General features: G+C 52.1%; 51 protein-coding genes (1 of these 51 running past the window's edge). 9 read left to right on the top strand and 42 right to left on the bottom strand.

Translation table 11 applies throughout. The annotated features are described in order from the left end of the window. Together DQG23_RS13780 and DQG23_RS13775 are read left to right on the top strand one after the other, a co-directional pair. Window positions 1-1619 carry the 3' portion of an ABC transporter ATP-binding protein gene (locus tag DQG23_RS13780; protein WP_113031439.1) on the top strand. The gene continues 169 nt to the left of window position 1, outside the view, so 1619 of the gene's 1788 nt are visible here — the last part of the coding sequence; its start codon lies beyond the left edge, outside the window; its stop codon occupies window positions 1617-1619. Window positions 1620-1623: 4 nt separating this feature from the next. Continuing rightward, window positions 1624-3435 (top strand): ABC transporter ATP-binding protein, encoded by a 1812-nt coding sequence (locus DQG23_RS13775; RefSeq protein WP_113031438.1) that lies wholly within the window; start codon window positions 1624-1626, stop codon window positions 3433-3435. Between the two features lie 134 nt (window positions 3436-3569). Here the strand turns inward: DQG23_RS13775 and DQG23_RS13770 are convergent, their stop codons facing one another. Next, window positions 3570-3785 (bottom strand): hypothetical protein, encoded by a 216-nt coding sequence (locus DQG23_RS13770; RefSeq protein ID WP_113031437.1) that lies wholly within the window; start codon window positions 3783-3785, stop codon window positions 3570-3572. 163 nt (window positions 3786-3948) lie between these two features. Between DQG23_RS13770 and DQG23_RS13765 the strand changes: the two genes are divergently transcribed. Beyond that, a complete protein-coding gene (locus tag DQG23_RS13765) occupies window positions 3949-4557 on the top strand; it encodes a nitroreductase family protein (RefSeq protein WP_113031436.1) in 609 nt (202 codons plus the stop codon). Window positions 4558-4687: 130 nt separating this feature from the next. Further along, a complete protein-coding gene (locus DQG23_RS13760) occupies window positions 4688-4891 on the top strand; it encodes a hypothetical protein (protein WP_113031435.1) in 204 nt (67 codons plus the stop codon). Between the two features lie 37 nt (window positions 4892-4928). On the opposite strand, the gene DQG23_RS13755 is transcribed toward DQG23_RS13760, so the two are convergent. Both DQG23_RS13755 and DQG23_RS13750 read right to left on the bottom strand, forming a co-directional pair. Further along, window positions 4929-5426, bottom strand: coding sequence for a PilW family protein (locus DQG23_RS13755; RefSeq protein ID WP_113031434.1), 498 nt, complete (start codon window positions 5424-5426; stop codon window positions 4929-4931). Window position 5427: 1 nt separating this feature from the next. Next, the gene (locus DQG23_RS13750; RefSeq protein ID WP_158560477.1) at window positions 5428-5934 is read right to left on the bottom strand and encodes a type IV pilus modification PilV family protein; all 507 of its coding nucleotides are present in this window, start codon (window positions 5932-5934) and stop codon (window positions 5428-5430) included. Window positions 5935-5995: 61 nt separating this feature from the next. On the opposite strand from DQG23_RS13750, the gene DQG23_RS13745 reads away from it, so the two are divergent. After that, entirely contained in the window at window positions 5996-7786 is a 1791-nt protein-coding gene (locus DQG23_RS13745; protein ID WP_158560475.1) for a hypothetical protein, read from the top strand. Between the two features lie 207 nt (window positions 7787-7993). Here the strand turns inward: DQG23_RS13745 and DQG23_RS13740 are convergent, their stop codons facing one another. From DQG23_RS13740 to murA, 9 genes are all read right to left on the bottom strand, one after another. After that, window positions 7994-8749 carry a hypothetical protein gene (locus tag DQG23_RS13740; RefSeq protein WP_146762303.1) on the bottom strand — a complete coding sequence of 252 codons (756 nt, stop codon included), beginning with the start codon at window positions 8747-8749 and terminating at the stop codon, window positions 7994-7996. Window positions 8750-8753: 4 nt separating this feature from the next. Continuing rightward, window positions 8754-9344 (bottom strand): PilN domain-containing protein, encoded by a 591-nt coding sequence (locus DQG23_RS13735; protein ID WP_113031430.1) that lies wholly within the window; start codon window positions 9342-9344, stop codon window positions 8754-8756. Continuing rightward, window positions 9341-10552, bottom strand: a complete 1212-nt coding sequence (gene pilM, locus DQG23_RS13730; protein ID WP_113031429.1) for a type IV pilus biogenesis protein PilM — start codon at window positions 10550-10552, stop codon at window positions 9341-9343. The genes DQG23_RS13735 and pilM overlap by 4 nt, the downstream gene beginning before the upstream one ends. A 39-nt stretch (window positions 10553-10591) precedes the next feature. Beyond that, window positions 10592-11410, bottom strand: coding sequence for a prepilin peptidase (locus DQG23_RS13725; protein ID WP_113031428.1), 819 nt, complete (start codon window positions 11408-11410; stop codon window positions 10592-10594). Window positions 11411-11476: 66 nt separating this feature from the next. Continuing rightward, window positions 11477-11863 (bottom strand): competence type IV pilus major pilin ComGC, encoded by a 387-nt coding sequence (locus DQG23_RS13720; protein WP_113031427.1) that lies wholly within the window; start codon window positions 11861-11863, stop codon window positions 11477-11479. 56 nt (window positions 11864-11919) lie between these two features. Continuing rightward, the gene (locus DQG23_RS13715) at window positions 11920-13131 is read right to left on the bottom strand and encodes a type II secretion system F family protein (protein ID WP_113031426.1); all 1212 of its coding nucleotides are present in this window, start codon (window positions 13129-13131) and stop codon (window positions 11920-11922) included. Window positions 13132-13208: 77 nt separating this feature from the next. Further along, window positions 13209-14267 (bottom strand): type IV pilus twitching motility protein PilT, encoded by a 1059-nt coding sequence (locus DQG23_RS13710; RefSeq protein ID WP_113031425.1) that lies wholly within the window; start codon window positions 14265-14267, stop codon window positions 13209-13211. A 30-nt stretch (window positions 14268-14297) separates the two neighbouring features. Continuing rightward, on the bottom strand, window positions 14298-15956 hold the full coding sequence (locus DQG23_RS13705) for a GspE/PulE family protein (RefSeq protein WP_113031424.1): 1659 nt from the start codon (window positions 15954-15956) through the stop codon (window positions 14298-14300). Between the two features lie 418 nt (window positions 15957-16374). Then, window positions 16375-17679, bottom strand: coding sequence for a UDP-N-acetylglucosamine 1-carboxyvinyltransferase (murA, locus tag DQG23_RS13700; protein WP_113031423.1), 1305 nt, complete (start codon window positions 17677-17679; stop codon window positions 16375-16377). A 719-nt stretch (window positions 17680-18398) separates the two neighbouring features. Between murA and tlp the strand changes: the two genes are divergently transcribed. Next, the gene (gene tlp, locus DQG23_RS13695) at window positions 18399-18623 is read left to right on the top strand and encodes a small acid-soluble spore protein Tlp (RefSeq protein WP_113031422.1); all 225 of its coding nucleotides are present in this window, start codon (window positions 18399-18401) and stop codon (window positions 18621-18623) included. 282 nt (window positions 18624-18905) lie between these two features. Here the strand turns inward: tlp and metH are convergent, their stop codons facing one another. After that, window positions 18906-22349, bottom strand: coding sequence for a methionine synthase (metH, locus tag DQG23_RS13690; RefSeq protein ID WP_113031663.1), 3444 nt, complete (start codon window positions 22347-22349; stop codon window positions 18906-18908). A 444-nt stretch (window positions 22350-22793) separates the two neighbouring features. Here metH and DQG23_RS13685 point away from each other — a divergent pair, with 444 nt between their 5' ends. After that, window positions 22794-23333 (top strand): acireductone dioxygenase, encoded by a 540-nt coding sequence (locus DQG23_RS13685; RefSeq protein ID WP_113031421.1) that lies wholly within the window; start codon window positions 22794-22796, stop codon window positions 23331-23333. A 64-nt stretch (window positions 23334-23397) separates the two neighbouring features. Here DQG23_RS13685 and DQG23_RS13680 read toward each other — a convergent pair whose 3' ends face one another. From DQG23_RS13680 to DQG23_RS13665, 4 genes are all read right to left on the bottom strand, one after another. Continuing rightward, the gene (locus tag DQG23_RS13680) at window positions 23398-24201 is read right to left on the bottom strand and encodes an HAD-IA family hydrolase (RefSeq protein ID WP_113031420.1); all 804 of its coding nucleotides are present in this window, start codon (window positions 24199-24201) and stop codon (window positions 23398-23400) included. Window positions 24202-24219: 18 nt separating this feature from the next. Next, window positions 24220-24735 carry a hypothetical protein gene (locus DQG23_RS13675; RefSeq protein WP_113031419.1) on the bottom strand — a complete coding sequence of 172 codons (516 nt, stop codon included), beginning with the start codon at window positions 24733-24735 and terminating at the stop codon, window positions 24220-24222. Between the two features lie 63 nt (window positions 24736-24798). Next, window positions 24799-24987 (bottom strand): DUF896 domain-containing protein, encoded by a 189-nt coding sequence (locus tag DQG23_RS13670; RefSeq protein WP_113031418.1) that lies wholly within the window; start codon window positions 24985-24987, stop codon window positions 24799-24801. A 305-nt stretch (window positions 24988-25292) separates the two neighbouring features. Beyond that, complete coding sequence (locus DQG23_RS13665) at window positions 25293-25658, bottom strand: LysM peptidoglycan-binding domain-containing protein (RefSeq protein ID WP_113031417.1); 366 nt, start codon at window positions 25656-25658, stop codon at window positions 25293-25295. A 279-nt stretch (window positions 25659-25937) separates the two neighbouring features. On the opposite strand from DQG23_RS13665, the gene lexA reads away from it, so the two are divergent. Continuing rightward, the gene (gene lexA, locus DQG23_RS13660) at window positions 25938-26561 is read left to right on the top strand and encodes a transcriptional repressor LexA (protein ID WP_113031416.1); all 624 of its coding nucleotides are present in this window, start codon (window positions 25938-25940) and stop codon (window positions 26559-26561) included. A gap of 582 nt (window positions 26562-27143) precedes the next feature. Here lexA and glnA read toward each other — a convergent pair. From glnA to DQG23_RS13635, 5 genes are all read right to left on the bottom strand, one after another. Then, a complete protein-coding gene (glnA, locus tag DQG23_RS13655) occupies window positions 27144-28475 on the bottom strand; it encodes a type I glutamate--ammonia ligase (RefSeq protein ID WP_113031415.1) in 1332 nt (443 codons plus the stop codon). Between the two features lie 107 nt (window positions 28476-28582). Then, window positions 28583-28996, bottom strand: a complete 414-nt coding sequence (locus DQG23_RS13650; protein ID WP_113031414.1) for a MerR family transcriptional regulator — start codon at window positions 28994-28996, stop codon at window positions 28583-28585. Window positions 28997-29075: 79 nt separating this feature from the next. Continuing rightward, complete coding sequence (locus tag DQG23_RS13645; RefSeq protein ID WP_113031413.1) at window positions 29076-30335, bottom strand: methionine gamma-lyase family protein; 1260 nt, start codon at window positions 30333-30335, stop codon at window positions 29076-29078. Window positions 30336-30521: 186 nt separating this feature from the next. Next, window positions 30522-31871, bottom strand: a complete 1350-nt coding sequence (hflX, locus tag DQG23_RS13640; protein ID WP_113031412.1) for a GTPase HflX — start codon at window positions 31869-31871, stop codon at window positions 30522-30524. A gap of 45 nt (window positions 31872-31916) precedes the next feature. Then, window positions 31917-32888 carry an AAA family ATPase gene (locus tag DQG23_RS13635; RefSeq protein WP_113031411.1) on the bottom strand — a complete coding sequence of 324 codons (972 nt, stop codon included), beginning with the start codon at window positions 32886-32888 and terminating at the stop codon, window positions 31917-31919. Between the two features lie 297 nt (window positions 32889-33185). Here DQG23_RS13635 and DQG23_RS13630 point away from each other — a divergent pair, with 297 nt between their 5' ends. Next, entirely contained in the window at window positions 33186-33953 is a 768-nt protein-coding gene (locus DQG23_RS13630) for a GNAT family N-acetyltransferase (RefSeq protein WP_113031410.1), read from the top strand. Here DQG23_RS13630 and DQG23_RS13625 read toward each other — a convergent pair. The 20 genes from DQG23_RS13625 to DQG23_RS13535 all read right to left on the bottom strand — a co-directional run. After that, a complete protein-coding gene (locus tag DQG23_RS13625; protein ID WP_113031409.1) occupies window positions 33950-34570 on the bottom strand; it encodes a YdcF family protein in 621 nt (206 codons plus the stop codon). The two genes, DQG23_RS13630 and DQG23_RS13625, sit on opposite strands and share 4 nt — an antisense overlap. Before the next feature lie 118 nt (window positions 34571-34688). After that, window positions 34689-35219 (bottom strand): ribonuclease FAU-1 family protein, encoded by a 531-nt coding sequence (locus DQG23_RS13620; protein ID WP_113031662.1) that lies wholly within the window; start codon window positions 35217-35219, stop codon window positions 34689-34691. Window positions 35220-35320: 101 nt separating this feature from the next. Next, complete coding sequence (locus DQG23_RS13615) at window positions 35321-36217, bottom strand: apurinic/apyrimidinic endonuclease family protein (protein ID WP_113031408.1); 897 nt, start codon at window positions 36215-36217, stop codon at window positions 35321-35323. A gap of 18 nt (window positions 36218-36235) precedes the next feature. Next, complete coding sequence (locus tag DQG23_RS13610; RefSeq protein WP_113031407.1) at window positions 36236-37618, bottom strand: MFS transporter; 1383 nt, start codon at window positions 37616-37618, stop codon at window positions 36236-36238. Between the two features lie 275 nt (window positions 37619-37893). Then, a complete protein-coding gene (locus DQG23_RS13605) occupies window positions 37894-38757 on the bottom strand; it encodes an alpha/beta hydrolase (protein ID WP_158560473.1) in 864 nt (287 codons plus the stop codon). 105 nt (window positions 38758-38862) lie between these two features. Beyond that, a complete protein-coding gene (locus DQG23_RS13600) occupies window positions 38863-39894 on the bottom strand; it encodes an ABC transporter substrate-binding protein (protein ID WP_113031406.1) in 1032 nt (343 codons plus the stop codon). A gap of 94 nt (window positions 39895-39988) precedes the next feature. After that, window positions 39989-41599, bottom strand: a complete 1611-nt coding sequence (locus tag DQG23_RS13595) for an AraC family transcriptional regulator (protein ID WP_238177886.1) — start codon at window positions 41597-41599, stop codon at window positions 39989-39991. Between the two features lie 296 nt (window positions 41600-41895). Further along, window positions 41896-42609 carry a peptidylprolyl isomerase gene (locus tag DQG23_RS13590; protein WP_113031405.1) on the bottom strand — a complete coding sequence of 238 codons (714 nt, stop codon included), beginning with the start codon at window positions 42607-42609 and terminating at the stop codon, window positions 41896-41898. Window positions 42610-42690: 81 nt separating this feature from the next. Then, window positions 42691-43584 carry an ABC transporter ATP-binding protein gene (locus DQG23_RS13585; protein WP_113031404.1) on the bottom strand — a complete coding sequence of 298 codons (894 nt, stop codon included), beginning with the start codon at window positions 43582-43584 and terminating at the stop codon, window positions 42691-42693. 3 nt (window positions 43585-43587) lie between these two features. Beyond that, the gene (locus DQG23_RS13580; protein WP_113031403.1) at window positions 43588-46470 is read right to left on the bottom strand and encodes an ABC transporter permease; all 2883 of its coding nucleotides are present in this window, start codon (window positions 46468-46470) and stop codon (window positions 43588-43590) included. A 45-nt stretch (window positions 46471-46515) separates the two neighbouring features. Further along, complete coding sequence (locus DQG23_RS13575) at window positions 46516-47541, bottom strand: efflux RND transporter periplasmic adaptor subunit (RefSeq protein WP_158560471.1); 1026 nt, start codon at window positions 47539-47541, stop codon at window positions 46516-46518. Continuing rightward, window positions 47525-48232 (bottom strand): ABC transporter ATP-binding protein, encoded by a 708-nt coding sequence (locus DQG23_RS13570; RefSeq protein WP_420330232.1) that lies wholly within the window; start codon window positions 48230-48232, stop codon window positions 47525-47527. Before DQG23_RS13570 ends, DQG23_RS13575 begins: the two co-directional genes overlap by 17 nt. A gap of 120 nt (window positions 48233-48352) precedes the next feature. Next, window positions 48353-49909, bottom strand: coding sequence for a response regulator (locus DQG23_RS13565; protein WP_113031400.1), 1557 nt, complete (start codon window positions 49907-49909; stop codon window positions 48353-48355). A gap of 3 nt (window positions 49910-49912) precedes the next feature. Then, entirely contained in the window at window positions 49913-51652 is a 1740-nt protein-coding gene (locus DQG23_RS13560; RefSeq protein WP_158560469.1) for a sensor histidine kinase, read from the bottom strand. 259 nt (window positions 51653-51911) lie between these two features. After that, complete coding sequence (locus DQG23_RS13555) at window positions 51912-54413, bottom strand: transglycosylase domain-containing protein (protein ID WP_113031398.1); 2502 nt, start codon at window positions 54411-54413, stop codon at window positions 51912-51914. Window positions 54414-54614: 201 nt separating this feature from the next. After that, the gene (gene hfq, locus DQG23_RS13550) at window positions 54615-54854 is read right to left on the bottom strand and encodes an RNA chaperone Hfq (RefSeq protein ID WP_113031397.1); all 240 of its coding nucleotides are present in this window, start codon (window positions 54852-54854) and stop codon (window positions 54615-54617) included. Beyond that, window positions 54838-55029 carry a hypothetical protein gene (locus DQG23_RS41805; RefSeq protein ID WP_146762302.1) on the bottom strand — a complete coding sequence of 64 codons (192 nt, stop codon included), beginning with the start codon at window positions 55027-55029 and terminating at the stop codon, window positions 54838-54840. The genes hfq and DQG23_RS41805 overlap by 17 nt, the downstream gene beginning before the upstream one ends. Window positions 55030-55144: 115 nt before the next feature. Continuing rightward, entirely contained in the window at window positions 55145-56125 is a 981-nt protein-coding gene (gene miaA, locus DQG23_RS13545; protein ID WP_113031396.1) for a tRNA (adenosine(37)-N6)-dimethylallyltransferase MiaA, read from the bottom strand. Continuing rightward, window positions 56122-56898, bottom strand: a complete 777-nt coding sequence (locus tag DQG23_RS13540) for a class I SAM-dependent methyltransferase (protein WP_113031395.1) — start codon at window positions 56896-56898, stop codon at window positions 56122-56124. The genes miaA and DQG23_RS13540 overlap by 4 nt, the downstream gene beginning before the upstream one ends. Window positions 56899-56940: 42 nt before the next feature. Beyond that, window positions 56941-57671, bottom strand: a 731-nt coding sequence (locus DQG23_RS13535; protein WP_475110763.1) for a DNA mismatch repair MutL family protein, incomplete at its 5' end; no start/stop codon positions are given.

Below are 57671 nucleotides of genomic sequence, written 5' to 3'. Positions count from 1 at the left end.
TTTTCGCCGCCCTGCTGGGTATCGGACAAATCCTCAAAAGCGCGATCATGTATTTTCAAAACTATTCCCAAGAAAGGCTGGGCCAGGACGTTATCTTCGATTTGCGGCAAGCGCTGTATTCGCATTTGCAGCGGCTTTCCTTCGGTTATTACGACAAAGCGCAAACCGGACAAATCATGTCCCGGATGACAGGGGATATCGATGCGGTTAAAAACTTCATCGGCTTCGGCGCGATGCTGATGGCAACCGGCGCCGTATCCTTCGTCGGAACCGTCATCGTCATGCTGAACATACACGTCAAAACGACGCTGATCAGCATGGTCACCGTTCCTTTTCTTCTGTTCGCGATACGGAAATTCAACCGCAGTATCGGTCCAGCTTGGGGAGCGATCCGCGAGCAGATGGGGAAGCTGACTACGACGCTGCAAGAAAACATTTCGGGCATACGCGTCGTCAAAGCGTTCTCGCAGGAAAAGCTGGAACGTCATAAATTCAACGAGCGCAACGAAACGAACTTCGACTCCAATATGTCGCGAGCGAAAATCGAAGCCCATTCCTTCCCGCTTCTCGGGTTTTACGGGGGCATTATATTTCTTCTTATGCTGTGGGTCGGCGGCTATCACGTGGCGAAGGGAGAAATGACCGTCGGGGATTTCATGGCATTCCAATGGTATATTTGGGGGATCGTATGGCCGCTCAACATGCTGGGCTGGCTCGTCAACATTATGCAGCAAGCGTTCAAAGCGGCTCCGCGCGTCTTCGAAATTCTCGATACGAAGATCGACATCGACACGCGCCCGGAAGGCTCCGTCAGCGCTAATTCCATACGGGGCTTCGTCAGCTTCAAGCATGTATCGTTCCGCTTCCCTAGCGGCGCAGTGGATACGCCGATGGTGCTGAGTGATATCAGCTTCGATGTATCTCCCGGCGAAGCCGTCGCCATTCTCGGCGCAACCGGCTCAGGCAAGAGCAGCATCACCCAGCTGTTGTCCCGCTTTTATGACGTTTCAGAAGGAGCAGTGCTGCTTGACGGACGCGATGTCAAAGACTACGACTTGATCGAGCTGAGACGCAAAATCGGCATCGTCCCCCAGGAAACGTTCCTGTTCTCGGCCACGATACGCGACAATATCGCTTACGGGCGGCCGGAAGCGTCGCAGGAGCAAATCGAGTGGGCTTCGCGCAAAGCGCAAATCCACGACTTCATTAGCAGCCTCCCGAACGGCTACGATACGCTTATCGGCGAACGCGGCGTCGGCTTGTCGGGCGGCCAAAGGCAGCGCGTTGCGCTGGCCCGCGCCATCTTACTCGACCCGCCGATTCTTGTGCTGGATGAAGCGACGGCAAGCGTAGACACCGCTACGGAGTCCGCCATTCATGAAGCGCTCCATGAGGTGATGCACGGGCGTACGACGTTCATTATTGCGCAGCGGCTATCGTCGATACAGCGCGCAGATAGAATTCTCGTCCTTGAGGAAGGCCGGATCGCAGAGCAGGGCACGCACCAGGAGCTGTATGAACGCGAAGGCTTTTTCAGGAGACTGTTCAACCTGCAGGAAAATACGGACGGCGTAAATAAACGCAAGGACGAAGCTCTTCTGCAGACGGAAGGAAGGTGAGTACATGAGCCAAGTAGAGTGGGATTCGGAGGAAGGCAAAGAAAACCGTTCCTTCAACAAAGCCTATATGATAAGAATGCTGGCTTACTTAAAGCCGCACAAGAAACGGATGGGCTTCATCGCCGTTATCGTGATGCTCAATATGCTGCTGAGCCTGGCGGAGCCGGTGCTGATCCGTTATGCGATCGACGAAGGCATGGTCAACAAAAATTTGACGCTGCTCAATATCATCGGTTTCTCATTGCTAGGCATCCGGTTGGTAAGCTGGTTGTTCGGCTATATTCAAATCCGCTATATTAACGAAACCGGACAGCGCATTTTGTTCGAGCTTCGCCGCCAGCTTTTCGATCATCTGCAGTCGCTCTCCTTCCGTTTCTTTGACGGACGGCCGGCAGGCAAAATCATGTCGCGGATCACCAACGACACGAATGCGATCGGGGAGTTAATCAACGGCGGTTTGATCACGCTTTTGATGGAGCTGACGCACTTGGTCGGTATCGTCGTCATTTTGCTGTACTGGGACTGGAAGCTCGCGCTCGTCGCGTTTACCGTCCTCCCCTTTTTATTCCTGATGGTATCCCGGTTCAGACCGAAAATCGAATCCGCATGGACCCGCTCCCGCCAATCGATGTCGGCCATCAACGGCAACGTGAACGAAACGATCCAAGGCATCCGCGTCATCCAAGCGTTCTCCCGTCAAAAAACGAACGACGAGAAATTTAAAGAAATCAATCAAAAGAACCGGAAAGCGTTCTTGAAGGCCGTTTCGCTCGAATCGACGGTATGGCCGCTTGTCGAGTTGATCGGCACATTGGGCACATGCCTCGTCATGTGGTACGGTTCGATCCGAGTCATGAACGGCGATCTGTCGATCGGTCTCGTCAGCGCATTTATTTTGTTCTTATTCCGCTTCTGGGGACCGTTAAGCTCGCTTTCGAAAGTATACAGCCAGCTTTTATCCGCAATGGTTTCGGCCGAACGGATTTTCGAAATACTCGATACCGAGCCTGAAGTAAAGGACCGGGCGGGTGCTAAGCCGCTGCCGCAAATTGCCGGAAAAGTAACTTTCACGAACGCAAGCTTTCGATATGGACCCGATTCGCCGGATGTGCTCCACGGCATCGACTTCACCGTCAAGCCGGGTCAGCGGATAGCGCTTGTAGGTCCTACCGGAGCGGGGAAAAGCACGATCGTCAACCTGCTGATGCGCTTCTACGATCCGACAGGCGGCCAAATCGAAATTGACGGCCACGATTTGAAGCATGTTACGCTCTCTTCCCTGCGCAGCCAGATGGGCATCGTTCTTCAGGATTCGTTCATTTTCTCCGGAACGATTGAGGAAAATTTACTTTACGGAAATAAGCACGCGACCAAGGAACAAGTAATGGATGTCATCCGCAGCGTCCGGATCGACCGTTTCCTCGATAAAATGCCCGACGGTCTGGATACGCAAGTGGAAGAACGCGGCTCCAAGCTGTCTGTCGGACAACGGCAGCTGCTCGCCTTCGGACGCGTTCTTCTGGCCGATCCGCGCATATTGATTTTGGACGAAGCGACCTCCAGCGTCGATACGGAGACGGAACAGCATATCCAGGAGGCGCTTCAGCATTTGCTTAAAGGCCGGACCGCCTTCATTATCGCGCATCGGCTTTCCACCATCCGGGATGCCGACGTCATTATGGTCATACAAAACGGACGCATATCCGAAAGCGGATCGCACGAGGAATTGCTTCAAACAGGCGGTCTCTACGCCAACTTGTACTACAATCAATACGCCATGCAGCAAAGCATCGAAAAACGCGCTACCGGAGCATAATCATTCGAATTTCGACAGGTTGCGGAACGTCATTCGAAAAGCCTCGACAAGGTCGAGGCTTTTGTGTGTCCGGACGACAGAAAACAAGCAAAGCTTGTCATTTCCTGCGCTTTCCCGGGAAAACATTATGGATTTCACTTCAAATCGGAGGAGTCGTCGTAATCGTACCGGAAGCCGTCGTCAAACATGGTACCAGGTTCCATCATACCGCTCACCGCTTGCAGCGAGCTCAAGTGCAGCTTCTGAAGAACTTCTCGGTACAAGCGCGCCTGACGCTCGTCCGTCTCCAACTCGATCGCATGGTTAAGCGCTTGCTCGACTACCGTAATATCTTGACTGTTCAGGCTCATCCCCTACACCTCGCAGCTTCATTTTCGTTCCACTCGTTATTTTGCCCATTTTACAGAGCATCCATTCGCCTCCTGGCGATTTCAAAAATGTTGGTAATGACCGCCGCTTCGGATACAATAGGAATATCCAGCCAAATTCCCGAACCGAGAGGAGCCCTCAATAATGTCATCCGAAACACAAGTTTCGCCCGAATCCGCTGCCGTTAGAAAACCCGAGCACGAAGTCATGCCGGTCCTGCTTAATCGATGGTCGCCTCGCGCTTTCGCCGAAAAAGAGGTTCCCGAGCATGTGCTGCTAAGCCTTTTCGAAGCCGCGCGCTGGGCCCCTTCAGGCAGCAACGAGCAGCCATGGCGCTACGTTTTTGCCAGAACCGCCGAAGACCGCGACCGGTTTCTTTCGTTCATCAACCCGTTTAATACGGAGTGGTGCGCAAAAGCGCCTGTCCTCGTCCTCGCATTGTCCAAAACGACTACTTCCAAAGGAAGCGCAAGTCCGTCTCACGCCTTCGATGCCGGAGCCGCTTGGGGTTATCTGGCATTACAAAGCGTCGCGCTCGGACTGGTCACGCACGCCATGGGCGGCTTCGACCGCGACCTGGCCAAGCAAACGTTGGCCATCCCTTCGGAGTACGAGCCGCAAGCGGTCATTGCTGTCGGCTATCGCGGCGATGCGTCCTCGCTCTCGGAGCGCAACAGGGAGCGTGAAGTGCCGAGCATCCGGCGCCCCCTTTCAGAGATCATTATGGAGGGCGTTTTTTCGAGTAACGAGTAGCAAAGGGATCATAGCGTTTTACAATTCGTAATCTTAAAAGAAAGGGGATTCCGTCCGCAAAGACGAAATCCCCTCTTCTTTTTGATTATGGTACAATAGAACTACTAAATCGCCTGGAGGAGAATCGTCGGTGTCGTTCCTGCTGCTTGCCGCTATGCTGCTGTTCGGAGGTTCTCTCCTGCTTACCGCCCTTTCGCAAACCGCATGGGGACAAGCCCGCCTGCGTTGGCCGGCCGCCTCGTCATCTCATTTATTAATCGGTTTACTGCTTGGAGGCAGTCTCGTCTATTTATGCTTGGAGCTCGGTATGTTGCTGCAAAAATACTTGCTCTGACGAACGATGTCGAAAGCATGGTATAATCGCAGGAGTTTTATTTCCATGATGGAATATAAACGGTCGTCTTATACTCCTGCATTTTCGTATTCGATAGCCGAAATTTAAGGTGTACGTCTATTTTGGCGCCCGACACCGTCACAATCTTCTCGTTGGCGGCATTCGCTATTTGATCGGTCAGCCTGAACACAGACGTGTTCGCACCCTTCCGTTTCTCTACGGAAATGGTACGCGCCGCGGCATCATACAAGTAACGAATATGCTCGTCGGCAGCTTGATCGTCCAAAGCGAGCAAAACCGGCTCATTTTCCGATGAGGCAGGCTGACTTATAACATACGGCTTGGAGCGGATTTCATTTACGAGATGCTCGGTAAACATACGAGAGCGTTCCTGTACGAACTCCCGCGACGTTATCGTTTTGTAACCGAGATTGCTCTGATATATAAGCGTTGTAATAAGGCCGATGACGAACGCCATAATTGTAATTGCAGCCAGAAGTTCAATTAATGTGACGCCTTTTTGCGACTTGATCATCTTAATCACCTTTGATCTCGATGTAGCTTTGTACTTTATAGCTCGTATTCATCGAAAGCTGCTTGACTTCCACCTGTATGAGCGAGAAAAATTCGCCGAGCTTGAACGTATAGCTTTTATTTTTCGCGTCCGTTATGGGATACGTCTGTTCGTCGAAAGGCATGGCGCTTATGGCGATCTCGTACTGCTTGTCCGAAGCGGAAGGGTAAGCGATCACGGGCGGCGACGGGAGAGCGGCCGTTCCCGGTGCCGGGTTCGTCCTCAAGCTCGCAATCGATACTTGCTGGCCATATACGACAATACTACCTTCTGTCGTTCGGAGCTTCTGCTTCAGTTCCTCCATGATGGTTCTCGCAATATTGACCGATACGTCCTTCTTCTCTTCCCGATAAGAATTCTCGTATAATTTCGTAAACAAATACGAAACGGACAAGACGATCATGGCGACGAGCACGATGGATACGAGCAGTTCGATCAGCGTGACGCCTTTCTCCGACTTTACTTTCAAAACGATCACATCCTTACATAGAAACTTTAGCTGATTACCATAACGGAAGGAAGGCTGCCAGTTGAAACGCCATCTTAACGAACGCGGCTCCTCCCTGCTGCTTGCGCTCTTTCTTGTCTTTCTCGTTTCGATCTTATCCGTATCGCTGTTGACCGTCGCCATGCAAGGCCATGCCAACTCCATCAAAGGAGAAAACATCGAGGCAGCCAATTACGCGGCCGAATCGGGTGCGGCGATCACCATGAGGGCGCTGAAGGAATCCGTCGTAAAGCAAAAGCTGAGCCTGGAGCAAACGCAAATTGACGCTTTCATCGCCGATTTCAATACGAAACCGTTGACGCTCGATCACAAGCCGCGCTTGACCTTCGGCGCAGTTCCCGGGGAGAGTTATGCTTATACACTCACATCGACACGCAGTGTCGGAGCCGACAAGCTTGCGAAGGAAAAGGCCGTCACCCTGCGCTTTAAGCTAGTGCCCGGAACGAACAACGCAGCGGGTGCCATTTTCGGCAAAGATATCGTAGCAAGCGACGATCCGCCCACGCACGGGAGCAATGACGTCTTTCTTACGGAAGACGGTTCGAAGCCTCAAGTCGACAAAAGCCTGGCCTTTAACGAATACAAAGCACTGTTCCTTGACTATTATGAAAGCAAAATGGCGACTCGCCCGCTTCCCTTGACTCCGCTGCAGCCGCAAAGCGTTCCGCTCGGCAATTATCAGTTAGCGGCCGGCAATTATACGATTAACGCAACGCCACATGCTTCAGCCCTCTATTCAGGCAAAATTTCAAGCGGCTTGAATCGCTTGGTCGTTAATGGCGATATCGTCGCCGGGGATGATTTTACATTCGGCGGAAACGAGTTGGAGATTAACGGAAACCTCATAGTCGGCGGCAGCATCACTTTCAACAGCTACCTCAATAAATTGAAGGTGACCGGAAATATGATCGCCGGCAAAACGATCAGCTTCAACAGCTCAAGCGTTGTTGAGATCGGAGGCTCGATCAGCAGCCAAGACGCCATTTCTTTCAACGGAATCAACGACAGCGACAAAGGATTGACCGTCGGAAAGTCGATCATTGCCGAGAAAGGGATATCGTTCAGCAACCTGAATAAGCTAACCGTCGCCGATACGATCAGCAGCCAAAAAAATATAACCGTTTCCGGATCGCTCGGTGAAGGCTCTATCGGGAAGTCGATCGTCGCCGGCGGCGACATCTCTTTTGCGAATATATCGAAGCTCCGAGTAGGCAGCAGCTTAAGCGCCAACGGGTCCATCGGTATTAGCGGCAACATTGCCGAGATGGATTTGCCGAACGGTTCGATTATCGGAGGAAGCAATATTTCTTTTGCTACGATCAGCCGTATGAACGTGGCCGGAAGCATAAGCGGCGCGCAAAATGTTCAATTCGGCGATAACATTACCGACGCCGCTGTAGGGGGTTCGATTTTCGCCCCGGGTACGCTCGGCTTTTATGGGATAAATAAGCTAAGTGTAGGCGATTCCTTGCTGGCCGGCAGCAAGAACGGCAGCACCGGCTTCGATTTTCGCGGCAAGCAAGTCAGCAGTCTTTACGTCGGCGGCACGATTCTGTCAACGAACAAAATCGATTTCCCGCCGATGAACAAACTGAACGTCGGGAGCTTCGTCGGCTCGATCGACAAAATTACATGGGGCAACCTGGATAACGGCTACGGGACGGCTCATGTCGGCGGTATCACAACAGGCAAGCAAATCCATTTGACCTCAAGCTGGAAGCCGCAAGGCGGCGTCATCATCAAATACGCCCCGCCTGACGGCAGCGGCGGCGGCGAGCCTACGATCGATTTCAACGGCTGGTCCTCAAAATAACCTATTCAAGTAAGGGTACAGGCCTACAGTCAACCTGGGTATCGGCATTTCTCTTCAGCTTACAAAAACTCCCCGCGACCGACTTCCATGAAGCGTTCGTACGGGGATTTTTTTGTATGACCTCAGTCCGCATCGCGCACGCCTTCCGGCGCGCGGTGCTCGGTCACACGTCGGCGGTCAAACCTCGTGCGGCCTAGATCGAGCCCTTTACGGCTGTCCGGCTGCCGGCGGCAACATCCATTGCTCCGTTAACTTTGAGTAATAAATAACAAGTTTGATGGACATCGAAACCGTTTGAGCTACACCTATATTCTCTTGCATTTGACCGGATAATTCCAAGGCGGATGAGACCGCGCCTCCTTGCAAACGCCACTCGCGCACAGTAACGATTCGATCTATCAGCCGCAGCCGGTCCAGAAAATCGATCGCCTGTCCGTATGTTCCCTCTACGCTCAGCGACACCGCTTCCTCTTGTATTTGGCTTGCCGATTTATCCCCCGCAGCTCCGCCATTGCCGGCGGTTTGCTGGGTGGCGGGAGTTGGCGAAGGCTGGATGCCGGTTTGCCCTTTCGAAGCTGCCGAATCCGGACCGATTACGGACTGCCCTTCTCCGCCGGCAAAGGATACAGTCGTCAACGCAACGCCTGTCGCCTGCTCCAATTCCTTGAGCTGCAGCAGGAAACCCGCCGAATCCGAATGAGATGGAACTTGTGCATACAGCTTTTGATAATCGTCCCGGGTTGTTTGATCGGGAAGCGGACGTTTCAGCCAGTCTTGAGCCAGCTTTCGCTTTTGTTCCGCTTCCATCCGGAGCGTTTCCTTCGCATTCCAATCCGGCACCGCAACTAAGAAGAAAAGCAGCATATTGACCGTAAAGCCGATTATCGCTATCCACGCTATAATAGACGCGGGTTTACGGAGCTTCGCAATCGCTTCTTTCCGAAAGCTTTGTCGTTCCATCATTCACCTACTTACTAATCTTTGCCGGTTTCAATGTAATATCCAAAGAAAGCAGCGCTATTCCGGCAGATTGAACGGATGTTGCCGACGCGGAGTCGGCCGAAGGAGTCGATGGTGCGAGCGGCGCCAAGACGTTTTCCGCCGTTTTGATCGACACGGATTCAAAGAAGTTTCGTTTCTGCAAGGCAAGCACATATGCGGCAGCCGGCTTCATGTCGGCAAATTCCAGCTTTACGGTGAGCTTATCCTCCTTGACCGCCAAATCCGTCAATCGCGAGGAGGCCGGCATCGGGAAAGTCAGTTGCTCCGCAACCTCCCGCCAATCGCGCCTTTCTTCTGCAAGCTTCCGCGATTCCTCCGTCAGCATTTTAAAGGTTTGCGTAGCGGCATCGGGCTGACGCTCCGCAGCCAGGCGGACAATTTGCTTATCCAACTCGGCAATCTCCCGCTTCTGGTCTTCGATTTCCGCTTGAATCACATAATGATAATAAGCGATCGCCGTACCCGCCAAGCCGAATAAAACGATCGATCCCGCCACCAGCGGAACGAACAGCTTTTGAGCGAGCGGAATTCGCGGCAAAAGGTTGATCGATCTCAAGTTCCACCCCTCCTAAGCGCCAAACCCAGCGGTACGGCACAGCGCAGCAATGGCTCCTGAAGCTGCGGGTGAGCGAGGCGTAACGAGCTCGGTACGATCGGGGTAACCTTCTGCGAGAAACGTTCGGCCAGCAGAACGCATATTGTTTCGAGGCCCTCTACATCGCCCGATACGAATAACGAGCCGAATTCCTGCGTACGGTTATTCAATGTGTACCGGTAAAAATTCATCAACCGTTCAAGCTCATGTACGAGTTCTTCGGCTACTGACCCGATATCGTCAACCGCAGGCCGATAATCGAATTCGGCAAACCGCTCAACGGAGCGCCCGGCTTGAACCGATGGATGAGGCTCCCGCCCGGAGGCAAAAGATACGGGGACGCTGCGCGTTATTTTCAGCTGTCCCTCGTGAAAAATGCTAATATCCGAAGCCGTTTCGTTAATATCAAGGATAAGCAGCGTTTGCGTTCGTGAAGCCGAATCTTCGCGTTCTATCAAGCGGAAAAGCGACAGCGCCTTGAACTCCATGGTAATCGGCTTTAAACCGGCCGCTTCGACAGCTCCCCGATAATCGTCAATCAGTTCTTTGGAAGCTGCAACAAGCATGACGTCGCATTGCGGAAATCGGCTTTCTTCTTCTAGAGTCGCCCCTTGCTCGAAATCTTCGAATAAAGCGGAAGAGCCCTGCTTCGTATAACGGTTGTTTCCATTCTCCGACGCAGCCGCAGCTTCATTTACCGACTGCTGATTGCCGTTTATTTTCGGCAGTACCGCTTTGGTTCCTTTGAAGCCCTTCTCATTCGTTCCGTTTAGCTTCATGAAGTCATAATACGGGTTTTCAAAAGGCAAGTGGAGATTATGCTTTACATCAAAATCGATGACCTTCGCCAACTCCTTTTGAGGCAGATCCGGCATTTGCAAAAAACGAACCATCAGCATTTGGCTCGGAGCGATCAGATGAACCCGCTTCGTCTTGATTGCCGCATGTCGAAGTAACGTTTGAAGCGCCTCGATGACGGCAGTCGGCTTCATTATTCTCCCCTCTTCGACGACACCCGCCGGCAGCCGCTCGATTGCCGCTGCACGGACAACCGGCCGTTCGCTTCCAGGTTCGGTCAGTTCAACGATTTTCACGGACGTATCCGTTATTTCCAAACCCAAGGAGCTGCGTCCCGGCAATACTTTGCTGAACATATCGGATAGTGACATCGCCGCAGTCTCCTTTGCGCGTTTTTTCTTTTGAAAACGTCAGCTGGTTATCAGCGAGAAATACAAGTTTATCCAGCGCTCGCCCCATAAAAAAACGAGTATCCCCGCCGCTCCGATGAACGGACCGAACGGGATATACGCATCACGCTTCATTTTTCCGGTCGCGATAAGTGCGATGCCAATGATCGAACCCAGCAGGCTGGATACAAAGATGGTAAGCAGTGTCAGCTTGATGCCGAGCATAATACCGATAAAAGCGAACAGCTTCAAATCGCCGCCGCCTAACGCCTCTTTTCGCATCAAGGCCGAAGCGAGCATTGCGAGCGCGAACAAGATCGCCCCGCCGAGAAAGCTGGCAAGCGCATAATTCCAAAGCGGCAAAGGATGATGCCACAAGCGCAGCAAACCGCCGGTCACAATGCCGAAAAGCACGAGCTTGTCCGGAATGAGCCGATAAAACAGATCGCTCATTGAGGCGGTCATAAGCACGGCTGCCATCAGCAGCCCGATGACAAGATCTGCCAAAAATCCGGTTTGCCAGGCGATAACCGCGAACAGAACAGCGGTCACCGCCTCGCCTACCGCGTAATAAGGCGAAATTTTTCGGCCGCAATAACGGCATTTGCCGCGAAGAAGGATATAACTGAGAACGGGTACAAGATCGATAACGCTTAACCGGTGATTGCAGCTAGCGCAATGCGACGGCGGATATACGATCGAGCGTTTGACAGGCAGCCTTATCGCCGCCACATTGAGAAAGCTGCCGACAAGCAAACCGAGAACTGCAGCCAATGCGGCCAACAGCCACCGGTGCCCGGCAAACAGTTCTGCATAAAACGAAATAATCTCACTAAGCACGCTCGCGGCAGCTCCTTTCCTGCGGAGTAAGAAAGGTAACTCGGCGGAGTTACCTTTGAGAGTCTATCAGTTTCCGGTGGCATCGGTAACTACTGCAAAGGTGTAGTTCCCGCCGCTTTTTGTAACGGTTAATTTAAAGGCCGGTTTCGCGCTATCTTCTTTAGCCTCTGGTTTCGATGGCAAGTATCCCGCAGAAACCAAACTAGTGACAGTAATAGAACTCAAAGCACTGTCATTGGGATTTGTTTCCATTACATATCTTTGCGCAGCATCTGTAATAACTTTAATGCTCGTCGCGTCAGCATTCTTTTTAGCGTTATCGAAGCTTTTTACGATTACTGTTCCGGCTATCGCCGCCAAAATCCCCAATATAACGACGACGGCCAGCAGCTCAATCAGCGTCATCCCTTTCTGATTTTTGAACAGCTTCAGCTTGGTGCTCATGATTGCCATGAAAATCTCTCCTCGCAAAATAAATTATGTATGTTTTAACGACGTTAAAACCAAAATCAGTGCAGGTTTTCCATCAGCCTAAATGACGGCAGCATGACGGCCAACACGATCGTACCGACAATAACGGCCAAGATAACGATCATGATCGGCTCCAGCATCGCCTTCAGGCGATCGGCCATCGCATCGACGTCCGCTTCGTAAAAGTCCGCGACCTTCTCAAGCATCGTGTCGAGCGCCCCCGTCTGTTCGCCGACGGCAAGCATTTGCACGACCATCGGCGGAAACAGCCACGAACCCCGAAGCGGCTCCGTGATCGAGGCCCCGCCCCGAACGCCTTCCCGCGATTCGCGGATCAGCTTGGCCATCACTTCATTCCCGACGACCGTCGAGACGATCGACATCATCTGCATCATGGGAATCGCCGCCGAAAACAGCGAGCTGAACGTTCGGCTGAACCGTGAGAGCGCCTGCTTTTGCCACAGCACGCCAAAAACGGGCAGCTTCAGCTTTATGTAGTCGATCCGGTATTTCCCCTGTCCGGTCCTTGCGATAAGCTTGTACGCAATCGGCGGAACGAACAGCCCGGCCAACACGAGAAACCAATAACCTTTCATCCACTCGCTTACCGCTATGATGATACGTGTTGGCAATGGAAGCTCCAAGCCCATCGAAGCGAAATTAGCGACCAGCTTCGGCACGACGAAGGTCATTAAAATGATGACCACAATAACGGTCACAACCCCCATAATTGCCGGGTATACCATTGCAGACTTGACTTTTTGCCGTGTGTAATACTCCTTCTCATAAAACACAGCCAGCCTGTTCAACATTTCGTCCAGGTTTCCGCTTGCCTCGCCGGCGTGAATCATGTTAACGAAAATCGAGGAAAATACCGTCGGATATTCCGCTGCCGCAACCGAAAACATCATGCCGCGCTGCATCTCGTCCGAAATTTCTAGCAATATTTTTTTGAACGCTTTGCTGCCGGTCTGCTGCCCGAGCACACGAACGGCCTCGGCGAGATTGACGCCCGCTTTGTACAATGTAGCCAGCTGACGACAAAAGATTGTAAAATCTTCATTTTTGACCTTCGGACCGCCGAAACGGATTTCTCTGTGCAGCAAGCTTGTTCCTTGATCGTAAAGCTCGGTTAGCCAAAGCCCTCTTCGTTTAATCTCGTCCGATGCCGCTTGAAACGATTGGGCTTCGAGTTGACCTTTATATGCCCGGCCTTTCTCGTCAACTGCGCGATACCGGAACTTGGGCATGTCCGTAACCTCGCTTCCTGTTGGTTTACGACTACTGTCCATTAGCAGCCTTGCATAAAAACCCGCATAAGGACTTATTAAAGCTCGCTAAACCCGAACATGGCCTCCCTTGCGGATTCTACGCTGATCTTTCGCTGCTGGAGCAGCTCGCGCAGCGCATTGTCCATTGTCTGCATGCCTTGTGCTTTGCCCGTTTGCATGGCGGAGCGAATTTGATGCACCTTCTCGGAACGGATAAGATTGGCGACAGCCGGCGTATTTACAAGCACCTCGATCGCCGCCACCCGGCCTCCGCCGTCCGCTCTCGGCAGCAGCCGCTGCGCCATAACGCCAAGAAGCACGGATGACAACTGCACGCGGATTTGCTGCTGCGACTCCGGCGGAAATACGTCAATGATTCGGTCGATCGTTTGCGGGGCGTCCGCCGTATGTAAGGTTCCGAAAACGAGATGCCCGGTTTCCGCCGCCGTAATGGCCGTGCCAATCGTCTCCAAATCGCGCATTTCGCCAACCAGAATGACATCGGGATCCTGACGCAGCGCGGCTCTTAATCCGCTTGCGAACGATCTCGTATCGGCGCCGATTTCGCGTTGATTCACGATGCATGACTTATGGGGATGAACGAACTCGATCGGATCCTCCAAGGTGATAATATGATCGCTGCGCTTTCGATTGATATAGTCGAGCATAGCCGCCAGCGTCGACGATTTCCCGCTGCCGGTCGGCCCGGTAACGAGGAACAGGCCCTGCGGCTTTTGGGCGATATCTTCCGCGATGGCCGGCAGCCCTAGCGACTCCATATCCGGAATGCGGTTCGGTATCAACCGGATCGTCATGCCTACGCTGCCTTTTTGACGATAAACGTTCACGCGGAACCGGCATAACTCGGGAATGCCGTATGAAAAATCCAAATCCCCGCTCTCCGCGAAGACTTTCTTCCGCTCGGCCGACATAAGCTCATCCGCGAGATCCAAAGTTTTCTGCGCCGTAAGCGGCTGATCGTCCACCGGGCGAAGCTTGCCGTCAATCCGAAGCATGACCGGCGAATTGACGGTAATATGTATGTCCGAAGCCCGTTTTTGATAAGCAAGCCTCATCAGATCGTCGATCGCCACGATATGACACCCTTTCTGCATTCTGTATCCACTGATGCTGAATAACGAACGTCAACTGGTTACGCGGTATATTTCCGAAAGAGTCGTTAACCCGGCTATCGCTTTGGCAATGCCGTCCTGTTTCATTTCGGAAAGTCCAACCGTTCTGGCATAAGAAGCGTACTCCGCGTCTGCGCTTCGTTTCAGAATCATCCCCCTAAGGGTATCGTCCACCTGAAGCACCTCATGAATGGCAAGTCTGCCTTTGTACCCGCTGCGTCCGCATTCGCCGCATCCGCTCCCTTTATACAAAACGTCCGCATGAAATCCACTAACAGCAAGCAATTCATTTTCCTCGTTTGAAGGCATGTATGCAGCTGAGCAATGGGGACATATTCGTCTAACCAACCTTTGTGCGACGACGCAATTAAGCGAAGACGCCACGAGAAAAGGCTCAACTCCCATATCGACCAAACGCGTAATCGAATTGACGGCACTGTTGCTGTGCAAAGTGCTGAGTACAAGATGACCCGTCATAGCGGAGCGTACGGCAATTTCCGCCGTTTCGACGTCCCGTATTTCACCAACCATGACAATGTTCGGATCTTGACGCAAAATAGCGCGCAAGCCTCTGGCAAACGTTAAGCCGGTAACCGGATTTACTTGCACCTGATTAATGTTTTGGAGTTGGTATTCAACAGGGTCTTCCACGGTGATGATATTGACGTCGTCGTTATTGAGGCGGGATATTGCGGAGTATAACGTTGTCGTTTTACCGCTGCCGGTCGGTCCGGTTATAAAAACAATGCCATGCGCTCTGCCGATCCCTTTCAAAAACAGCTGCAAATTCCGCTCGGACATGCCGAGCTTCTCGATTTCCGTGAGCGTATTGCCCAGATCGAGAATCCGCATCACGATTTTTTCGCCGTGAACCGTCGGAAGCGTTGAAATCCGGATATCGACCTTGCGAAACTCGATGTCCATCTCTACGCGTCCGTCCTGCGGCAGACGCCTTTCGGCCACGTTCAGATTGGCCATGATTTTGACTCTCGCTACGATGACGCTTTGCATATGGGGCGGCAGCGAGCGCTCCGTACGCATCATGCCGTCGACCCGGTAACGGATCCGAATGCCGTCCTCCTGCGGATCGATATGGATGTCGCTTGCGCCCAACTGGACGGCTTGAATGATGATTTGATTGACGGTCCTGACGACCGGCGATTCATCCTCGGTCTGCTGCGGCTTCCGTTCCTCGGGCTCCCGAAGCTGCAGATTGCTCATGATCTGATCAACCGACTCCTGCAGCCCGTAATAGCGCTGGATTGCACGCGAGAGTTCATCCTTCGAAGCTATCGTCGGTTCGATTCGGTAGCCTGTCGTCATGCGAAGCTCATCGATCGCATAATAATCGAGCGGATCGGCCATCGCGACCACCAGCTTGTTGCCCTCCGTACGAATCGGCAGAACTTGATGCTGCTCCGCTAATCGCTGCGGCATGATATTGATCACTTTCATATCGATTTTCTGACGGTAAAGCTGTATGTGAGGAATGCCGAGCTGAAGCTCAAGCACTTCGATAAGCTGCTGCTCGGTTATGTAATGTCGCGTAATCAGCACGTCGCCGAGGCGCATATTGAGTTCTTTCTGCTCCCGCAGCGCTTGCTGCAGCTGTTCCGCCGAGATGAGTCCCGCTTCGACGAGCAAATCGCCGATTCTTTTGCGCGGCGCCATGGGATCCCCCTCTTTCCAACAAGGATAAACGCCTCCGGCGTATTTTGACGCTGGCGTCTACTGGGAAGTCGAACAATATACGGAGTATGATTCGTTCCGATAACAAGAATAACACGCCATATTTCGACAAAATATTCCAATATTATTTTTCCAAATAGTTCTATGGCACTATTTTCAAATCTATCATACTCATTATGGAACGGCTCTGTCAAATGGAAAATCTATGCTGTAATATTATTAATTCGTAAACGCGAATAAAAGATAAAACGTTTGATCCCGTTCACTACATTCACAAGAACATAGGTATATAGTCTCACTTTTGAGCCTATTTATAAATAAAGGAACGCAAAAAAGCCGCATCGTCTTCAACAGACCATGCGGCTTCTTATCGTAGTAAAGCACTTTATCTTTTCTAGACTTACCTAAGCATCGATCTTTGCTGGTCGGCGGAAACTTGACCGTATTCGCCCTCGTGCAGCGTCAAATCAGCACCTAAGCTCCGGAATTGACCGATTACATCCTCATACCCGCGTTCGATATGGTCGACTCCGGTAATAATCGTCGTCCCTTCCGCAATGAGTGAAGCGATCAGCAAACATGTACCGGCTCTTACGTCAGATACGTGAACGAACGCACCCTTAAGCGGCATTCCGCCTTGAATAAAAGCGCTGCCGCGCCGGACTTGAATTTCCGCGCCCATTCTGCGCAGCTGAGGCACATGATTGAACCGGTTCGGATAAACTTTATCCGTTACGATACTGCGTCCTGGCGCTCTCAGCAGCAACGCCGTAATCGGCTGCTGCAAATCCGTTGCGAATACCGGATACATTCCTGTACGGACGCGTGTAGCACGAAGCGGCACGTCGCCGTATGCCGTCAAGCTTTGATCCTTCTGTTCGATGCATAGCCCGATCTCGCGAAGCTTCGTTAAGCATGAACCGAGATGCTCGGGGATGACGTCATCCACCGTTACGACGCCTTTTGTCGCACCTGCCGCCATCAGAAACGCGCCGGCGATCAACCGATCCGGAATAACGCTATATTCGCAGCCCCCAAGCTGTTTCACGCCTTGAATGCGAACGGTATCGGTACCCGCTCCGCTGATTTTGGCGCCCATCAGATTCAAAAGATTCGCCGTATCGACGACCTCCGGATCGACTGCCGCCTGCCGAAGCTCCGTCCTGCCTTCCGCCAGCACAGCGGCCAGCATCGCATTGATCGTCGCGCCGGAAGTGATCGTATCAAAATGAACCGTACACCCTTTCAGCCCGCTTTGCGCCTCGACGTCATAGCGGTCTTCATGAAACGTTATCGTCGCTCCCATCGCCTTCAGCACTTTAATATGCTGGTCGATCGGCCGCGAAACGAAATCGTCTCCACCCGGATAACCGATTGTGACTTTGCCGAACTTGGCAAGCAGCGCGCCGACAAAATAGTAGGAAGCGCGATACTTGGACGTTTTGGCTGTATCAAGCTGAGCATGACAAATTTGCCGCGGATCGATAATGATATCCCCGGAAGGCTCTCTTACCATTTGAACGCCGATCTCGTTCACAATATCGGCAATTACGCGAAAATCAAGAATATTCGGAATCCCTTTAAGCATAACCGGCTCATCGGCCAGACAAGCCGCTGCCAGCAGCGCAAGAGAACTATTTTTGGAACCCGGAATTTTAACCGTACCCTGCAGCGGGCCGGATGGATTCGCTTCGATCCATTTCATCAAGTTATACCTACTCCCACTTGTTTGTCAGCTTCCCCATTACTTCCTTACTGGAACTTACCCCATACCCCAGAGATCCTAACCGTAACAGATCTATATACATTCAAGTTTTCCCAAAAATAACAAGTCACATAACAGGAGCGTAAATTAAGCGTCACGCAAGTGAACGAACGTCAGATCCATCACGATATTTTTCCGCCAATCAAGGTCAATCGCGCCAAACAATTCAGCGGCTGCAGGAACTATGGATTTCCTACCCGTGTCAATCGTTGGCTGAGCAAAATAACCGCAACGTACGTTCCATTAACGCCGCCGCTCGCCTGACGAAGGTACACCGCTGCTTGGCGTGTCGTTATGTATAACAAGCTTGGCAATCCGCTTCATCCGCCCGAAATTTGATGTTCACACTCGTTAACGTTCGTATCAAAAGCTTAGGTTCCCAAACGGCTGTCAGGCAGTGTCGCGGTCTAACAAATTATGTTTCCAATAAATCTAAAGCATAGCTTAACACAATTGCCAGCAAGATGAAATAGGACGTAATGCCAATATATACGCAGAAAAGTGAACATTTTTGTTCCAACTGGTTTGATAGCGTTTGCATCGGCTTTCATTCATTTTCATTGACGTTATTCCTTGCGAACATGCATAGAAACACCGGAACAGAGGAAAGTTAGAAATTGGGCCGGGTCCCATAAACGATCAAATTGAGGAGTGGAAAAATGGCAAAGCCGGATAATCGTTCGGACAATGTGGAGAAACTGCAAGAAAACGTACAAAATACGATCGAAAACTTTCGCGAGACGCAGGAATACCTGGATGAGCATGCTGACGAAATAAGCGGCGAAGAAATGGAGCAGCTTCAGGAAAAAAACGCTCGCCGTGAAGAAAGCATCGCCTCCTTCCGCGAGGAAATAAAAGATGAGGCCGCTGCGCAGAACGACTAAGCGTTCGCTGCCGTTTGACGGCTTTTTATTCGCTTCGCACACGGATAAACGGCTTCGCCGTCTTAAACGCTAGTGAAGAAATCGACTTCGTAAGCATACGCTTAAGGACAGACGCGTTTACGGATGAAAGCTCAGGTTAGTTAATGCGCAGCATACAAATTCTGGCTGACATTTCGAAAAACCGTCCGGCATTGCCGGACGGTTTATTGCGTTGCTTGTACATATACGGTTCTTCTGATCAAACCTTACAGCTTGCCTGGTAACCGCGATTCCTTACATTCGCTACACTTTCTCGACGTTGAAATAACGCGCTTCCGGATGGGCAAAGACCAATGCGGATACCGAAGCCTCCGGCTCCATCATGCTTCCTTCGGTAAGCTCGATGCCGATATCCTCGGGGTTCATCAGCGCAAACAGCTGCTGCTGATCGTCCAAATTCGGACATGCGGGATATCCGAACGAGAAGCGTTGTCCGGTGTACTTCGCTCCGAAACGCTCCTGCATCGACATTTGCGGCGAATCCGGAATCCCCCAAATATCCCGCATCATATGGTGAACGCGCTCCGCGAACGCTTCGGCCATCTCAAGCGCCGTCGACTGCAAGGCGTGAGATTTCAAATAATCGCCTTTTTCCCGCCATTCGCGCGCAAGCTCGGTAATCCCGTGGCCTGCGGTTACGACGAGGAAGCCGACATAATCCATCTCGCCACTCTCGACAGTCTTCAAATAGTCCGCTAAGCACAGATACGGCTCCGTTTGCTGACGTGGGAAGGAGAAGGTTTGCAGCACCTTGCCCGGTTCGTTCGGATCGTAAACTAGCACGTCGTCCCCTTGCGATTGCGCCGGGAAGAAACGATACATGCCATGTGCCCGTATAATACCTTTTTGCTGGGCTTCAAGCAGAATCGAATCGACTACTTCTTTAAGCTGCGTAGCCTTCTCATCCTTATCGGCGATCAGCTTCTCGACTTTGCCTTTCAAGCCCAGATGATGGCCGAGCAGCATCTGCATGTTGATATACGGCATAATATGGCTGATCGGATAGTCCCGCATCACATGCCGTTCGAGATCGTTAGGCACTTGAACGGGAACGGTGCGATCGACGGCCGACGTTTTAACCCGGGTCAACACCGGCATCGGCTGAGAAAGCTTGCCGGATTCCTTCACGTCGGATTCCATGCTTTCGCGCAATTCTTGTATCATCCGCTGTTTCTCGGCAGGATCGCTCAGCTTATTGGCGATATCGAGGCCGTCCATCGCATCCTTCGCATACAGAACAAGCCCTTCGTATTCCGGCGCAATACGCGTTTTCGTAAACTTCCGGGTCAAAGCGGCGCCTCCGACCAGTATCGGCACGTCGATCCCCGCCGCTTTCAAGTCTTGCGCCGTAACGACCATTTGCTGAGCCGATTTCACGAGCAAGCCCGACAAACCGATCGCATCCGGCTTTTCCCTTCTATAGGCCTCAATCAACTGCTCCGGCGGCACTTTAATGCCAAGATTGACAATCTGATAGCCGTTGTTCGACAAAATGATTTCAACAAGGTTTTTGCCGATATCGTGCACATCGCCTTTAACGGTCGCCAGAATGATTTTTCCTTTGACGGCGGACTCGTTCTTTTCCATAAAGGGCTCGAGGTAAGCGACGGACGCCTTCATGACCTCTGCGCTTTGCAGCACTTCCGCAACGATCAGCTCGTTGTTGTTGAACAGGCGGCCGACTTCCTCCATCCCTTTCATTAACGGCCCGTTGATGATTTCAAGCGGCGAATATTTGTTCATCGCTACCTGAAGATCCGGGATAAGCCCTTCCTTTGTTCCTTCTACGACGTACGAGCCAAGCCGCTCCTCGAGCGTAAGATTCGAAATTTTCTCTTTTTTGTCCACTTTCTTCTCGCGGAAGAAGGCGACAAATTCGGCTAGCGTCTCGTCGTTCGTATTGTAAATAAGCTTCTCGGCAAGCTCTCTCTCCGTATCGGGAATGGAAGCATAACGTTCCAGCTTTTCGGTGTTCACGATAGCATAGTCAAGACCCGCCTTCGTGCAGTGGTACAAATAAACCGAGTTGAGCACTTCTCGGCCTGCATCCGGCAAACCGAATGAAATGTTGCTTAAGCCTAGAATCGTTTTGCACGCCGGATATTTTTCCTTGATCATGCGTATACCTTCGATCGTCTCTACGGCGGAACCGATATATTGCGGATCGCCGGAACCGATCGGGAACATATTCGGGTCGAAAATAATATCATGCGGCTTCATGCCGTATTTATTCGTCAGCAAGTCGTACGCGCGGTCGGCGACTTCCATTTTGGCTTGACGGGATACGGCTTGGCCACGCTCATCGATCAGAATCATAACGACAGCCGCCCCGTAACGATGCAAGAGCGGAACGATGCCTGCAAACTTCGTCTCCCCGTCTTCGAGGTTGATCGAATTGACGATCGCTTTCCCTTGCGAATACTTCAACCCGAGCTCGATAATATGATCGTACGTGGAGTCGATCATCAGCGGCACTTTGACCTTCTTAACCACATGCTGCAAAAAGTTTTCCATCGCAAAGGCTTCGTCGATGTCGGTGTCCTGCAGGTTGATGTCGATTACATGTGCGCCGTTTTTCACTTGTCCGCGGGCGATTTCGGAGCCCTCTTCAAACTTCTCCTCTTTAATCAGTCGTTTGAATTTACGCGAACCGGCGATATTCGTACGTTCGCCGACCATGATCGGCCGATTTTCATCTTCAATATAAACCGTCTCGATACCGGATACCGCAGGCGCGTGTTTACCGGATTGCGGCCGCGGCGCGTATTCCTTCAACGTATCCGACATTGCGCGAATATGGGCCGGGGTCGTTCCGCAGCAGCCGCCGGCGATATTCAGCCAGCCCTGCTCCGCGAAGCCTGCCATCTTCTTGGCAAGTGATTCCGGCGATTCGTGATATTGTCCGTTCTCGTCAGGCAAGCCTGCGTTCGGGTAACAGCTGACGGCAGTTCCCGCAATTTCGGAAAGCGTACGGATATGATCCCGCATGAACTCCGGTCCTGTCGCACAGTTCAAGCCGATCGAGATCGGATCGAGATGCTCCAGCGAAATATAGAAGGACTCGATATTTTGGCCGGCGAGCGTCGTCCCCATAGGCTCGATCGTGCCTGAGATCATGATGGGCAGCTTGACGCCCAGCTTGTCGAAGGCTCGTCTAACGCCGATGCTCCCCGCCTTAACGTTGAGCGTATCCTGCGACGTCTCCAGCAAAATCGCATCGACGCCGCCTTCGATAAGCGCAATGGTTTGCTCGTAATAGCTGTCGACCAACTCGTCGAACGTAACGCCGCCTGTAACGGACAGCGTTTTTGTCGTCGGCCCGAGCGCTCCCGCAACATAACGCGGCCATTCGGGCGTCGAATACTTTCGAGCCGCATCGACGGCAAGTTTTGCCGCCGCAAGGTTGATTTCTCTTGTCTTATCCTGCAGGTCGTATTCCGCCAGCACGACGCTGGTAGCACCGAATGTGTTCGTTTCGATGATATCCGCTCCGGCCTCGAAGTACGCTTCATGTATTTTTGAAATAACGTCCGGTCTGGTCAGGACAAGGTTTTCATTACACCCGTCGAGATCTTCGCCGCCGAAGTCATCCGCAGTCAAATCCTCCTGCTGAATCATCGTTCCCATGGCGCCGTCCAAGATCATTATTTTTGTGCCGAGCTGCTCGCGCAGCGCCGTCTTGCTCATCATCATCATCCTTCCCCTTCACACGCAGCATTTCCGATAATTCTATTTGTATTAGACCGACGATTGGTTGCTCTGCTTGCATCCGTTCGGTTATACATTTAATTCCCCGTACTTCTATCGGGAAATCAAATGGTTTCCATTAGTGTATCAGACTTTGTTCGTTTACGGAAGTATCGTAAGCCGAGGATACAGCGGTACTCCGCCCTTGCAGCCGTGGTTTGCAGCGGTAGAGGGCCGATTTCACGGGAACTTAACGCTATACCTGAGAAGCCCTCCTAGGCTTGGTCATAATACCGGTGCGCATCGACAACTTGACGGTATTCTACTATAATAAATTTAGTTCACTTATCGTTTCGGGTGATCCCCCCGCGGTCAATCCGGGTACTCGCATATACGTATGCGAAAATATGCGGGCATTTAGATGGGAGAAGGAGGAGTTTAGCAGTGGCTGAAATACGTATAAGAAATACGAACGAGCGCATCAGCGGAGAAGAGAACGTCAAAGCGTTCCTGGAAAATCAGGAGGTGCTTTACGAGCACTGGAATGCAAACAAACTTCCGACGGAGCTGCAAAATAAATTCGTGCTTTCCGACGAGGAAAAGTCCCAAATCTTGTCCACTTTTGACGAGGAGATCCGTGACTTGGCAACACGCCGCGGTTACCGGACATGGGATATCGTCGCTTTATCCGACGCTACGCCTAACATTGAGGAATTGCTCAAAAAATTCGAACAGGTGCATACCCACACCGAGGATGAGGTTCGCGCAATCGCAGCAGGCAAAGGGATTTTCATTATCAAAGGCACGGACGATGTCGGCTATTTCGACGTTGAGCTGGAAGCCGGCGACGTCATCTCCGTACCTGAGCATAAGCCGCACTTTTTCACCTTGATGGAAAATCGGCAAATCGTCGCCGTTCGCCTCTTCATCGAAACGGAAGGCTGGATTGCCCACCCGTTCGCCGATGCGTCTTTCAACAAGTAGTCCCGACGCTCGGAACAATAACGAAAACCCGCCCGACTGTAAGAACAGAGGACGGGTTTTATTATTATTTTTTATCGATGCCGTTTATGATTGCTTGAAGCTCATCCAGGCTAGCGATTTCGTGCTTCGGAACGATTTCGTCACTGCGGCTGACGCCGTGCCGATTAATCCACGCATTGTGCATTCCCACACGATTGGACCCGAGAATATCGGTAGTCAGCTTATCCCCTATCATAATGCCTTCAAACGCTTCGATCCCGAGCAGCTCCATCGCATGTTTGAAAATCGATTCGGCAGGCTTCCCTTCGCCATGCGCTCCCGAAATAACAATGTGATCGAAATACGTATCCAATTCCGGAACGCCGGCAATTTTCTCATGCTGCAGATCCGGAGCGCCGTTCGTCAGCAGCAGCAGCTTGTACTTCTTTTTCAAGTCATTCAGAACGCGGAACGTTTCGTCATAAATATAAGGTCTCGACCGGCGTTCCGCAGGAAACTTCTCCGCAAGAATCGCGCCGAGCTCCGCATCGTCCACACCGACTGCCTTAAGTCCGCGCGTCCATGATTCCTTCCGGTATCCCGGAGCCAGATCGCCGAGCTTGCGGAACTGTTCATGATGATCGGTGCCGAAATTCGCCCATAAGCCCTCAAAGGGATTAATCCCGATCATTTTCGTAAACGGGAACGTCTCGAACGATTCGTAAAGCGCCCGCGCCTCATGGCGAACAGCCTCTTCAAGCTTGTCCGGATCGATTTCAGGATAACGCGCAGCCGCTTCCCGGCATGTCGCTTCAAACGCTTCCTTCACGCTTCGGTCATCCCATAGCAGCGTATCGTCAAGATCGAACAATACAGCCTTGATCGTCATAGCTTACTCTCCCCCGTATCATTTCTCTTCTTCTTTTAAAGGAACATTGTTTTTCTGGGCGAACTGCTTCACTTCCGCTTGCATCCCTGCAATGTCAAAAAGATTCATCAGCTTGGAGAATACCCAGCGGCGCTTTTTCTCTTTCATCTGAACGACGACATAGCCGGGCGAGATCACGATCTCTTCGATATCCGCCGCCTGAAGCACCTTATCCCCGGTAAAACGGCGGGATACGATTTTCGTTTTGCCGATCGACAAGAACGGCCTCCTCACAAGAAAAACGAATGCGCCGAGCAAAATATAGGCGATCGACGTAAACCAGAACGTATTATCCCCTTCATATACGCCGCCGAATGCTACCATATAAAATACCCCAAGGCTGCATAATACGAGCGGCAGCATGTAACTGCGCCCCTTGAATTTGCGCATCTCCTCGGTACCTGCTGAAGAAATGGAGCCGCGGCCGCTTTTGACCCGGGCTTTGTTGACCTTCTTCTGATTCCGCTCGACCATACGTTCCCATGACCGGGACATGACGAGACCCCCATTCTCTTGATAGCGCTAGTGCGAATGCGAACAAACCTGACAATCCCGTCGTTACTCTTTCTTCTCTTCGTCTTCCACATACTTTATGGAATCAAGCTGCGTCTTGAGCGAGGATTTGAACGCCTCGATATAACGCTTACGAAGCTCGTTGCGCTCTTCCAGCTCTTGCTCGGTCAAACCTACGGTTTTTGCCTTGCGGGCCAATTCATTGATCCGCTCGACCGTTTGATCCATGTTCATTCATTATCCCCCCGCTCTGCCTTCAAGGAAGGCTTTCCATCATACCTTCCGTAATCATAGCCCAATCTTTATTACTTTGCCATTTCAATGCCGTACTTGTCAAGATTTCGCAAGGGAGTGCGTGAAATCTTGTTTTTTGGGTTGTTGATAAGTGCCCGGTAAACAAAAAAACACCTGTCCGTCCGATACGGCAGGTGTCATACATGAACCAATAAAATATGTAACGTGAATTTGAAGCTTCTATAGCTATCCATCAGTTTGACAGCCGCAGTGTGACCGGGCACCGGGGTTGCGACGTGCGGAAATTATGGAAGCTCTAAAATTTGTCCTTCCCGAAGCATAGCGCTCTTAAGTCCGTTCAGCTTCTTGATTTTATCGACATACGCATGAATGTTCGCATCTTTAGGAGCATGTTCGCGTGCAATCTTCAGCAAGGTATCGCCTTTCACGACATCTACGACTTTGGACTTTTCGGCATAGAAGGATGCCGGTGCAGAGGACTCGTCCTGTGCAGAAGCATAGCTTTTGAAAATAGCGCCGCAAGAAAACGAGACAAGTATAGCCAGTAGAAAAAAAGCGAGACGGACAAGTTTTTTATGAGAAACGGATGCCGGTTGATTACGATTGACTCTGTTCGCATTAAGACGCTTTACGTTGACAGTTGTATTCATGAATAATGGCCCCCAAACGTTTGTTCTGTTATGTTCTCATCATAATACGAACAATTGTTTGTGTCAACACATTTTTAGAACATTTGTTCCCTTTTCTTGTTCGCATTTTTTTATGCTTATCCAAGGTGCCGGGAATGGCGCGTTGCTTTGAAATCGCCGCCTCCCGCAATCGATCGTCCGCAAATTAAATGCGAACAGAAACTCGAACTTATGTTTGTACGAACTCCGGTTCTGTGCTATAATATCGTTAAATAGTTACCAAGTTTAGGAGGGTTTTCGGTGGGGAAAATCTCAAATCGTCAGCAGGCGATTCTTGATTTCATTAAGAACGAAGTCCGCGATAAAGGGTATCCGCCTTCCGTTCGCGAAATCGGCGAAGCGGTAGGCCTCGCATCCAGCTCGACCGTACACGGGCATTTGGAGCGTCTGGAGAAGAAAGGCTTGATTCGCCGCGACCCGACGAAGCCTCGCGCAATCGAAGTACTCGGACTTCAAGACGAATCGGCGGCAAACTTCTCGTTCTCCTTCACAAGAGTTCCAGTCGTCGGTAAAGTTACGGCAGGGATGCCGATTACAGCTACGGAAAATATCGAAGACTACTTCCCGCTTCCGAATAATGTCGTGAAGGACGACGCGGTGTTTATGCTTAACATCGTAGGGGAAAGTATGATCGATGCAGGCATTCATAACGGGGATCTCGTTATCGTTCGTCAGCAGCAAACCGCCAACAACGGCGACATTGTCGTAGCGATGACCGAAGACGACGAAGCGACAGTCAAAACCTTCTACAAAGAGAAGGACCATATTCGCCTGCAGCCGCAGAACGAAAGCATGCAGCCGATTCGCTTAAAGCACGTAACCATTCTCGGCAAAGTTATCGGCGTCTTCCGCAACATTCACTAGTTTTCAGACGGATCGGCCGGTTTAAGCGAATATCGGAACATAGCAAAGATGGAGTCACCTAAGGGTGGCTCCATTTCGTTTTTAAAAACTTCAAAGACAGCTTTTGTATCAAGTAATTATATACTGCTATCAGTTCGCTCCGATTAAGAGAAAACGACAAAGCATAATGTCATTTTCAACTGGGGGCGCATTAGCAATTTTGGTAAAGGATACTTTTCATACGCACATGCAAATAATAAATCAAAAAAAGGAGTGATTCATATGACAAATGAAGAACACAAAAACAATCGAAAATTCGAACATGATGACCGACTGTTGCACCTGGAATGGATACGCATAACACGCTTGAAGACGATGCTTCAGAGGAAGAAATCAAGGAAAGCGAATCAACGGAAGTAACTCGCTTATACCTTGACCGTACTCCAGAGGATTAATATCCGATAGTCGCATCCCGCAGCGGGGGATATTTTCAAGCAATTAAAAAATGCGGGCTTTCAGACCATGCTGTGGAGTTAACCAAGCATCCCGAAAGCCCGCATCCTACAACTTCACTTAAACCGCGTAATATATAAGTTTCCTCGATTAATACAACGTAATATACTGCTCGCGTTCCCATGGGTGTACTTGCGTGCGGTACATGTCCCATTCGATTTCCTTGAGCTCGAAGAAGTGAGTCAGCGCATGCTCGCCGAGCGCTTCGCAAATGACATCATTGCGAATCAGCTCCTGCAGCGCTTCTTTGAGGTCGGACGGCAAGCTCGGAATGCCTTGCTCTTCCCTTTCCTCTTCGCTCATCACATAGATATTGCGGTCCGTCGGTGCCGGCAGAGCCAATTTATTCTGAATGCCGTCGAGTCCTGCTTTCAGCATGACAGCCAGCGCCAAGTACGGGTTGGCAGCCGGATCCGGGTTGCGAACCTCTACGCGTGTGCTCAAACCGCGGGATGCCGGAATACGGATCATCGGGCTCCGGTTGCTCGCGGACCAAGCCACGTAACAAGGAGCTTCATATCCGGGAACCAGACGTTTGAACGAGTTCACCGTAGGATTCGTAATAGCGGTGAAAGAACGGGCATGCTTCAAAATACCGGCCATGTAATGGCGGGCCGTCGCGCTTAAGCCCAACTTATCCTTCTCATCGTAGAACGCGTTCACGTTGCCTTTAAACAGCGACTGATGACAGTGCATGCCGGATCCGTTTACGCCGAACAACGGTTTCGGCATGAAGGTCGCATGCAAGCCGTGCTGTCTTGCGATTGTTTTGACAACCAGCTTGAAGGTTTGAATCTGATCGGCCGCCTTGATGGCGTCGGCATATTTGAAGTCGATTTCATGCTGGCCGGGCGCCACTTCGTGATGGGAAGCTTCGATTTCGAAGCCCATTTCTTCGAGCGTGAGCACGATTTCGCGGCGGCAGTTTTCGCCGAGGTCCGTAGGCGCCAAGTCGAAATAACCGCCTTGGTCGTTCAGCTCCATCGTCGGGTTGCCCTTCTCGTCCGTTTTGAACAGGAAAAACTCCGGCTCCGGACCTACGTTCATCGCCGTGTAACCCATTTCTTCGGCCGATTGCAGCGCACGCTTCAAAATGCCACGCGGATCGCCTGGGAACGGCTTGCCGTCCGGCAGGTAAATGTCGCAAATCAAACGGGCTACGCGATCTTCGGTAACCCATGGGAAGATGACCCAAGTACTCAAATCCGGGTACAAGTACATATCGGATTCTTCGATCCGAACATAACCTTCGATCGAAGAGCCGTCGAACATCATTTTGTTGTCGAGCGCCTTCTCCAATTGGCTAAGCGGAATTTCGACGTTTTTGATGGAGCCCAGCAAATCGGTAAACTGCAGACGGATGAAGCGAACGTTCTGTTCCTTGGCAATGCGCAGAATGTCTTCTTTCGTGTAATTGACCATCTTGCGATTTCCTCCTCAATAGTAATCCCCATAAAGTAAAACGAATGCCCAGGGGCTTGTTCCTGCCAAAAAGCACACAAAACATTATAGCATAGTTCGGCGAAACGTTATCTTTTATAAAATCGCGATAGCTCGCCTTGAATCAACGAAACCTGTCCAAGCCGCTTGTCGCCGCCCAGCAACTGCCGTTTAAGCATCTTGCGCAGTTGAGTTTCGGACATCTCCTTGCGCTTCACTTCCGATTGTTCGTTAATGACGGTCGCTTCCTCCGAGCTTTCGGACATCGGCAGCAGCACTTGCTTAATGCCAGCAATGTTGACGCCCTTCTCGATCAAGCTTTTAATCTCGAGCAGCCGCTCGACGTCGTTAAAGGAATATAACCGTTGATTGCCTCCGGTACGTGCGGGCATAACCAGCTCATGTTGTTCGTAGTAACGGATCTGCCTTGCCGTCAAATCGGTCAGCTTCATCACGATGCCGATCGGAAATAATGCCATATTGCGACGAATATCATCACTCATAGCAAATCACTCCTGTGATCGTTTCATACCATATATTGTACCTTTGTTACAAAAAGGTGTCAACACATGTTAGGTTTAATCACAAAATATTCAATAACTTCCGATCGACCAAATGTTGTATGGCTGTCAAAACGCCGAACTTTACATGCGCATACGTCAATCCGCCCTGCATATATGCGATGTAAGGTTCACGGATCGGCGCGTCAGCCGAAAGCTCGAGGCTTCCCCCTTGAATAAAGGTGCCGGCAGCCATAATAACGGGATGCTCGTAACCCGGCATGTCCCACGGCTCCGGAACGACGTGCGAGTCGACGGCCGCCGCCTTCTGAATGCCTTGCACGAAAGCGATAAGATGCTCGGGCCCTGTAAAGCGGATCGCTTGAATCAAATCGGTGCGCGGATCCTGCCAGCGCGGATGCGTCTCGAAGCCGAGCTCTTCAAACATGGCCGAAGCGAAAATGCTTCCCTTCACCGCTTGTCCGACCAGATGCGGAGCCAGAAACAGCCCTTGATACATGCTGCGCGTCGCCCCGAGCATAGCGCCTACTTCGCCGCCGATTCCGGGAGCGGTCAACCGATAAGCCGCTAAGTCCACATACTCCTGCTTCCCGGCTATATAACCTCCGGACGGCGCAATTCCGCCTCCCGGGTTTTTGATAAGGGAGCCTGCGATCAAGTCGACTCCGACTTCCGTCGGCTCCGCCGCCTCGGTGAATTCCCCGTAACAGTTGTCCACGAAAACGATGACGTCCGACTTAAGCTTTTTCACGAAACGGACCATTTCACCGATTTGCTCGATCGAAAACGACGGCCGCCAATCATAACCGCGTGATCTTTGAATGCCGATCACCTTTGTGTTCGCCGTTATGTTGGCCTCGATACCCGCCCAATCCGGCCGGCCGCCCTCCGCGAGCGGAACTTCCCCGTACTCGACGCCCCAGTCGCCAAGCGAGCCGCGCCCGTCTCCCGCCGTTCCGATTACTTTATGGAGCGTATCGTAAGGTTTGCCCGTTATATACAGCAGACGATCGCCCGGACGCAGGACGCCGAACAGCGCCGTCCCGATCGTATGCGTGCCGGATGCGAAATGCGGCCTGACAAGCGCGGCTTCCGCTCCGAAAACGTCGGCATACACCAGATCGAGCACCTCCCGCCCGCGATCGTTATACCCGTAACCTGTCGATGAGGCAAAATGATAGTCGCTCACCTTATGCTTTTGAAAAGCTTGTATCACCTTCCACTGATTCGCATCGATCAGCTTGTCGACCGCCTTCAATCTATCCTCTATCCGTTCTTCCGATTGCTCCATCCAATCCATGATCTGCTTTGAAAATGTCATGACCGTTCCCGCTCTCCCTTTCCTCTTCCTGCACACAAGAATAAACGTCTTCATCGTCTTTTTGGACGCGCGCGTTTCCCTTTGAACAAAGCATTTGATATGCGAAACCTGTATTCTTTAATTATAAAAAACCGCCGCTACGGCGCATATGAACGCCAAGCGGCGGATTTATCATCCATTATAACGCTATCTGTCAAAAACTTCGACTGTACCCGTTCCATCTTCGGCGTTTTGCGAAGGTACCGCCGTTCGGTCAAGCTCATATGCCGTCAGCATATAACCCGATTTGGCATAATCGTCTGCGTTTACCCGAACCTTGAACAGCAAGCTTTCTTCCTCCGCTTCTTGCTCGAGCACGTCGCCGATGCGATACAGCTTCGCGATCAAATCGCCGCGATCGGCCGGGATACGGAACGTCTTCGTATCACCAAGCAGCTTCTCCTGTATCGCAAACGTCAAACGTTCCAAATCCGCATTATTATAGGCTGATACGCGAACGGAATCGCTGTCGGCCGTCAGCATTTCCAATTCAGCCGCACCGCAAAGATCGATTTTGTTAAACACGGTAATTTGCTCTTTCCCGTGAGCGCCAAGCTCCTGCAGCACGTCGCCGACGACCTTCATTTGCTCGCTGCGCATCGGACTCGAGCTGTCCACGACATGCAGAACGAGGTCGGCTTCGCATACCTCTTCGAGCGTTGCGCGGAAAGCCGCGACGAGATCATGAGGCAAATTTTGAATAAAACCGACCGTGTCGGTCATCACGATCTCTTTGCCGCCCGGCAGCTCCAGGCTGCGGGAAGTCGGATCGAGCGTGGCGAACAGCTGATTTTCCACGTAAACGTCCGCATTCGTGAGTTGGCGCAAAATCGTCGATTTGCCCGCATTCGTATACCCTACGAGCGCCACCTGGAAAATTCCCGCCTTCTTGCGGCGTTCGCGATGAAGCGTGCGATGCCTTACGACTTCCTGCAGCTGTCTCTTCAGCTCGGAAATCCGTTCGCGTATATGCCGTCGGTCCATTTCGAGCTTCGATTCGCCCGGGCCCCGCGTCCCGATGCCGCCGCCAAGCCGGGACAGGTTTTTGCCCTGGCCGGACAGCCTTGGAAGCAAGTAGCTGAGCTGAGCCAACTCTACCTGCAGTATACCTTCTCGTGTCTTGGCGCGCTGCGCGAAAATATCGAGAATCAGCTGGGTACGGTCGATAATTTTTACGTCGAGCGCCTCTTCCAGATTGCGTACCTGCGCGCCGGACAGCTCTTGATCGAAAATAGCCGTATTGCCCCCGAGCTCAGTGAGCATCATTTTTAATTCCTCAACCTTGCCCTTTCCGATAAACCATTTGGTATCGGCGCTTTCTTTATTTTGGACCATCGTCTCGAGCACTTCGACGCCGGCCGTCTCCGCAAGATTAACAAGTTCCTGCAGCGAGTATTCGGAGGAAAAATCGGTCCTTTTCAACTCGTTCGTGACCAGGCTGACCAGCACTGCTTTTTCTTCCATCGTTCCCTCGACATCGTGGATCGTCTGTTTCATTTATCATTACCCCCTTGCATGTATGACCGCAGTCGCTCAAGCCCGTTACTTTTTCTTATCCAAACGCAAATCCTCCGGCCGCAGCGTCATCAGCTCCTGCTTCGAATAGGTTTGCAGCTGCTGCTGCAGCAGCCGAACCGCCTGATGACGGATCGATTTCTCCAGCGTATTGCGCACATAGCGCGCATTGCTGAAAATCTCGGCGAACTTCTGCTTCTCCTGCGTCAAATGCTGGCGCAGCTTCTGCTCGCTTTGCGGCGAAAGCACATATTGCCGTTCCTTCGCCATCAGATCGGCGATTAACATCAGCTGATCGACGGAATAATCGGGAAATTCGATGTGAATCGGAAAACGGGACGGCAAGCCCGGATTCGTCTGGAGGAAGGTTTCCATCTCATCCTGATAACCGGCTAAAATGAGCACGAACTGATTTTTGTAATCCTCCATCGCTTTGACAAGCGTATCGATCGCTTCTTTCCCGAAATCTTTTTCCCCGCCGCGCGCCAAACTATACGCCTCGTCGATAAACAAGATGCCGCCGATCGCTTTTTTGACCATTTCCCGCGTTTTTAGCGCCGTATGCCCGATATATTCCCCGACGAGATCCGCACGCTCCACTTCGATCAAATGCCCCTTGCTCAGCACGCCCATTTCTTGAAAAAGCCGGGCCACGATTCTGGCGACGGTCGTTTTGCCGGTGCCCGGATTTCCTTTGAATACCATATGGAACACCTGGGCACTTTGCAGCAGTCCGACTTCGGCGCGAATTAATCCAATCTGAAGCAAGGCGTATACCTCGAACACGATATCCTTGACGCATTCCAAGCCGACCATTTGCTCCAGCTCGCGGAATATATCGCCAAGCTTGCCGGTTGCGGGCACCGGCTTGCCGCCCACCAATTGCTCCGGCTCCGCCAAAGGTGCGGGGGGCTCCGGATTGCGCAGCACGACATTGATTTGTCTCGATATTTTGCCGCCGGTCGCATTGTCTGACGTCGCAATGACGCGTCCGCTCATAAACGTTCACCTCGGAGTTTGAAGTGTGTTGGCAGATTGCGCAAGCGCCCTTGTAACGGAGAATGAGAGGAGATCCGGTCGTCTTGCTTCAAACTGTACCATATTCATCCTTTGAAAACCACTGGCCGGGAGCCGATCAAATGGCTATAACGGTTATTTCCCGCCCGGCAGCCGCAATAACGGTAAAAAAAGCCGACGCTGAAGTAAAAACGTTATTGAATAATCATGCTGTGAAATGTACAATCGTCGTTATCGCGGTCCCTATCCTTGTAATCTATTCGCGGGAGCTGAACCAGCATGACAAATTCACAAGATCCATTAACACAAATCGCTCTGCTTGAGCGACTGGCGGCCAATACATGGCCGGCGGCGGTAGACCGGAAACTCGGCGAATGGCGGCTGCGGGCCGCAAACGGCGTAACGCGGAGAGCGAATTCCGTCCTTGCGGTCGGCAAGCCTCCCGAAGACAGCGATTGGCTGCGGGAGGTCGAAGATTTTTATGCGGGTCATGGTTTGCCTGCGCGGTTTCATATTAGTCCCGCCTCGCCGCCTTGGCTGGACGCGGCTTTGGAATCGGAAGGATACCTGGACGATATGCATACCTCGTTGCTCATTGCGGATGCAAATGCTTCGCGCAGCCTGCCGGAGCCTGAAGGCCGATTTCGCGTCATGCTTTATAAATATGCGAATGAGGAGTGGCTCAATCACTTTTTAGCTTGCGAAGGCTATGAGGAGAGCCGCAGGCATGCATACGAGCGCATATTTACGGCAATCGAGCCGAATCGCCGCTTCGCATCGTTCGAGGTTGACGGAACGCCGGCAGCAGTCGGAACGGCAGTCGTCGAAGGCGGATGGGCGGGATTTATGAACATTGCCGTTGCGGAATCGTTTCGCCGCCAAGGCGTAGGCCTGCAGCTGATGAAGGTACTGATCGACTGGGCTTGCGGGCAAGGCGCCGACGGCTTATATTTGCAGGTTGTGAAAGACAATGAAGCCGCCTTGCGCTTATATGCGAAGATCGGCTTCACTCATCTGTTCGACTATCATTATAAAGTGAAAAGCTAGCGAAGTCCGACACGCATGAGCAGCTTGTCGACCTCCCATTTGGTATACGCGAGCGTCTCCCTGGCGTTATGCCAAGTCATATTCATCACGCGCGAATCCGCCGTATCGACGTCGGCTTCGCGCATTCCGATGAAGGCTGCGATGTCCTTCGCTCTGGCTCCGTGGTAATGATGCGTTACGATAACGGCGGAGCGCCATCCGTTTTGTTCCATGATCTTTTGGCTGAACAATAAATTTTCATAAGTGCTAGTCGCTTCGTTCTCAAGAAAAATGCTCTCGGCCGGCACTCCCTTCTCGACCAAATAATTTTTCATGCCCTCCGCTTCCGTTAGCTTGGAGCTGTTGCCGTCCAGCCCTCCGCTGACGATCAGCCGAGGATATTTGCCCTGCTCGTACAGCGCAAGGGCATGGTCGAGCCGCTCCCTAAGCCCCGGGCTCGGCTTATCGTTCCAAAGCGCCGCTCCCAGTACGATACCGACATCGGCCGCTTTCGTTTCGCCGAACTGTGCGGCTTGTATTTTCCATTGGACATACACGGTCCATATCGCAAGCAAGACGAAACCGAGGATTCCCAACCTGAGGATCCATCGAAGCCGCTGCCGCTTCTTACTCCGCATCGTTCGCTTCTCCTCTCCAGGCACTTCATGCTGCCGGTCGGAAAAACCCGCGACGCCGCACGCCCTATTTCGCATACACAAATCATCAGCATGCGGCTGCCGGCGGTTCTTCCATGGTTTATTCCCAACGGTGCAAATCCCTATCGGCTATATTCAACAGCTTAATGCCGCCGTTCTGATATTCGCCGATCAGCCGGTTCGCTTCCGCCCAAGCAAGATCATATTCCCTTTGGGTTACGGAGCCGTTCGCCAGTGCTTCATTAAGCTCTTCTTCATCCAGCAAGTAAAGCTCTCCGGTGGGCAGCACGACCAAATCCAGATATAAATCGTCGAACCACGGCACGCCGTGATCCGTCACTCCCTGTACATTGCAGATGTCGATATACCACTGTACGACATTGTCTTTATTGTCATACATCGAGGTGAGCGCGTAGTTCGCATTTTTGGGAAAATGCTGAAGCCATTTGTATCCGGCATCCGCTACGCAAACGACTTTCTCGTCATAGTGCTTCCATAACGGATCTCGAACCTGAAGTATATGAAACAACGAAACATATCCCGTAAACCCCGGTTCTTCAACGAAGGAAACATGAAACCTTTTATCGAGGACGCGCCGCCAATTGGCACGATCGGAATATTTTCGTTTCATGGCTGTCATTCACTCCTCCATTGTCAGGTGCCGCCGTATGATTCGCCCCGTTTTTACCCATAGTCTACCATTAATGCGGATTAAACACTACTTTTCATCGTTTATCGAAACAAACCGATCGTTTGCGCAGCCGTACGATAACATGCGGCAAGCTGCTCAATCGTCACCCGGGATGCCTGGTGCTCGAACAGAAGATGAAACCGGTCGTTCCGCCGGCTTATTCTTTCCAGGTAAGCGGCAGCATCCCCGAACCGGGAATCCTCGCCGTGCTCGGGCAGAACCGGCAAGTGCCGTTTCATCCCGTCCTCCTCATACATCACGTTGCTGTGATGCACAAGGTACGCATATGGCGCAATACCGTCAATGAAACGATAAGGGTCGAAGCCTGGAAAAGCTTTGGCGTGCACATCGAGTCTCTGCGTATCCAAGACGGCTTCGATCTCATTGTATTCGGCAAACAATGAAATAAATATATTTTCATAATCGCCAAAAAAATCGTATTCCAAAACAATACGTTGTTCATAACGTCGCTGAAGCTCGGACAAGGAATCAAAAACGCGATTGCCGATATCGGCAAATACACGTTCCTCTTGAGGAGGATGCGTCTCATATACGTCCGGCGTCGGCAGCAAACGAGCCACCGCCTCCCAGCGTTTGGCCGGCAAATGAGCAGGATAAGGAAAATGCGCCAGCACATACTCCGCCCCGACTTCCTTCGCTTGTGCAAGCTGCTCCTCCATATGCCTCAGCGCCGCCGCCCTTTCCCCCTCGTCGGAAGAGGTTAACTTGGGCAGTGTGTAAGCATCGTTGCGCAATGCAGGAGCGTGAATGCCGAAGGCAATCCCTTGCTCCCTGCAAAAAAGGGAAGCCTCCTGCAGCTCCCTTTCACCGTTCAGCTGGCACAGCTCCAGCCCGTTAATTCCCGGCAGCGCATAACGCTCCCACGCGGAGGCGTCAAATCCGCCCCACATCCCGATTTGCATTCTCCTTTGATTCATCGCGCCTTCCCCCTGTCGTTAAGCCTGCAGCTGTTTTTCTTGAACATGCCGGCGCGGACGAAGCATCGCCAGTCCAGATACTGCAAGCGACAAGATCAAGCATACGGCGAACAACCATTGCATACGCGTATGCACATCGACGCCGTTCAAGAACGCAGGACTTCCTACGCCGCCGAGATCGCCGACGAAAGCGGCGGCAAGACCCGTTCCGGCGATCATCCCCAAATAACGGATAAGCGCGAGCATGCTGCCCATATGACTGATTTTATGATCCGGAGCGGCGCTCATAATTTCCGCATTGTTCGTGGATTGAAACAAACCCATCGCGATGCCGAACAAACCGAGCTGCAGCGTCATCGCAATCGCCGAGCCGGATGGAGCAAATACGACGATCGCCATGGAGAGCGCCGCCGCCAGCGGTCCCGCAAACAGCGGCACGAAAGCGCCGTAGCGGTCGCGGTACGTGCCGCCGTACGGCGCGGCAATACCCATCAGCAAAGGCTGAACGCATAAGACAAGTCCGGTCAGCCACGGCGAGAAGCCCAGCTGATGCTGAAAATAAAACGTAATCGGAATAAGCGAAGCCATTTGGATTAAATGGATCGCAAAAGCGGAAACGTTCCCGATGACGATCAGTCTCTTCGTAAACAATTCCCTGTCCAGAATGCCGTCTTTTATCCGGATTTCGTATACCGCAAACAGCAGCAGCAAACCAAGACCGCCTGCAATGAGCCAGCTCAAGTCGAACATCCCGCCGCTGCCTTCCGAGGCGAGCATGAGCAGGACGGCCGCAATCGCGAGCAGGAAGGAGCCGACCAAATCGAGCCGAGCCGTAACCGCTTGCTTGATTTTCGGAAACCATTTTAGCCCGAAAACAAGACCTGCTATGCCGAACGGAACGTTAAGCAGAAACAGCCATTCCCAGCCGGTTACGCCCAGCAGAAGACCTCCGAGAGCCGGACCCGACAGCGTTCCGATCGATATGACGACCGCGTTGAACCCTAATGCTCTGCCGCGTTCCTCGTCGGGGAATATTTGTCTCACCATCGCCTGGCTGTTGGCCATGATCATGGTGGCGCCAACCCCCTGTATGCAGCGCGCGATAATAATACCCGTCAAGCTGCCCGCAAAAGCCGCATACAGCGAACCGACGGCAAATACAAGAAAGCCTCCGCTGTATATGTAATGACGGCCGACGGCGTCGGAAAGCCTGCCCATTAGCGGCAATAACGCCACCATCGTCAGCAGATAGCAAGTGACGACCCACTGGATGCTTGCAAGCGAAACGCCAAACTGTTCGGCCATCGTCGGAAGCGCTACGTTGACGATTCCGACGTCGAGCGTAGACATAAACGTTCCGATATTGATAATGTGCAAGATTCGCCATCGATTGGCAACCATGATAAATCCCCTCTCCCGCCGCGCAGCAATGTTCAGCGCCGAAATCCTCCAATTTTGGACGATCGGCGCAAGGATAAACGCCTACCGGCGTTTTTAAAGCCGGCGTTTATCGTAGGTCCGGAGCCGCTGCTACGATAAACGAATAAACAGTTCATGTAGCGATGTTACCATATCGTGCAGGCAGGGTGAATCTTTTTTTGCGAGAGTCTTACAAGTGCGGTTAGTGCCATTGGAGCAGAAAAAAAACCGCCCCATAATCAGAGCGGTTCTATTTATTAACGCTTTCCTCCGTTATCGGAACCCAAGGCAAAACGGACCGCACGGCTGATCAGAACGGGAAGCACGGAAACATGACCCTCGTTCTCGAATTCCTTGAAAGCTATGCGCAGTCCCTTGCTTTCAAGAGCTGCAAGTCGCTCCGACATTTCCCGAGCGTTTTCGTTCATGCGGGCTTTATGATTCGCCTCGAGCTCCCCTACTCCGATCAGAAGCCCGGCATCCAGCCCCTCCCGTTCCACACCGGACGAAAAGCGGCGTTCCGCTTCGAGAAGAATGCGCTTGTTCCAGTGAATGGACGGACTGCCCGCGATATAGTTCCGGAAGGAGCCCGGTTTGTTAAACAACGTATGCAGGACAAAAAGTCCGCCGAGCGAATGGCCGAATATCGCTTGCCTATTCCGGTCGATCTTGAATTCGCGTTCAATCTGCGGCTTCAATTCTTCCTCAATGAAGGCCAAAAATGCTTCGGCTCCCCCCTGCTCCGGCCATGCATTTCCATCCGGACTTTGCGGAAGCTCGCTTTCGGGCACAGGCATCGTAAAGTCGCGATGACGCGCAGGATCGAACGGCTCCTCGGTCCGGTAGCCGATGCCGACGATTACCGCCGGGATAACGCCCGTTTTGTCAGGCCTTCTCCCTTGTACGCGAACCGCCTCCGCCATCGTGCCGAACACGGAGTTCGCATCCAGCACGTAGATGACCGGGTAACCGGAAGCCGGGGGCGCCTCGCCGGGATAAGCAATGAATATCCGGTAGTCGCGGCCGCACCTTGTACAGGTTATGTCGCGTTGTATGGATCGAGGCATTTCGATCTTGTTGCCGTTTGCCTCCGGTGCTTCTGCCTTTTGTCCGCCGCTCATATTTCCCACCTCTTGTTTCCTTCCTCTCCGACCGCTGTTTATGATTACCGAACGTTTCGGTTAAAGTGCCCGCTTTCTAGCAATTATACGAAATCGCGTCTTATTTTACTTGGTTAATGTTAGCTTCTTTAATGCGTCCAGGAACGCGATTTTACTGTATGCCGTTCCTCCTTGCATCAGCGGATCCACCACATTGACGAAGAAGCTGCCGTTCTTGACCGCGTTGATGCTTTGAAAAATCGCATTTTTTTTCAGATCCTCTATCATGTTAGGCGCTTCTTTATTTTCGTCTTCGGAGAACTGAATGAAGAGGAAGTCCGGGTTGATTTCTGCAAATTTCTCCATGGAAAGCATCTGCTGGGCTTTGGCTTGCTTCACTACATCCGGTACCGCCGCTCCGAGCTCCGCATAAATCGACGGATTGAAGAACACGTCCTCCGGGTATACGTAGAGACTGCCCGCCCTGACCCGCACGATCAAAACCTTCTTATCCTTGAAAACGGGCGCAAGCTTCTCTTTCATCGTTTTAAGGTCGTCTTTATACGTTTGCAGCGCCTTCATCGCCTGCTCCTGTTTTCCGGTAAGCTCCGCCAATAAGTGGAGATTCGCCTCCCAGTCCGTCGAAATGTGCGACACGGGAATAGCCGTAGCGATCTTGGCGAATTTTTCTTGCGCTTCAGCGGGAAACTTCGTGCTGCTCAAGATGATATCCGGATCCAGCTTCAAAATCGCTTCAAGGTTGGGCTGCGTTTTCTCGCCTACCGCGGCTACGCCTTCCGTAATCTTCTCGAACATGGATGGAAATTTCCCGCCGACGGTTATCGCCCCAAGCGGTTTGAAGCCGAGAACCAAAGCGTCCTCCATCGATTCCAACGCCCCGCTGATCACGATCTTATCCGTCACGCCCGGAACCTCGTAGGTTTTCCCGAGATAGTCGATCTTATGAAGCGCCGACGACGATGCCGATGCCGACGGACTTGCTGACGGACTGGCGGATGGACTCGCGCTTGCCGAGTTTGTGCTGCCGGGACTTACCGATGCACCGCTTGCGGGCTTCGCATCCTCCTTCGCTCCGCATGCAGCCAATCCCAGCATCAATACCGATGCGATACCTACCGCCCAAACTTTCTTTTTCATTGCATTTGTTCCCCTCTCCACAGCCTCGATATAATTGATAACGATTCTCATTATAAACGGACGATTTGCTGCGGAACATGGATAATATCAAGAATCAAAATGGACGATCTCCACAAAGCTGACGAACCAGATCCTCCACCATCCGTTCGCAGGAATAAGCGGAATATTCCCTCCATGGATCCGATGAAATCAGGTACACCTGATTTTTACGAACCGCTTTGAGGCTTTTCCACAGCTGACCCGATTGCAGCTCCTGCCAGCCGTTCAACGACTCGGTCTCCTGGCATACGTTCAGCAATATCCGGTCCGCATCGATCTCCGCGATTTGTTCAACCGAGATCGGCTTTTTGCATGCTTCGGAATGACAATCAGGGAGCGGCTTCAGCTGCAGATCCTCATAGAGCACTTCCCTCATTCCCCTGGTCGGACTCCTATAACAGTTTTGCTTATGAATGCTAATGGCAAGCACGGTATCGTCTTTAATCGTTTTATGGATCCGTTCCCGAGCTATTCGCACTTTTCTTTCGTAGCTCAGCAGCCGGCTTTCGGCTTCATGCTGCAGCTCCAAATAATTCGCAATCAGCCGCAGCCGCTCCCGCCAATCCGTATCTTTGATCGGTATAAATTCGACGTTTGTATATTTCTCAAGCCGCTCCCTTTCTTCAGGCTCAAGATCGTCCATGCTGATGATCGTATCCGGCTTATGCCGAATAAGCGTCTCAATGTTGGATTCCCAATCCTCATTGAAACGGTATGCGCTCAAATGCAGCGGAATTTCGTCGCGATACGTCATGTAATAATATGCCGTCCATTTCGGATGAAGCGGCGCGGCATAAGGAATCGTTTTTAGCGCAAGCATTTGTCCCAAAACGGACGGCGAATAAGCGGCAATTTTGCGGCTGCGTTTCTTCAAATAGGCGGTCGGCGACATGCCGGTCTCTTTCTTGAACAGGCGGCTGAAATAAAACTCGTCGTTATAGCCGACTTGATGCGCGATATCGCGCAAACGCGCGTCAGACCGCATCATGAGCTGCTTGGCCGCATTTACCCTTGCCTCGGTCAAATAATCGATCGCGCTGATGCCGTATGTTTTTTTAAACAGGTTAACGTAATATTTCGGACTTATATCCGCCATACGCGCCAGCCGTTCGATCGTCAGACTTTCACTGTAATGACTGTCGATATATGCCTTCGTGCGGTTAAGCGCGGTCCGCGAGTCGGCTTCGGGAGAATGCCGAATTTGCGACATTGCCCCATACAAAAGCTCTTGAAAAAAAGACTGCCCGCGAAACCGTTCCAGAGCCCGCTCGTTTCGGAAGCAGTCGTTAATAGAGTCGCAAAGGACTTGAGTTTGCGCATCCGCCCGGACGTGGATTTCACCGTCGTATAGAAATACGGCTTCGGTTCCCGTTTCGCTTCTGACATCGAACATAATCATATACAAATCGAGCGTCTCGCCGTTTTCGGCAGTTAAACCTGCGGTTTGACCGGGATGTGCGATATGGACGGTATCCTGGCTTAGCCGATAGCTTTGCAGGTCGATCATAAGCCGTCCCCCGCCGGCCTTCACGATAAACAGAACATGCGACTCGACCAATCGCGGTTCCATCCGAACATCGTGAAACCGTTCGATCCCGCGAACTTTGAACCATAAATCGTCCATCGAAGCCTGCGTTTGCTCGAGTTGAGAACTGGGGTCGCGCACTAGAACACCTCATTTTGTTGCAATTGATAATCATTATCATATATAAAGCTAGCACAGAGGCAGATCGAGGTCAAGCGGACAAGGTACTAAACGAGCTCAAAAAACATACCGCACTGAAATGCCTCATTGCCGCTTGCATATGCAGGCCGGCTGAGAAAACAAGAATAAACGGCTTCGCATCATAAGCAGGAACTTGCGTGTTTACCGTTGAAATAGATGGGAACCAAATCATGTCTTATATGTAAAAGAAAAACGCCTTGCGGCGTTTTCCGGTGTACAATATTCGTTTGCAAATCTTATTTCTCGGTAATCGTAACCGATTCGATCGTCACTTTCTCCTTCGGCGAGCTTGCTTCCCCGCTCATTCCGGCACCTACGGGCGTTTTGGCAATCTTCGTAACGACATCCATTCCTTCGCTGATTTTACCGAAGATCGTATAGTTAGGCTGTTTGTTCAGCCCTTTGCTGTCCTCGCCCGTACAAATGAAAAATTGGCTTCCGTTCGTATTTTTACCCGCATTCGCCATTGCGACTATGCCCGGCTCGTACTCGTGGCCGTTTTTCAGCTCGTCCTCAAATTTGTAGCCCGGGCCTCCACTGCCCGTTCCGGTCGGGTCGCCGCCCTGAATCATAAACGATTCGATAATCCGGTGGAAAATAACGCCGTCATAAAATCCTTCCTTCGCCAAGAAAACAAAGTTATTTACCGTCTTCGGGGCGTCCTTTGCAAACAGTTCTATTTTGAACGTGCCTTTATTTGTCTTCACTTCCGCGACGTACGATTTGTTTTTATCGATTTTCATCTCGGGAGCCTTGTCCCACTTCTTGGCAGCCGGAGCGCTTGCGCTCGGGCTTACGCTTGGCGTAGCGCTTGGTTTCTGCGTAGCTCCGCCGCCCTGTACCTGGTTGTTCGTGGCGCTTGGCGATGGCGAAGCCTCCGGTTTATTACCGCATGCAGTTGCGGCGGTTGCAATCAATGCGCTAAGCAATACCAGCAAAAGCTTGTTCATTCCGTCATTTCCCCCTGACTATGAAATTGGTTCGTCCAAATTATAGCACAAGGGAAAGGCGGAATGCGAACGGTCAGCTTTTTACCCCTTCAAAACTTTCTCGTCCGGCGGAATCAAAACGATTTTGCCGTCTTCCATCGCGACGCGTACTTTATTCGCCTTTTCTAGCCCGCTCGCTTCCAAATAGTTGGCTGGAATTTGCAGCCTGCCCGCTTTGTCAAGCACCGCATATTCGATGTGCGACACATCCTGCGCCTCCGCTCCCCGTTCAAGCTCCGCCAGCTCCTCCGCGTAAGATTTATCGCGAATGAATTCGGCTGAAGTCTTGCCGTCGCGTATGGCGACTACCCGGTCTACCTTTTTGGCCAGCAGCGGATCATGGGTGACGATAACGACCGTGAGGCCCATGCTGCGGTTCAGCTCCCGAAACAAATCGAGGATTTGATTCGCCATTTTCGTATCGACGGAGCCTGTCGGCTCGTCGGCAAGCAGAAGCTTCGGATGATTCGCGAGTGCGATTGCGATCGCGACCCTCTGCTGCTCGCCCCCGGACAGCTCGTTCAGCCTGTTTTTGACGCGATGACCGAGGCCGACGGCATCCAGCAGATCGAGCGCCCGCTCCCGTTTGCGCCGCCCTTGCAGCAAAATCGGAAGCTCGACGTTTTCGAGCGCAGTCAAATACGGAATCAGGTTGCGCGCATTGTTTTGCCATACAAAACCTACGGACTCCCGCTTGTATTTCACGATATCCTTCTCCGTAAACTTCAGCAGGTTTTTACCGTCTACGATCAGCGTTCCTGCGGACGGCTTGTCAAGACCGCCCAGCATATTCAGCAGCGTCGACTTCCCGCTTCCGCTGTTTCCGATAATAGCCATCAATTCGCCCGTTTCGATATGAAGATCGAGTCCCTGCAGCGCGACGACCTCCAGATCGGCGACTTTGTAAATTTTGACGAGGTTTTCGCAGTGGATCATCGTTTAGTCCTCCCCGAGCTTGACGGCCTGATGAATTTTGATTCGCGAGAGCAAATAGCTCAGAATGATTAACGCAATCGAGATCATCGCGAACACGATCATATACAGCTGAAGCGAATCGCCGGGATCGAACGTAACTTCGAAAGGTGGCACTTGGGTGGCCGGATTGAACGATATTTGGAAAAGCTTGACGAACAGCTGGCTGGTGACCGTCCCCGTCAACGCGCCGATGAAAAAGGCAGCGCCCGAAGTAAGAAGCTGCTCCGTCACGAGCATGCCGATCAGCTGCGGGAAAGAAATGCCCATGGCCCGCAAAATGCCGAGCTGCAAAATTCGCCCATATAACGAAAGCACCCAATACAGCAAAAATCCGAAAAAGCTGATCACGATCGAAATGATAAATCCGAGCGTCATGACGCCGTTGATTGCAAGCTGAAACGGATCCTTGCGGGCATTGATCAGCTCCTCCCGCGTATCTACAGTCGATGTCACATAATAACCCTTGGCGACGACCGCATCGTAAAATTCCTGCCTGCTCGCCTCTTTCTTCAGTTTAATCCACACCTGGTACGGCTCCAGAGCAAGTGAATTTTGAATGTAGCCGAGATGTCCGACGACGAGCATTGGCGCCGCCGCTTTATTGCTGTCGGAAGCTGCAGACGGGTTAGCCGGGTTGGGATTAAAGGTCGGCCAGAAGTCGACGATGCCGTATACGACGAATGGACGATATTCAACGCCCGACCACCCTATAAACAGCTCATCGCCGACGTTCACCCCTTTTTGCTCCGCCATCGACTTGGAAATTAAAACAGCCGACGAATTGGACGAGATCAAATTCAAGTAGTCGTAAAAATGATGGTCCAGCAATTGGTCTCGAAGCCAAGCGGCCTTCCCGAACTGATCGGTCTCGATCCCCATCAGCAGAGCGACCCCGCGCTCCTTGCCTGCCGTGAAGCCGGCTTCTTTCTTGACAAAAACCTTCGCCGCTTGCTCGACTCCGGGCAGTTGCGTATAAGGCTGGAAGGGAGGCTCCATATAATGGACTTTTTTCGGTATCGCAGGCTGTTCGGACGCCTGTCCTCCGCCTCCCGGACCGCCCGGCGCCGAATCGACCGGCGGCGAGTCATTCTCCCATCGCGTCTCCAGTATAATGTCGCTGCCGTTTTTGTACATAATTTTGTCGTCCGTGTTTTTGTTCAGCGTTCTCGCGGCGCTTGCGCTGTAAAGTCCCGTAGCGATCGTCATGATCAGGAACACCATGAGAAACTGATATTGCGTGCTGGAACGGCCGACTTGGATGAGCGTCGAATAAAGCGACGGCGGCCACCATTTTTTGCCCAGCCAATAAACCAGCCGTACGAACCAAGGATATATGCGCAAAACAAGCAGGCCCAGCCCCAGAATAAAGAAAGCCGGCACCAAAAACAGTAAAGGATCGACCGAAAAATTCGTTCCGTCCACGCCAAGAGAAATGAAATCCTCGCGTTGGCGCTCAAACGTCCGCAATCCATATACGGCAACGCCGATCAAGATGATGTCGATAAAATATTTGTGCCAGAACGAAAGCTTCATTTGGCGCGCAAGCTGCTGCTTATGGCCGACGATCGTCGCCCGTGTAGCCAAAAACGCCGGGATAAGCGTCATGACCAAAGACGTTGCAACGGCATACAACGCATACTTATAAGCTTCCCTGCTTAGCTCCACCCTGAGGGCCGAACGCTGGACGAACTCGAAAAATCCGTTAGAGGAGCCTAATACCTTCGTCAGCCCCATACCGATGAACGGTCCGACCGCAAGCGCGATGCAGCCGAGCAGCATTCCTTCGATCAAGTAGCCCGACAAAACTTGCAGACGGCTCGCTCCGCGGCTGCGCAGCACGGCGATTTCGGTTTTTTGGCGCTCCGTGATCAAGTTCGATACCATGTACAAGTAATAGGCGAGCATGATGATAACCGGCACGTTAAGCGACCAAAGCATCTTGCGCAGATTTGCCTCACGGTCGAAGTAAGTCGTCAGCGTTTTGTACGCAACTGCCTTGAAATTCGCCGGCTCCAAATGAGAAGCCAAATAATCTTCGATCCTGTCGCTTCCAGTCAGGTAGCGGTCAACGCCTTTTAAATCCATCTCGGAATAATCGAGAACGCCGTACCAGGTCGCCGAGCTCACCGGAAGCGCTTTGGACGTCGTGAAATCGTTCTCGAACAAAGCGAAATCGACGAAAAGCGAGCTGCGGTACGCGCTTATGTTGTACCAATACGGATCGTTCATGTCTTTGACGTCGATGACGCCGACCGGCTTTATTTTAATTTTCCTCTCGGGTCTCGTATCGGTTTTGTCTTGTCCCAGAATGAATTCCGTACCGATGACGCTCTTGAACGTGTTCAGCGTATTTTCAAAGACGAGCACCTCGTATACGCCGTCTACAGCCTCCTTGGCCGGCAGCTTGCCGTCTACCAGCCGGATATGCTCGCTCAGCTCCTCCAAACCGACTACATCCGCGTGGTATACGCTTTTGGTATCGAGCGACGCCGAATCGGCCCTTACCATCGCATACGATTCGGTTGTGCGTTCCCTTGTCAAATAGCGGACAGGAAGCTTGAAGTGCGGGATGCCGTCATTCGCCAAGAAGCTGTCCGCTTGCTTCAGACGCTCTACCGGATCCCCGTCTCCGTACATATAACCGTTCATATAAATCATGCCTGGATAATATCCGCTGGCCTTTTGCAGGTTCTCCATATCCTTGACGAGCATCCGCTGCAGGATGGCATTGGTGTAAATCGGCATACTGCTGACCAGTCCGACCGATAAAATGAGCCCGAGCAGCAAGCTCAATTCAAGCCATTTATTTTTGAGCATCTTGCGCAAGATCATGATCAAAAGCGCCACTTCTGGGCACCTCCCTACTTGAATGAACGGCGATAAGCTGCGGCGCTACTGCAAAATGACCTTCTGCCCTTCCTTCAGCCCGCGGATGATTTCCACCTCGTTTGACGTTTCCAAGCCTTTCTCGACATCGACTTCCTTCACGCTTTCACCCTCCAGCACTTTGACGAACGTTCGGCCCAAATATTGCTCCAGCCCCGCTTTCGGTATTTTGACGACGTTCTCCTTGTGCTCCGTCACGATCGTAATGTCGACCTGCAGCCCCATTACGGGTTCTTGCGGGAGCTTATCCAGCTGAATATATAACGATTTGCTGTATTTCTCCGCCAGCTGCTTATTTTCCGTTTTCGGCGATGATGAAGGCGTTTGCACAACCTTCCCTGTCAGCTTTTCGGCTTTCAAACCCACATCCACATGCATGCCTACCTGTACGTCAGCGACAAGGGACGGATTGCTGGCCGTATAGGATAACCTCAGTTTATTCGGATCCGCAATCGTCACGTACGGTTTATTCAACTGAACCAAATCGTCGGGCTTGATCGCATCGACCGCTGTGACCAAACCGTCCATTTCCGCAACCATCGTCTTCTGAGTCAGCTGCTTGCGAGCGTCGGCAAGCTTCATCTCGGCAATTTCAAGCTCCATCATGCAAAGACGCATCGTCTGAGATTCCCGTGAAAGCTTCGCCTGATCAAGCGCCAGCTTGGCTTTTTCCACATCCCTTTCCTTCTCTTTGAGGTTCAGCTCAAGCCCTTCCGTTTCCAGCTGGATGAGCACATCGCCCTTTTTGACCGTATCGCCGGCCTTTACATTTACCGCAACGATTCTTCCGACGACGTCCCGGAATTCCTGATATTTGACTTCGGTCGATTCGAAAACGGCCGAGCCTACGATCTGCTTCGTCATTTCGCCCGATTTCACTTCATGCAGCTCATACGTCGGCTTTGTCGGCTTGACGAGCGGCGGCATTAACACTTCTTCCTCTTTGGGAATGAAGGAGCAGCCCGTAACGGCTACGACAGCGCTTAACATTGCCGTGAAGCAAACAAACCGGAAATTAGCCTTGATCGACAATTTGCCCATCCTCCAATGCATAGACTTGATCCACTATTTCCATAATCGCAGGATCATGCGTCGTCAGAACAATCGTCATGCCTTCCGCGGCAACCAAATCCTTGAACACTTTCATGACCTGCAGCCCCATCTTGCTGTCCAGCTCCGCAGTCGGCTCGTCCGCCAAAATCAGCTTCGGCCGGTGAGCGATCGCCCTGGCAATCGCTACGCGCTGCTGCTCTCCCCCTGACAGCTCGAACGGCCGGTGCTTCATCCGCGGCTTTAACCCCACGTAGTCAAGCGCCCGCTCGGACCACTCCTTGTAGTGTTTGGCGGGAACGCCGGCGATGCGCAAGCCGAATTCGACATTTTCGTAAGCGGACATGAGCGGAATGAGCGCGAACGATTGGAATACGAGACCCATCTGCGTCTTGCGCAAAACGTTTCGCTGCTTTTCGGACATGCCCGATATTTCTTGGCCGTTGAAATAAATGGCGCCCTCCGAAGGCCTGTCGAGCGCGCCGAGCAAATTAATCAATGTTGTTTTGCCGGAGCCCGACCGTCCTTTCAACGCGACGAGCCGGCCGGGCGGAATCGACAAATGAGCTCCCTTCAAGGCATGCACGGCGCCGCTTCCGCGTCCGAATACGCGTTTGATACCTACTGCCCGGATGATCGGTTCTCCGGCAAATGCCGACTCGCCGGCGGACATCGATTCACTATGGATGTTCAGTTCCATTTCCGTTCACCGTCCAATCCAATCTGCTCGTTTTGTATTACTGTAAACCTTTATCGCCCATTGTTGTAGTCTGCATTTGTTGGGAAATGGTGTCTATTTGTTCTGCAAATCGTATTCCTTCGGACTGCAGCCGACAAGCCGCTTGAATGTTTTGGCGAACGATTTCGGATCGGAGAAGCCGACCTCCTCGGCGATTTCGTATACTTTGCGTTCGCCGGCCGCCAATCTTTTTTTCGCTTCCTCAATGCGGATGCGCGTGAGCGTTTCGATTAACGATTCGCCCGTCTCCTTGCCGTATAAGTCGCTTAAATAACTGCGGCTCAGCTTGACAAACTCGGCAATGTCGAGCGTCCCGATATTGCGGCTGTAATTATCCCTCATAAATTGGACGGCTTTGCGTACGAAGGGATGATTCGTGTCGGATGGCGTAATGGACGCAAAACGGCAGCTCCAAAGCTCTCGCATCGCCTCTGTCAGCCAGCGGCATAAGTCGTCGATTTGAAAAAAAGAGCGGATGCGTTCGAGCGATACATACGTACGTTCGAACCGTTCCAAACCGCCGTATCCGTTCTCGCGGGCATAACCTGCGGAAAGGCCGAGAAGCTCGAAAATAAACCCGTGCAGCCGTTCCAAGGACGGCCGATGCATGGCAAACCATTCTCCAACCCGTTCGATATGATGAAAGAGCGCTTCCCCGTTATCGTTGGCGATCGCCTTAAGCAAATCGTTGCGCAGCTCGTACGGCAGGTCGGCAGTGTGATTCGGCGTTTCCGCGACATCGTCCCACATGACGGCTTTCCCCGTCTTGTAGAAACGGTAATGCAGCTGGCGTGCGTGCATGCCCAGCGCCTGCGAGAGCTCGTCCGCATTCGCGATAACCGGCCCCATGCCGACAAACCATTGCATTCCGCCGGCGGACGCCAGCTTCTCCAAATGATCCTTCAGCGTTTGCAGACTTTGAGAGCGGAGTCGGTACTGCTCCTGCTTGGAAGGAGTCGATTGAGCTTCGACGATATAGATACAGGCATGCTCCCGAAATCGCGCAAAGGCGATGCAGGCTTCCAAGCCCAGCTCCGCCGGTGCAACTTCCGAACCCGAGGAGACTGCGACACAAATCGAATATACGTGCTTGGGCTTGCTCCACAGCTCTTGCTCCAAACGGTTTTCTTTCGAACCGCCGCGAATGAAATGCGCCAGCCAATCGTTTGCTTGAACCTGGCGGGTCTGTTCGTATTGAGCATGCCAATCCGCCATTCGGCTCTTGGCTAGTCTTTTCTCGGAAATTTGGCTTTGAATCGTTAGCAGAGCGGCCACGAGCTCTTCCGGCTCCATGGTAGGCTTCAACATATAATCGCTAGCGCCAAGCTTCATCGCTTCCCGTACGAAAACGTAGTCGTCCAGGCAGCTTAATACGAGCACGCCCAAATCGTCCCGGATGGAGCGGGCCCGGCGAATGAGCTCCAGTCCGTCCATCCGCGGCATGCGAATGTCGGTTACCAAGATGTCGAAATCGCGCGCTTCAAGGAGGCAAAGCGCCTCCATTCCGTCGTTCGCTTCGGCAGCTAAAGTCATGCCGTGACTTTCCCAATCGATAAGCGTACGGAGACCGATCCGAATGACCGGTTCATCGTCTACGATCAATATATTCAACCCTTAATCCTCCTCCCGGTGAATCGGAAGCGATAATCGTATCGTCGTGCCTTCGTTCGGCTTGCTGAACACGAGCATTTTGTAGTCGTCGCCGTAATACAGTTTAATTTTTTGACGTATATGTCCGATGCCGATACCGCTCAATTTCTCCTTCAGCTCGGAAGCGATCATCGGGGTCCGTTTGGCATCGGACTGCTCCGTATCCGGCATCCCCACACCGTTGTCCGTTACCTCGCACAGCAGCAAATCGCGCTCCAGCCAAGCCTTTACGGATACGATGCCTTCGCGGCCGCTTGGCTCGATCCCGTGAATAACGGCGTTTTCTACCAGCGGCTGCAAAATCATGCGCGGAACCAAACAACCCGAAGCCTCCGGCTCTACAATCACTTCCAGCTTCACGCGTTCGCCGTATCGGAAAACTTGGATGTCCATATAATCGCGTATCAACGAGGCTTCTTCCCGCAAAGTCAGAAAATCGCCTTTCTTCCCCAGGCTCGCCTGCAGCAGACGGACTAAAGCGCTTACCGCTTCGGATATTTGCGGCGTCTTGTGGATTTTGGCGACCCACTTGATCGTGTTTAACGTATTGTACAAAAAATGCGGATTCAACTGATACCGCAGCGCTTCGATCTCCGCATCCTTCTTCAGCGCTTCCTCCCGCTTCATTTGGCGGAACAGCTCGTCGAGCCTGGACAACATCTGATTGTAGCTTTCGCCGACATCTGCGATCTCTTTCGTTCCGCTTGGCGTCCAATAAGCGTTCCAGTCACCCGCCTCCGCCCGCTTCATCAGCGTACGCAAGTGCTTGAGCGGCTTCGTTACGAGTCCGGAAACGACGATTGAACCGATGAGAGACAGCAGCAGAAGCACAGCGGCAAAAACGATAATCATTTGCCGCAGCGTCGATTCCGAAGGATAGGCCAGCGAATCGAATCTCGTACCGATTACCGACAGCCATTGTCCGCCGCCGGCCTTAACCTCCAGCTTGCTGATCATCGTCCCGTTCCGTTCAATCATTTGACCCGGGGCAAGCCCTTGAATGACGGTTGGATCCAGCAAATTCGAACGGCGATCGTAAGCGATCGAATTTCCGCTTTCATCCGTTAACGTTAGCTGTAAGATCGTTTTGTTAGCGCTTTGCATTTCCGACAGCAGCGTGTCCAAATTCGACGTGACGACAATTTGTCCTTCAATGGCCGACGATTCCGTATCGTATAAAGGAGCGATTAGTGCGGCGCCTTGCTGAAGAGGCTCCCCCTTGCCGTTTGCCAGCGGTACGATGCGGTAAAACTTCTCTGTGCGGCTCCGCGGTATTTGTTTAGCGTCATCCGGCAACGATAATGTGCTTCGACAGCTTGAACCTACACCGGGATTAGCAGAGAACATGCATATATCGTCCAAATAACGCGACATTCCCATTTGCGTTTCTCGCAGATTGCGAAAAAGCTGAACAAGTTCATTGTCGGGCTGCACCGTCCGCCTGCTCAGCGCTTGCTGTACGTAACTGTCGGCGTTTATGTTTTTGGCGACGATCTCCATATACGACAGCTCGTGCTCCAGCTCCCTGACAAGGAGCTCATGCGTCCGTTTGGTCGAGCTGCTCCATTCGCCGGCCGCGTAAGCGTTCGACTGTTTATAAAAAACGATAGCGGAAATCAGCAGCGGGATCGAGCCGATCACAAGCAAATATAAAAGCATACGAAACTGCAAACCGCGAAGCGATAGTTTAACAAGCCAATTCACGAATGTCCTCCCCAAAAATTCCATGATCGCTAATTCATTCGACATTAACCTCGATATTCCTACTAACGCTTGAGGAGAACCGTTCCTGTCCAAGCGGGTCATAGGTAACAATAAATGCTATTCAAGCAAAAAAAGCTTTCAAATCCGCTTTGACAGTGGATTTGTAAGCTTCTTTACTACTCGGGCCGACAGGTTTATTCGGCTTCTCTCTTATAGGCGAGCCCACACGTTACAAGGACAATTCTATCCGCTTGTTCCCTTAATGACCGGGGCCGTCGTCCTCTGCCACCGCACCGTTCACACCTTGCTCCTTGCCGTTTACAGGCGTACCCACACGCGGCACCGCGCTTCCTTTGCCCGCTTCAACAGAAGTCGGCGGGGAGCTTCCTCCGCCCGGGCTCGGAGAGCCTCCCGGCGATCCGCTAGTGCCTGGACTTGGCTTCGGCGTCTTGCCGTCGGACGGCTTCGGCGTTGCACCGGGGCTGCCTGAAGGGACCGGACTGCCGGACCCGCCGGGGCTCATGCTCGGGCTAGGCGTAGGACTCTCTGCTCCGCCATCCTTCGGAACCGTGATTTCCAGTTTATCCGTAGGCGGGCTTTCCGTCTTCGTATCAGGATTATAGGCGGTAACATAATACGAATACGTTTCGCCCGGCATCGCGATGTCGTCCAATTCAGGCAGCTTCACTTCGTAATGCATCGAATAGTCCGCTTCCTTCGAAGACTTCCGGTAAATGCGATACTGCATATTGTCCGCAGCCGGATTCCAAGTTAAGCGAACGGCTTTTTTCTCGCGAATATATTCGACCTTAAACCCTGTTATTGCATCCGGCGCTTTCGGTTCTTCCGGAGGCGCTACGCCTTCCGGCTTGCTGAAATTGGTAACCGGCATTTTGGCCATCGCCTTGGACATGACTTCTTTAAAGATCGCAGCCGTGCTGCCGCTGCCGACCGTTACGTAATGCTTCGTATCGGTCTTGTCGAAGCCTTCCCAGACGGCTGCCGACCATTCCGGCGTATACCCGACGAACCAGACGTCGCGGTCATACTTTTCGAAGCCTTTCAAGTCGAGTTGCGTCGAACCCGTTTTGCCTGCGAGCGGACGGTTGAATTTGGCTTTTACGCCCGTTCCGCCGGTTTCAACGACCGTCTTCATCATTTCGGTCATATAATATGCCGTTTTGGCGCTCATCACCTGTTTCGGCTTATCCTGCTTATAATTCAACGTTTCTCCGTTCGGCTTGACGATTTTGACGATGGAATGGGTCGCGTACTGCGCTCCGTTATTGGCAAACGCACTGTAAGCCGACGCCATTTGCAGCGGCGATACGCCTCTCGTCATGCCGCCTAGTGCGATCGCCAAATTGCTGTCCTTCTCATCAAAAGGGATGCCCATATTTTTGGCAAACTGAATGCCCTTGCTGAGCCCAATCTCTTTAAGCAGCCATACGGCCGGTAAATTGATCGATCTTTTGACGGCTTCGGTCATCGTTACTTGGCCGCGGTAAACATTATCGTAGTTGTTAGGCGAATAGCCGTTAAAATCCTGCTTCTCGTCCTTCAGCATCGAGTAAGGCGTATATTTGCCCGATTCGATCGCAGGCGCATATACGACAAGCGGCTTGAACGACGATCCGGGCTGGCGGGCTACCGTCGCCCGGTTAAGTCCTTTCCGCACGTAATCGCGGCCGCCGATCATCGCTACGATACCGCCGTCCTTGTTGTTGACGATCGCCATGCCGCTCTGTATTTTTTGCGACGGGCCGTCCCCTTGGAACATTTTCGGATTGTTGTACGTTTCCTCCAAAATGCGCTGCGCGTTCGAATCCATCGTCGTGTAAATTTTATAGCCCTCGCGCAGCAGCTTATCTTCCTCGATTTCGAATTTTTCCGTCGCTTCCTTCACGACGTAGTCGAGGAAGGTCAAATATTGCTTCTGGTCGTTCTGAACGGGCCGCTCATAATCGACGTCGACAGCCTCTTTACGCTCTTCCTCCGTAATGTACCCTTGATCCGTCATCAGCCTCAAAACGACGGCTCGCCGTTCTTTCGACTTTTCCGGATTATCGATCGGCGAGTAATGGCTAGGCGCTTTCGGAATCGCTGCAAGCGTCGCGATTTGCCATGTTTTCAGAGCGCTTAGATCCGATACGCCGAAATACACTTTCGCAGCCGCTTTGACACCGTACGCCCCGCTTCCGAAATAAATCCGGTTCAGGTACATTTTCAATATTTCGTCCTTTGTAAAATTACGTTCCAGCGCGATTGCGATCGAAACTTCGGTCGCTTTCCGGAAAAACGTTTTGTCCGCGTTCAGAAACAGATTTTTCGCAAGCTGCTGCGTAATCGTGCTTCCGCCTTCGACCGCGCTTCTTGCGATAACGTCCTTGACGACCGCCCGTCCCAGCGAATAAAGATCGACGCCCGAATGCTCGTTAAAACGTCTGTCTTCCGTCGCAATGAAGGCATTTCTCAGCTTCTCGGGAATTTCGCTGAATTCGACGATTTCGCGATTGACCCGAGCTAGCGTCGTTACTTCGTCTCCATTGACGTCGTAGACATGTGCGGCTTCGTCCATATTGAACTTGTCCGCTCCTTCCGCCAGCTCATTCTGTCCGTTTGCGATGATGAACAAGTATCCTGCGAATGCGAGCACGACGGCAAATGCCGAAGCCGCCAGCATCCATACCAGCAATTTTTTACCGTTGAATTTTTTCTTTTTCTTTTTCTTTACAGCAGGTTTCTTCTCCGTGTTGCTCATGCTAGCCCCTCCTTACGAATCCCCGCAAAAGTGCAGCAAAGCTTTTTCATGAGTAGACTTAATCCTTTGCAGGGAACCCCGATATATCTCGCAAAGCGATGCAAAGCTTATGCAGCAATGCCCGCTTAACAAAAGAACAACCCGGTCGGGTTGTTCCGTACGATACTATTAGACGTTCGCAATGCCGAAAAAGTTACGTAATTAAGCGTCGTGATTGTTATCTTGCAGAAAAGAAACCGAGCGGGAAGGCGTAAAAGTGGAAATTGCGTGCTTGTATACCATTTGTTGTCTGCCTTCGCTGTCGATAATGATCGTAAAGTTGTCAAACGCTTTAATAACGCCGCGAATTTGAAAGCCGTTAGTCAAATAGACGGTTACCGGAATGCTTTCCTTGCGCAGCGAATTCAGAAAATTGTCCTGGATGTTAATCGATTTGTTCATTCGTCGAACCCCCTAAATAATTGTGGAGCGAGCAGCTCGCTTGGCAAGCATTCGCTGATTCGGTCAAAGCTTGCGGATACCGGCTTGGCCGATGATTGCCGTCCTGAACGACAGCTCGTGCCGAGAAAGCCGATCCCGCATATTTAGAACGCTGGTGCGTTCCGCGGCTTGCCATATGTGCAAGGAGGATCTCCTTGTCCCATTCCATACCGCTTCCTAACGGCAAGTACCCATAGTATAAGACATGCCGAGAAGCGAAGTTGTTTCATAATCAGGAAATCATCGTTGTACTAGCTACGCTTTGTAGTATATTCCGCATGAGGATGAAACTTTCCTGCTATTATAGCATGAATTTGTTGCAAAACATCAGAAAAGTTTGACGCTTCTTCAACGGTTACCCATTGAATGTCATGCATATGCCGGAACCAGGAGAGCTGGCGTTTGGCATATCGTCTCGTGTTTCGCTTCAGCAGTTCGACGGCTCTTTCATAATCGGTATTTCCTTCGACAAAGTCGATGATTTCCTTGTAACCGATCGCCTGCATCGAAATGTGGCTGCGGTTGTAGCCCCGGGCGAGAAGTCCCTTCACTTCTTCAACGAGCCCTTGTTCGATCATGACGTCGATTCTTTCTTCAATACGTTTATATAGGATTGCCCTATCCATTGTCAACCCGACGAGACATAGATCGAAGGGGGACTCTTTCTTCTGGTCCGCCAAATGCGCCGATAAAGGCTTCCCTGTCACATGGGCGACCTCCAGCGCGCGGATGATCCTGCGATGATCGCGAGGATGCAGCCGTTCGGCGGAAGCCGGATCCGTTTGCCTAAGCTTTTCGTGAAGCGCTTCTTCCCCATGCTCTTCCAAAAAAGCTTGCTGGGCGTTCCTAAACGGTTCGTCCCAGCCTGCGTCCGTAAACTGGAATCCGTAGCAAAGCGATTCTACGTACAGTCCGGTACCGCCGACAATAAACGGCAATCCGCCTCTTTCGGTGATCTCCGTTATAAGCTGATGGGCCCGCTCTTGAAATTCCGCAGCCGAAAACGAATGGTCGGGATCGTGAATATCGATCATATGATGAGGGACGACCGATCTTTCCTCCGGCGAGGCTTTCGCCGTACCGATATCCATCCCCCGGTATATTTGCATGGAATCGCCGGAAATGATTTCGCATCCGAACGATTTTGCAATTTCCAGACTGAGCGCGGTTTTTCCGACCGCTGTCGGGCCTACCAGCACAAGCAGCCTGGGCTTTGCATGAGACAACGTCACAGTTCGATCACTCCATAAACGGTTTTTGCTGCTTGGGAACGCTCGTTTCTTGCAAAGCCGAGTCTTTCGAACTCCCCGCTGTCCCGATGCTCCTTAAGAATGACGCAGCGGCGGGCTACCCGCTTGGCTTCGGCGACCGCTTCCGCCGAAAGCGCGCGCATATCCGCAACCGCGCGGATCGGCGACATGGAGCTCGAATCCTGAATCGGCTTGCGGAACATCGGATCGAAATAAACGATGTCGAAGCTGCGATCGGGCTGGCTCCGCAAAAATGCAAGATGATCGGCCTCCACCACATTGACGGCCCTCATCGCGATTGTCGCATCTTGGATTTCCGTCGTATAAGCGGATAACCCTTCCTTCAGCAAACATGCCAGCACAGGGCTGCTCTCCAGCGCCGTTACTTCGCCCTCCGGTCCGACCGCATATGCGAAAACGATCGAATCGGCAGCAAGTCCTGCGGTACAATCCAGCACTTTATCGCCAGGAGAAACCCCGCTTATATCGATCAGCAAATCGCTCTCGCCTTTGCGCATGCGCTTTATGCGGACATAACCGTTGCTCGGGTGAAAATACACTTCGCTGCCGTCCCCGGCATAATACCGCAGCTCTTTCTCGTTCGCGACCAATATATCGGAATCGCCGTAAATCGCCCGAAGCTTGGGCAGCGAATATTGCCGCCGCAGCACAAGCTTGCCGTCGAGCATCCCGGATAATCGCTTTACCGTAGCCTTCAGTTGATCGGACGGCGCATACGATGTCGTGATGAGCACGATGTTCCCCCTTTCAACTTCATGCGGCTGACAGACCGCATGTTACATGACGCGTTTAAACATTTTTTCCAATTCGTAAGAGGAAAAACTGACGACGATCGGTCTGCCGTGCGGGCAAGTATATGGATTCCTGCATGCGGCGAGCCGGTCGAGCAGCGCTTCCATCTCCAAGACGCTGATGCTTTGATTGGCTTTAATCGAAGCTTTGCAGGAGCATAACGCAGACGATTTCTCGCGAAGCCGCGCTAAATCGATCGTTTTCTTCTCGGAGAGCGCCCATTCGGCCATTTCCTCGATAACGTCCTTCTCTTCGCCTGCCGGAAGCCAATGCGGGTAGGCTCTTACAATAAAAGTGTTCCCGCCAAAATGCTCGATAAACACGCCGACCTGCTCGAATACGGACAAACGCGATTTCATGAGCTCCGCTTCCGCCGGCGTAAAATCGAGCGTAATCGGCACGAGCAGCTCTTGGCTCACCTCTACGGGGCGGCCGAAAAGCTCGTAATAATGCTCGAAATTGATTCTTTCATGCGCTGCGTGCTGGTCGATCAAATAAAGACCGTCCTCGTTCTGCGCAACGAGGTACGTGCCGTGCAGCTGGCCGATCGGCGACAGCCGCGGAAATGCGGGCAGCGCCGGCGCGGGGCGCTCGGACGGCTCGGCGCTGACGCCGCCGATCGCCATATACGCGCCCTCCGGCAGCTGCACGCGCTGCGCCGGCTGGGGCGCAGCGGCGCGCGCAGACGCGGCGGGCGCAGCGCCTGCCGCAGGCG

This window comes from Paenibacillus contaminans (genome assembly GCF_003285015.1).
Classification (GTDB): domain Bacteria; phylum Bacillota; class Bacilli; order Paenibacillales; family NBRC-103111; genus Paenibacillus_V; species Paenibacillus_V contaminans.
Note: the sequence above shows the minus strand (reverse complement) of the source record. Positions and strands in the feature narration are given on the sequence as shown.

What these genes read in the sequence shown, in the direction of transcription:
- pilM (WP_113031429.1), bottom strand. Translation starts at nt 10,552, where the DNA reads ATGTCACTATCCGATATGTTCAGCAAAGTATTGCCGGGACGCAGCTCC.
- DQG23_RS13570 (WP_420330232.1), bottom strand. Translation starts at nt 48,232, where the DNA reads ATGTCCGCCGGCGAGTCGGCATTTGCCGGAGAACCGATCATCCGGGCA.
- DQG23_RS13720 (WP_113031427.1), bottom strand. Translation starts at nt 11,863, where the DNA reads ATGGCAATCATGAGCACCAAGCTGAAGCTGTTCAAAAATCAGAAAGGG.
- DQG23_RS13625 (WP_113031409.1), bottom strand. Translation starts at nt 34,570, where the DNA reads ATGCGGAGTAAGAAGCGGCAGCGGCTTCGATGGATCCTCAGGTTGGGA.
- DQG23_RS13650 (WP_113031414.1), bottom strand. Translation starts at nt 28,996, where the DNA reads ATGAGTGATGATATTCGTCGCAATATGGCATTATTTCCGATCGGCATC.
- DQG23_RS13665 (WP_113031417.1), bottom strand. Translation starts at nt 25,658, where the DNA reads ATGAATACAACTGTCAACGTAAAGCGTCTTAATGCGAACAGAGTCAAT.
- DQG23_RS13775 (WP_113031438.1), top strand. Translation starts at nt 1,624, where the DNA reads ATGAGCCAAGTAGAGTGGGATTCGGAGGAAGGCAAAGAAAACCGTTCC.
- murA (WP_113031423.1), bottom strand. Translation starts at nt 17,679, where the DNA reads ATGAAATGGATCGAAGCGAATCCATCCGGCCCGCTGCAGGGTACGGTT.
- tlp (WP_113031422.1), top strand. Translation starts at nt 18,399, where the DNA reads ATGGCAAAGCCGGATAATCGTTCGGACAATGTGGAGAAACTGCAAGAA.
- DQG23_RS13600 (WP_113031406.1), bottom strand. Translation starts at nt 39,894, where the DNA reads ATGAAAAAGAAAGTTTGGGCGGTAGGTATCGCATCGGTATTGATGCTG.
- DQG23_RS13605 (WP_158560473.1), bottom strand. Translation starts at nt 38,757, where the DNA reads ATGAGCGGCGGACAAAAGGCAGAAGCACCGGAGGCAAACGGCAACAAG.
- DQG23_RS13710 (WP_113031425.1), bottom strand. Translation starts at nt 14,267, where the DNA reads ATGCAGAAAGGGTGTCATATCGTGGCGATCGACGATCTGATGAGGCTT.
- DQG23_RS13635 (WP_113031411.1), bottom strand. Translation starts at nt 32,888, where the DNA reads ATGAGCGGACGCGTCATTGCGACGTCAGACAATGCGACCGGCGGCAAA.
- metH (WP_113031663.1), bottom strand. Translation starts at nt 22,349, where the DNA reads ATGAGCAAGACGGCGCTGCGCGAGCAGCTCGGCACAAAAATAATGATC.
- DQG23_RS13740 (WP_146762303.1), bottom strand. Translation starts at nt 8,749, where the DNA reads ATGATGGAACGACAAAGCTTTCGGAAAGAAGCGATTGCGAAGCTCCGT.
- DQG23_RS13755 (WP_113031434.1), bottom strand. Translation starts at nt 5,426, where the DNA reads ATGATCAAGTCGCAAAAAGGCGTCACATTAATTGAACTTCTGGCTGCA.
- glnA (WP_113031415.1), bottom strand. Translation starts at nt 28,475, where the DNA reads ATGGTCAATTACACGAAAGAAGACATTCTGCGCATTGCCAAGGAACAG.
- hflX (WP_113031412.1), bottom strand. Translation starts at nt 31,871, where the DNA reads ATGAAACAGACGATCCACGATGTCGAGGGAACGATGGAAGAAAAAGCA.
- DQG23_RS13615 (WP_113031408.1), bottom strand. Translation starts at nt 36,217, where the DNA reads ATGAATCAAAGGAGAATGCAAATCGGGATGTGGGGCGGATTTGACGCC.
- hfq (WP_113031397.1), bottom strand. Translation starts at nt 54,854, where the DNA reads ATGAACAAATCGATTAACATCCAGGACAATTTTCTGAATTCGCTGCGC.
- DQG23_RS13585 (WP_113031404.1), bottom strand. Translation starts at nt 43,584, where the DNA reads ATGATCCACTGCGAAAACCTCGTCAAAATTTACAAAGTCGCCGATCTG.
- DQG23_RS41805 (WP_146762302.1), bottom strand. Translation starts at nt 55,029, where the DNA reads ATGGCAAGCCGCGGAACGCACCAGCGTTCTAAATATGCGGGATCGGCT.
- DQG23_RS13705 (WP_113031424.1), bottom strand. Translation starts at nt 15,956, where the DNA reads ATGGCGCCGCGCAAAAGAATCGGCGATTTGCTCGTCGAAGCGGGACTC.
- DQG23_RS13765 (WP_113031436.1), top strand. Translation starts at nt 3,949, where the DNA reads ATGTCATCCGAAACACAAGTTTCGCCCGAATCCGCTGCCGTTAGAAAA.
- DQG23_RS13610 (WP_113031407.1), bottom strand. Translation starts at nt 37,618, where the DNA reads ATGGTTGCCAATCGATGGCGAATCTTGCACATTATCAATATCGGAACG.
- DQG23_RS13645 (WP_113031413.1), bottom strand. Translation starts at nt 30,335, where the DNA reads ATGACATTTTCAAAGCAGATCATGGATTGGATGGAGCAATCGGAAGAA.
- DQG23_RS13670 (WP_113031418.1), bottom strand. Translation starts at nt 24,987, where the DNA reads ATGAACATGGATCAAACGGTCGAGCGGATCAATGAATTGGCCCGCAAG.
- DQG23_RS13630 (WP_113031410.1), top strand. Translation starts at nt 33,186, where the DNA reads ATGACAAATTCACAAGATCCATTAACACAAATCGCTCTGCTTGAGCGA.
- DQG23_RS13555 (WP_113031398.1), bottom strand. Translation starts at nt 54,413, where the DNA reads ATGAGCAACACGGAGAAGAAACCTGCTGTAAAGAAAAAGAAAAAGAAA.
- DQG23_RS13620 (WP_113031662.1), bottom strand. Translation starts at nt 35,219, where the DNA reads ATGAAACGAAAATATTCCGATCGTGCCAATTGGCGGCGCGTCCTCGAT.
- DQG23_RS13715 (WP_113031426.1), bottom strand. Translation starts at nt 13,131, where the DNA reads ATGCCCAAGTTCCGGTATCGCGCAGTTGACGAGAAAGGCCGGGCATAT.
- DQG23_RS13680 (WP_113031420.1), bottom strand. Translation starts at nt 24,201, where the DNA reads ATGACGATCAAGGCTGTATTGTTCGATCTTGACGATACGCTGCTATGG.
- DQG23_RS13675 (WP_113031419.1), bottom strand. Translation starts at nt 24,735, where the DNA reads ATGTCCCGGTCATGGGAACGTATGGTCGAGCGGAATCAGAAGAAGGTC.
- DQG23_RS13770 (WP_113031437.1), bottom strand. Translation starts at nt 3,785, where the DNA reads ATGAGCCTGAACAGTCAAGATATTACGGTAGTCGAGCAAGCGCTTAAC.
- DQG23_RS13590 (WP_113031405.1), bottom strand. Translation starts at nt 42,609, where the DNA reads ATGAACAAGCTTTTGCTGGTATTGCTTAGCGCATTGATTGCAACCGCC.